Below are 55,889 nucleotides of genomic sequence, written 5' to 3'. Positions count from 1 at the left end.
GGGCGGTGTCGGCGGGGCGGGTGAAGCTCTCGGTCGGTTGCCGGTCGCTGTCCTGTGGTTCGTTCGGATGTCCCATGTCGGCGACGCTAATCGGCGCCGACACGTCGAGGCTGAAGAAGCTCTGAAGGTGGCACCCGGACTCCTCCGCGACCATATTCCCGATTCACGGAGGTTCCCCTGTCCGCGAACAGCGCTTTCTTTCGTTGACTTCAAGTTAACTTGATGTCTTACGCTCGAATCCATGAGCATGGAATCCGTCGCGTACAACTCGCTGTATCGCACGATGAGCCGGTCGGAGAAGAAGTCGCGACTGTCCCGTGCCGAGCGCCGCGAGACCATGCGTCGGATCGGACGTTTCGCCGCCCCGCATCGCATGCGGATCGCGATCTTCCTCGTCTTCAGCATCGTCACCGCGATCCTCACCGTCGCCACCCCGATCCTCGCCGGTCGGGTGGTCAACCAGATCACCGGGAACGGGGCGACCTCGACGATCGTCTGGCTCTCGGTGCTCATCGCGATCATCGCCCTCGTCGAGGCCGGCGTCGGACTGTTGGTGCGGTGGCTGTCGGCCACCATCGGCGAGGGGCTCATCCTCGATCTGCGGCGCAAGGTCTTCGACCACGTCCAGACCATGCCGATCGCGTTCTTCATGCGCACCCGCACCGGAGCGCTGGTCAGCCGGCTCAACAACGACGTGATCGGGGCGCAGCGCGCATTCAGCGACACCCTCTCGGGCGTGGTGTCGAACTTCGTGACCCTGATCCTGACCATGACGGTGATGCTGTTCATCTCGTGGCAGATCACCCTGCTGGCCCTGGTGCTGTTGCCGCTCTTCGTCATCCCGGCCCGCCGGATGGGCAACCGGATGGCGGCGCTGTCGCGGGAGGCCGCGGAGTACAACGCGCAGATGTCGACGCAGATGACCGAGCGGTTCTCCGCACCCGGCGCCACCCTGGTCAAGCTGTTCGGCCGACCCGACGAGGAGTCCCGCGAGTTCGCCGCGCGCGCAGCCAATGTGCGCAGCATCGGAGTGCGTCGCGCGGTTCTGCAGTCGGTCTTCGTCACCGCCCTGACGCTCGTCTCGGCACTCGCGCTGGCGCTGGTATACGGCCTCGGCGGCTACCTCGCCGTGCACGGCAACCTCAACGCCGGTGCCGTGGTGTCGCTGGCGCTGCTGCTGACCCGGATGTACGCGCCACTGACCGCGCTGGCCAACGCGCGGGTCGAGATCATGAGCGCCCTGGTCAGTTTCGAGCGGGTCTTCGAGGTCACCGACCTGGTGCCGCTGATCGCCGACAAGCCCGACGCCGGCGAGGTCCCGCCCGGGCCGGTCACGATGCGTTTCGACGGGGTGCGGTTCGCCTACCCGTCGGCGGACAAGGTGTCGTTGGCGTCGCTCGAGGAAGTCGCGCAGCTCGACAACCGCGGCGGCGTGGAGGTGATCCACGACGTGTCGTTCGAGGTCGCGGCCGGATCGATGGTCGCCCTCGTCGGCAGCTCCGGCGCGGGTAAGTCGACCATCGCCCAGCTCGCGACCCGCCTGTACGACGTGGACGAGGGGTCGGTGTCGGTCAACGGCGTGGACGTCCGCGATGTCACATCGGCCTCGCTGCACCGCAGCATCGGCCTGGTCACCCAGGACGGACACCTCTTCCACGAGACCGTGCGCTCGAACCTGTTGCTGGCCAACCCGTCGGCCACCGAGGACGACATCTGGGCGGCGTTGCGACGCGCCCGCCTCGAGGACCTGGTGATGTCGTTGCCCGACCGTCTCGACACCGTCGTCGGCGAGCGCGGCTACCGACTGTCCGGTGGCGAACGTCAGCGGCTGACCATCGCGCGGCTGCTGCTCGCCGCACCGTCGGTCGTCATCCTCGACGAGGCGACGGCCCACCTCGACTCCACCTCGGAGGCGGCGGTGCAGGAAGCCCTCGCCGAGGCGCTCCAGGGGCGGACGTCCATCGTCATCGCCCACCGACTGTCCACCGTCCGTGCGGCGCAGGAGATCCTGGTCATCGAGGACGGTCGCGTCGCCGAACGCGGTACCCACCTGACGCTGCTCGCGGCCGGTGGACGCTACTCCGAGCTCTACCGCACCCAGTTCGCCGACCAGCGCGAGGTGGTGGCCGACGCGCCGGTCACCGCCTGAGTTCACGCTCCGCTTCTGCGGTCACGCTCCACCTGCAAGCGGAGCGCGGCTGTGAAAGTGGAGCGCGAACGGTCAGGTCGGTGAGACGAGCAGCAATTCGACGTTGTGATCGACCGAGGTGCCGAGGCGTATCGGGTCGTATCCGGTGTCGTTGTAGGAGAACTCGCGGTACATCGACCCCAGTCCGGTGACCGAGTGATCGGAGTAGGCGACCTCGTAGGGGGCCGCCGATTCGATCAGCGTGCAGAACACCGAGAGCGTGCCGTCTTTGTTGTCGTTCACCTCGATCACCCGCGCGTTCTGCGGGAAGTCGATGTGTGACGCGGTGTTGATCTCCCAGAAGCTCTGCGCCGGGGTCGCCCCCTTGTGCGGGGTGATCTTGTTCTCGTGGGTGTGGCCGTTGACCCAGGCCACGACGTTGGGGAACCGGTGGAAGAAGTCGACCAGTTGCGGCCCGGTGTTGCGCCGCTCGAACGGGTGTTCCGGATCGGGGATCGGCAGCTCCATCGTGTCGCTGGTGTGATGACTGAACGCGACGAACAGCGTGTCGTCGGCCTCATGCGTGACGAGTTTGCCCGAGCGATCGTGGTACTTCCGCGACCCGGCGACGATCAGCTTCTCCATCCAGTCGAGCTGCACCTGCCCGATCGACCCGTCGGTGAAGCCCGCGTGGTTGGTGGTGTCCATCGAGATGCCGACGACGCCCGGTGCGATCTGGAACGAGTAGTACGTGATACCCGATTGCGGTGCGTGCGAGGCGAACCCGTGTCCGACGGGGCCCGGACCGGTGTAGCGCGGTCGGAAGTGCTCGGCCATGTACTGCCGCGGGGTGAACGGAGCGCGACGCGCGTCGGGGGTGATGCGACGGATCGGGCCGGTCTGCACCTGCTCCGCCAGCACCTTCGCCGCCGACGCCGGGGCCGTGTCGTACGCAGCCGCGACACGATCGATCGCGGCCTGGTTCTTCGGGATGTCGAGCTTGATGGAGCCGGTGTAGAGCGCGTCGATGAAACCGATCCCGCTGGGGATCACGCCCGAGACGCTGTCGTCGTGGTTGCCGAAGACACTGAACCACCGCGTGTCGAGTCCGGGGCTGGTGATCGGAGTGATGCTCGACGACAGCAGCCCGGGGATCTGCGGGAACCCCTTCTGCTTGTAGATGTCGTTGACCGACGACTCCGGCTGCCAGTAGAGCGTCGATCCCCAGACCTGCACGCCCTCATAGCGGTTCGGGTCGCCGGTGGACTGCGCCAACGTGCCTCCGCTGAACAGCGTGAGGAACCATTCGAGCTCGACGAACTCATGGTTGTCGGTGTTGTCGCCGGTGGACACGACGCAGTCGAACGCACGACCGTTGAACGGCGCCGACCCCAGGTCGTTGATCCGCTTGACCAGGTTGACCGTCGCGGCCGCGCCGAGCTTCTCGTGCGGTCGGAACGCCGACCCGTTCTGTGGGTGGATGAACTCGGCGCGCACCGGGCTCTCGGCATCGACGATGTGTACGTCGGTGGTCTGCACGATCGACGCCAGCCCGACGCGACGGTCGTCCCGACCCGCCTTGGGGGCCGCGAGCTCGGATCGCACGATGAGCGGCCAACCGGCGCCTGCGGTGAGGCGGCGGTACTGGCGGACACCGGTCGACGCGGGTGTGCCGACGACCTCCAACGTGGTCCCGGCGATCGACACCGCCCGTGACCCGACGGCGGGATCGGCGTACGCGAGGGGCGCGGCCTTCGAGGTGGCGGCTCCCACGGCGGCAGCGGCGCCGAGGGCACCTGCCCCCTTGAACAGGGTCCGACGGTCGAACTCGGTCATCTCGGATCTCCATCGCCGTGCAGACGGTCTCGCCTGCGTCACCGCACCTGACTGTGCGCTACGAATCTTGCCTCAGTACCGCGCCCTGGCCACACACATCGTCAACTATTCATCATCGGCAACGACCGATCAGGATGTCTTCGCGACCCGCAGACCGGCGATCAGGACGTCGACCATGCGCCGCGCGTCGTACCGCGGATCGCTGCCCGCACCGATGCACAGGTTGCCCACCGCCCGCATCAGTTCCAGTGGCCGCACGTCGGACCGGATCTCGCCTGCGCGCACGGCGGCGTCGAGGATCTGCGCGCACACCGGGACGAGGCTGTCGAGGAAGTAGACGTGCAGGGTGTCGAAGGTGGGGTCGGTGGACTGCAGCGCCTCGGCGAGCCCGTGCTTGGTGACCAGGAAGTTGACGAACAGGTCGATCCACGAGGCGAGCGCGACGTGCGGCGAGGTGCGCTCCGCCAGCAGGACCGGTCCGGCCTGCGCGCAGGCGTCGACCTGGTGTCGGTAGACGGCCACGATGAGATCGGCGCGCGTGGGGAAGTGACGGTAGATGGTGCCGACGCCCACCCCGGCCGCGGCGGCGATGTCGCGGACCGGCACCGCCACGCCTGCGGTGACGAAGGCCGCGGCGGCCGCGTCGAGGAGGGTCTCGGCGTTGCGCCGGGCGTCGGCCCGTTTACGTGCGGCCGGTGGCGGCGGATCGGCGGTGGTCATCGACCGACTCCTCTCACCCCTTGGCAAACGGAACCTGGTTCCGTATGTTGGTTAACGGAACATTGTTCCGCTTGACGTCAGGATGCCAGATCGCTGGCACCACATCCACTCGCACCACGAGAAGGACCCCACATGAAGTACCGCACTCTCGGCCGCACCGGCGTCCAGGTCAGCACCCTCGCGCTCGGCGCCATGAACTTCGGTGCCATCGGCCGCACCACCCAGGAGGACGCGACGGGCATCGTCGACGCCGCGATCGACGGCGGCATCAACCTCATCGACACCGCCGACATGTACAGCCAGGGCGAGTCCGAGGAGATGGTCGGCAAGGCCATCGCCGGCCGCCGTGACGACATCGTGCTGGCCACGAAGGTGTTCAACCCGATGGGCGACGAGCGCAACCACCAGGGCAGCTCGCGCCGCTGGATCGTCACCGAACTCGAGAACAGCCTGCGCCGACTCGACGTCGATCACGTCGATCTCTACCAGATCCACCGATGGGACCCGCGGACCAGCGACGAAGAGACCCTCTCCGCGCTGACCGACCTCCAACGCGCAGGCAAGATCCGCTACTTCGGCTCTTCGACCTACCCCGCCTACCGCATCGTGCAGGCGGAATGGGCCGCACGGGACAACCACCTGAGCCGGTTCGTCACCGAGCAGCCGCCGTACTCGATCCTGCAGCGCGGCATCGAATCACACGTGCTGCCCGTCACCGAGCAGTACGGCATGGGCGTACTGGCGTGGAGTCCGCTGGCCGGCGGGTTCCTCTCGGGCGCGATCCGAGCGGGCAAGGAGAGCACGACCAACCGCGCGAAGCTGATGCCACAGCGGTTCGGACCGGACGCACCGGCTGCGAAGGCCAAGATCGAGGCCGTCGAGAAGCTGGTCACCCTGGCCGACGAGTCCGGTCTGACCCTGATCCAGCTCGCACTCGGGTTCGTCACCGCCCATCCCGGCGTGACGAGCGCGATCATCGGACCCCGCACGCTCGAGCATCTGCACTCCCAGATCGCCGCCGGTGACACCGAGTTGTCGGCCGACATTCTCGACGCCATCGACGAGATCGTCGCCCCGGGAGTCGATCTCGCGCCCGAGGAGAAGTTCGACACGCCACCCGCCCTGCTCGACGCCTCGTTGCGACGGCGCTGAGTTCGTCGGGTCGGGCGTGAACGCGCGTCCACCGTTCAGACGCGCGTCGAGGTGGGCGCGCGTCTGAACGGGAGACGCGCGTTCACGGGGCTAGGTGGCGATGCGCGCCTGGGCCACGAGTTCGGCGGCCTTGGCCAACGTCAAGCCCTTGTCGGCACGGCGCAGCGTGCGTATCTGGGTGAGCTCGCCGTGGATCGGCTCGATAACCGCTCGCACCTCGTCGACGGTCCAGTCGCGCGGCTTGGGCGTCGGCTTGAGCCGAACCACGACGACACCCAGGTTGACGGCGATGACGATGACGCCGATGGCCAGCCACGCCCACCGCTTCTCGTCCCACCAGCCGACCATCAGATAACCGACGCAGCCGATCAGGATGATCGACCCGATCAGGGTCAGGATCTTCGAGAACGTGCGCATGCCCTGCTCCATGGGCGCCAGCTTAACGAATGCCGTTTTGTCCGATGCTCAGCGGAAGGCGTCGCGACCGGTCAGCGCCTTGCCGACGGTCAGCTGGTGCATCTCGCTGGTGCCCTCGTAGGTGAGCACCGACTCCAGGTTGTTGATGTGCCGGATCACCGGGTAGTCCAGCGTGATGCCGTTGGCACCGAGGATCGTCCGGCACTCCCGCGCGATCTGGATCGACTCGCGCACGTTGTTCAGCTTGCCCAGGCTGATCTGCTCGGGGCGCAGTGAGCCGGCGTCCTTGATCCGGCCCAGGTGCAGGGCCAACAGCTGCCCCTTACCCAGTTCGAGCGCCATGTCGGCGAGCTTGGCCTGGGTGAGCTGGTAGCCCGAGAGCGGCTTGTCGAACACCTCCCGCTCGGCGGCGTAGGCGATCGCGGTCTCCAGGCAGTCCCGCGCGGCGCCGAGTGAGCCGAACACGATGCCGAACCGGGCCTCGTTGAGGCAGCTCAGCGGGCCCTTGAGTCCCTGCACGCCGGGCAGCATCGCCGACTCGGGCAGCCGGACGTCCTCGAGGACGAGCTCGGAGGTGACCGACGCACGCAGCGACAACTTCCGCTTGATCTCCGGGGCACTGAAACCGGGGGTGTCGGTGGGGATGACGAAGCCACGGATGCCGCGAGCACCCTCGTCGAGGTCGGTGCGCGCCCAGACCACGGCGACGTCGGCGACCGATCCGTTGGTGATCCACATCTTCGACCCGTTGAGCACCCAGTCGTCGCCGTCGCGCTTGGCGCCGGTCCGCATCCCACCGGGGTTGGAACCGTAGTCGGCCTCGGTCAGCCCGAAGCAACCGATGGCCTCACCCGCCGCCATCTTCGGCAGCCACTCGTTCTTGTGGTCCTCGCTGCCGAAAGCGTGGATGGCGAACATCGCCAGCGATCCCTGCACGGAGACGAAGCTGCGCAGGCCGCTGTCGACGGCCTCGAGTTCCAGGCACGCCAGGCCATAGGTGGTGGCCGACGTTCCCGCGCACCCGTAGCCCTCCAGATGCATGCCGAACAGTCCGAGCGCACCGAGCTCGGGCGCCAGTTCGCGGACCGGGAAGTTCGCGTCCTCGAACCACTCGGAGACCTGCGGACGCAGGCGCTCGTCACCGAATTTGCGCACGGTGTCGCGGATCTCGCGTTCCTCGCCGTCGAGCAGACCGTCGAGAGCGAACAGTTCGGACACCGATTGGCTGGCCATGTGCGTGACTCCTTCACTCGTGCGACAGATGTGTCGCGCCGCGTTCCCCACACTATCCCCGGCGAGGGAGGAGGACGATGGAGACGGTGAACCGACAATCGAACCCCGGCGATCGCGAATCCAAGGCCTGTGAGGTGTGCGGACGGCCCTTCACCAACCGCAAACGCTGGAGCGGACGCGGCCAGTGGGACGAGGTCCGCTACTGCTCACAGAAGTGCCGCTCCGAGGCCCGTCGCATCCGACGAGCCTCCGAGCGCGGCTGACCTGTCTCAGCCGGTCTTCCCGTGCATCTCCTCGGCGTCGAGATCGGCATCCTTGGCCGCCTGCAGCGCCGACGTCACGAACTGACTGGCCAACGCGATCGCCTCGAGCGTCTCGGGATGCTTGCCCGAGATCGCGGGGAACGCGTGGATCTGCCAGGCGAAGCTGTGCGCGACCGCGGTGCCGCCGTGGGCGTCGATGGATTCGACCAGCTCGATGATGTCGGGCTCGAGCATCTCGTCCTGCGCGCTGGTGAACAGGGCGGGCGGAAAGATGTTCGCCGGCAGCTCGGCGATGCGACGGACGCCGTTCAACTCGATCGGCCCCTGGTCGAACAGCGGCGCGAGCTCGGCCATCTTCGACATCGGCAGGTAGGCGTCGCTCCGGCTGCTGCGATCCGGGTTGGCGGCGAGGTCGAGATCCAGCAGAGGCGAGAACCCGACGTAGGCCGTCGGCGGGGTCAGATCGTCGCGCAGCGCGTACTCGGTGATCTTGGCGGCGAGGAATCCGCCCGCCGAGTCGCCGGCGACCACGACGTGACGGTAGCCGCGCTCGAGGAGCAGCTCGCGGTAGGCGTAGTACGCGTCGTGGACCGACGTGCCCACACCCGCCTCGGGCAGCTGGCGGTAGGCCTGAGAGAACACCGGGAGACCGGTGCCGCGCGACATCCGCGCGGCCACGAGCCGGTGCGTCGCGAGGCCGCAGGTGATGAACGCACCACCGTGGAGATACAGGACGGCGGTGTCGCTGTCGCGACGACTCGGCCCCGCGGGGACAATGAGCTCCACCGGTCGACCCGCGAGCTCGATCTGCTCGAGGACGACCCCGCGCGGCTTGGGTCCACGGGACGCGGCACGGTCCACGAGGTACAGCAACTTCATCCCGGACGGGGACAGCGGCCAAACCTTGAGTATCGGCCTGATGAACAGTCGGGAACCGAACCACATCGGTCGCGATCCACGGCTCGGGCGGGTGTGCGTGATCACCGGCATCGAAAACCTCCTCCGGTGTGTCTGTCGACTCTGGATCGCCCGCCGGTTCTTGTCGGTGCGTGCCATGTCGGACGGCAGGTCCTGGCCGTGAAATGCGCCATTGGTTGATGGACCTACATCGAATGTAAACGAAACTTACTTCACAGTCTCACCCCCGATCCGGGTTTTGCTCCATCCGAAGCACGTCTCCGGTGGGCGACCTCACCACCTGTGCACCGTCGAGAGCTGCAACACTGACACCGTTCAAATGCGCCATGATCGCTTCTCGTCCGCCGTCGAACCGCGCGGAGAAAGGACATCGGTGACCACCCCGATTCCCCCGCAGTTCCTTCTGTCGTCGCAGGCAGGCGCGCCGCGAACGCTCATCGACATCCTCGCCGAGACCGCGCAGAGGTACCCGCAGGCACCGGCGATCGACGACGGTGACGTGGCGTTGAGTTACTCCGAGCTGTCCGAGGCGGTGCTCGAGGGCGGCCGGTGGCTGACCGGTCAGAAGATCGGGCGCGGCGACCGGGTCGGCATCCGGATGCCGTCGGGATCCCGCGAGCTCTATCTCGCGATCCTCTCGGTGCTCTGCGCGGGCGCGGCCTACGTCCCGGTTGATGTGGACGACCCCGACGAGCGCGCCGATCTGGTGTTCGGCGAGGCGCAGGTCGCCGCCGTCATCGACGCGACCGGACTGCACCGCACGCCGGCGGTCCGCGACCGCGACGTCACGGTCGACACCGAACAGACCCCCACCCCCGACGACGACGCGTGGATCATCTTCACCTCCGGGTCCACCGGCACGCCCAAGGGCGTGGCGGTCACCCATCGCAACGCCGCGGCGTTCGTCGACGCCGAGGCCGACCTGTTCCTGCTCGACGAGCCGATCGGCCCCGGCGACCGGGTGCTGGCCGGGTTGTCGGTCGCCTTCGACGCCTCGTGTGAGGAGATGTGGCTCGCCTGGCGCCACGGTGGCTGCCTGGTGCCGGCGCCGCGGGCACTCGTCCGCAGCGGGATGGACCTCGGTCCGTGGTTGGTCTCGCGTGACATCACCGTGGTCTCCACGGTCCCGACGCTCGCGTCGTTGTGGCCGGCCGAGGCGCTCGAGGCGGTGCGGCTGCTGATCTTCGGTGGCGAGGCCTGCCCACCCGAACTCGGTGAACGCCTCTCGGTGCCCGGCCGCGAGGTGTGGAACACCTACGGCCCGACCGAGGCCACCGTCGTCGCGTGCGCGGCGTTGCTGACCGGTGAGTCCCCGGTGCGCATCGGCCTGCCCCTCAAGGGGTGGGACCTGGCCGTCGTCGATCCCGCGGGCAACCCCGTCGCCGAGGGGGAGACCGGCGAGCTCGTGATCGGCGGCGTCGGACTGGCCCGCTACCTCGACCCGGCCAAGGACGCCGAGAAGTACTCCCCCATGCCGACTCTCGGCTGGGACCGCGCCTACCGCAGCGGAGACCTCGTCCGCCTCGACGCGGCGGGGCTCGTGTTCGCGGGCCGTGCCGACGACCAGGTCAAGGTCGGTGGCCGACGCATCGAACTCGGCGAGATCGACACCGCGCTGCAGAACCTTCCCCATGTGGGCGGGGCCGCGGCCGCGGTGCGCAAGACCGCGGCCGGCAACTCGGTGCTCGTCGGATACCTCGTTTCCACCGACCCCGCGTTCGACATCGCCGCCGCCCACGCCGCGCTCGTCGCGCAGCTTCCCGCCGCGCTCGTCCCGCGTCTCGCGCTCGTCGACGAGCTGCCGGCCAAGGTGTCGGGCAAGGTCGATCGCAACGCGCTGCCGTGGCCGCTCCCGGGTTCCGCAGGCGACGGCGAACCGAGCGACCTCGGGGCCACCGAGCAGTGGGTGGCCGACAAGTGGACCGCGGTGCTCGGGGTGACCATCGTCGACCCCGACGCCGACTTCTTCAGCGAGGGCGGCAGTTCGCTCGGCGCGGCACAGCTGGTGACCGGCCTGCGGGAGCGCTACCCCGAGGTGACCGTCGCCGATCTCTACGACCACCCCCGACTGGGGTCGTTGGCGCAGATGCTCGACGACCTCAACCCGGGCATCACCGCCGAACCCCGCGAGGTGGCCCCGACGCCGCGCGTCACGGGCCTGATCCAGGTGGCGTTGTCGGTGCCGCTGACGACTCTGACCGGACTGCAGTGGGCGACCTGGCTCGGGGTCGCCAACAACATCGCCGCCACGTTCTCCGACGCCCCGTGGCTCATCACGGTCAACTGGTGGATCCTGCTGGCAGCGTTCATCGTCTTCATCACCCCGCCCGGGCGCATGGTCATCGCGGCGGTGGGGTGTCGGACACTTCTCGGCGGCCTGACCCCGGGCAGCTACCCGCGCGGCGGCTCGGTGCACCTGCGGCTGTGGTTGGCCGAACGTCTGACCGAGGCCAGTGGCGCCGCCAACCTCGCGGGCGCGCCCTGGATGATCTACTTCGCGCGCTCCCTGGGCGCCGACATCGGCCACGGCGTCGACCTGCACACGTTGCCGCCGGTCACCGGGATGATCTCGCTGGGCGATCAGTGCTCGGTGGAACCCGAGGTGGACCTCGCCGGGTGGTGGATCGACGGCGACGTCGTCCACATCGGTGACATCGAGATCGCCGAGCGCGCCACCATCGGTGCCCGATCGACGCTGCTGCCCGGCGCCCGCGTCGGCCGTGACGCCGTCGTGGCCCCGGGTTCGGCGGTCATGGGACGGGTCAAGGCTCGCCAGCACTGGGCCGGCTCCCCGGCGGTCAAGACCGGGAAGGCGACCACCCCGTGGCCCGCCGAGCGGCCCCCGCGCCGCAGCCGGTGGGTACCGATCTACGGCATCACCTCCATCGCGCTCGCCGGGATCCCGCTGGTGTCGCTGGCCGCCGGACTGGCCGTGATCGGGTCGTGGGCCGCCGACGCCGACCGACTCCGATCGGTGGCCCTGCGCTCACTGGCCCTGCTGCCCGCCGCGACGGTGACCGCACTGCTCGTGTTCGCCGCCATCACCGCGATCGGCGTCCGACTGCTCTCGGTGGGGATGGTCCAGGGCTACCACCCGGTCCGATCCCGCGTGGGCTGGCAGATCTGGGCGACCGAGCGACTGATGGACTCCGCACGCACCTTCCTGTTCCCGCTCTACGCGAGCCTGCTGACCCCGGGGTGGTTCCGACTGCTCGGCGCCGACATCGGCAAGGGCACCGAGATCAGCACCGCGCTCGTGATCCCGAAGTTCACCTCCGTGGGTGACGGCGCGTTTCTCGCCGACGACACCATGGTCGGCTCCTACGAACTCGGCGGCGGCTGGATGCACATCGACGAGGCGAAGATCGGCAAGCGCGCGTTCCTCGGCAACTCGGGCATGACCGGTCCCGGCCGCAAGGTCCCGAAGAACAGCCTCGTCGCCGTCCTCTCGGCCACGCCGAGCAAGGCCAAGGCCGGCTCGAGCTGGCTGGGCAGTCCCCCGGTGCGTCTGCGACGTACCGCCGCCAACTCCGACACCAGCCGCACGTTCGACCCGCCGCGCAAGCTGAAGGTCGCGCGCGCGATCGTCGAGACGATGCGACTGATCCCGGTGATGATCACCTTCGGCCTGGGCCTGTTCGTGCTGATCGGGCTGCAGTACATCGCCTCGCGCTCCCAGTACTGGGTGGCGGCGTTGGTGAGCGGGCTGATCCTGCTGGTGGCGGGCGCCATCGCCTGCTGTGTGGCCGCGGCGGCGAAGTGGCTGGTCGTGGGCCGGATCGAGGTGGGCGAACACCCGCTGTGGAGTTCGTTCATCTGGCGCAACGAACTGTCGGATGCGTTCGTCGAGACCGTCGCCGCACCGTGGTTCGCCAACGCCGCGACCGGCACACCCATCCTGAACGTCTGGCTGCGGTTGCTCGGTGCGCGCATCGGCAAGGGCGTCTGGTGCGAGACCTACTGGCTCCCGGAAGCCGACCTCGTGACGCTGGGCGACGGCGCCACCGTGCAGCGCGGGTGCGTGGTGCAGACCCACCTGTTCCACGACCGGGTGATGGCCATGGACCGGGTCACCCTCGGCGTGGGCGCCACCCTCGGACCGCACTGCGTCGCGCTCCCGGCGGCCGGGCTCGGTGAGTCGGCGACCGTCGGGCCGGCGTCACTGGTCATGCGCGGCGACGTCGTCCCGGACCACACCCGGTGGCAGGGCAACCCGATCGCGCCCTGGACACGGACCGATGCGTGAGGTCAGACCTCGCGTCTGCTGCGCCGTCGGCCGGTGACGAAGCCGTCCACCCCGGTGCGTCCGGTGTCGGCCAGGCCCACGGCGACCAACGCCGCGATCAGTGCGAGCGGGAACTCGTAGCCCCCGTCGAAGTTCCAGAACCCCTTGTCGGCGTGGACGGTGACGATCGCACCGATCATGTCGATGATGAGCAGGATCGACACCAGCGGCGTCAGGATGCCCACGATCAGCAGGATGCCGCCGACGAACTCCACCCACGTGGCGTAGTGGGCACTGAACTCGGGGAACGGCACGTCCATGGCGCGAAAACCCGCCTCGGTCTTGTCGATACCGTTGGTGTGCAGCTTCTGCCATCCGTGCATGATGAAGATGAATCCGAGGATCACCCGCGCCACCAACGACGTGAAACTTCTCGATGTACCCATGAGGCGTCCTTCCCGACGACTGCGCCCGACATGTCCGGTCCGCTCGAACGCTACCGGCTGCGCCGCCGGGTCACACCGAACCCGGCCGATCCGCGGGCCCGCGGTGCGGCGGGTAACCTCGTACCACCACAACCGAACCGACGAGATGACGTGCGCGACTGGAGGATGGGTGCCGAGTAGTACTGGCAAGGGTGCACGTGACTCCGGCGGCGGGACGGGTCCTCTGCTCGGCGACCCCGACGACGGTCTCGATCCGTACCTCCCGAAGAACGGCAACCTCGGCTATCGCGTGAGCCGCTACGAGCTCGACCTCGAGTACAAGGTGGCCAGCAACCGACTGGCGGGTACGGCGACGATCACCGCCACCGCGATCAACACCCTGGGCCGGTTCAGTCTCGACCTGGCGACGTCGCTGTCGGTGTCGCGGGTGTCGGTCAACGGCAAGCGGGCCTCCCGCTACAGCCAGCGCACCAACAAGCTGTCGGTCACCCCGGCCGACTCGCTGCCGCCGGGCGGGGCGATGACCGTCGTGGTCAAGTACTCCGGCTCACCGAAGCCGATCCGCGGACCGTGGGGCGAGGTCGGATGGGAGGAGCTGACCGAGGGCGCCCTGTGCGCCAGCCAGCCCAACGGCGCCGCGTCGTGGTTCCCCTGCGACGATCACCCGAGTTCCAAGGCGAGCTATCGCATCGCGATCACCACCGAGTCGCCGTACCTCGCGGTGGCCAACGGGACGCTGCAGCGCAAGCGCACCAAGGCCGGCTCGACGACGTGGATCTACGAGCAGGTCGAGCCGATGGCCACCTATCTGGCGACGATCCAGATCGGTCCGTACGTGCAGACGACGCTCTCGACCCGGCCGGTGAAGATCAAAGCCGTTCTCCCCGAACGACTCAAGAACAACTTCGCGTCAGACTTCGCGCGCCAGAAGGACATGGTGTCGGCGTTCGGCGAGATGTTCGGCCCCTATCCGTTCCCGGAATACACCGTGGTCGTCACCGACGACAACCTCGAGATCCCCATCGAGGCGCAGGGGTTGTCGACGTTCGGGGCCAACCACTGCGACGGCACCGGACGCTCCGAGCGTCTCGTCGCCCACGAGTTGGCCCACCAGTGGTTCGGCAACTCGCTCACGCTGGCACGGTGGTCCGACATCTGGCTGCACGAAGGATTCGCCTGCTACAGCGAATGGTTGTGGTCGGAGCATTCCGGCGGACAGTCCGCGGACTCGTTGGCCCGGTACCACCACCGCCAGTTGTCCGGCGCGCGCCAGGATCTCGAGATCGGTGATCCGGGTCCGGACTCGATGTTCGACGACCGGGTCTACAAGCGCGGCGCGCTCACGCTGCACGCGCTCCGGGTCAGCGTCGGTGACGACGAGTTCTTCGACCTGCTGAAGGAGTGGACGCGCGAGTACCGCTACAGCTCGGTGTCGACCGACGACTTCACCGCACTCGCCGCGCGCCACAGCGAGGGATCGCTCAACCGCCTCTGGCAGCAGTGGCTCCACGAGAAGCCACTGCCACCCTTCCCCGAGGACGGCTGAGCGAGTCCTCTGGGCTCAGGCGCGCTCGTCGGGTACGACGTGCACGGCGGCCTCTTCGGCCGATGCCGCCGCCCCGTCGAATCCGACGTCCTCGGCCGTCTCCTGGCTCGACAGATGCGCGTCGACGCCCTCGTCGGGTGCGAGCAACCGACCGGACCGCTCGTCGCCGACCTCGTTGTCGTACTCGTCGATGTCGTCGGGGACACCGTCGGGATCGGGCGCGGGCGGGTCGTCGTGCAGGTTGATCTGCGCGGCCGGATCCGGCTCCTCCTCGGCGAGGTGTTCGTCGAGCGACTCGCCCTCGCGCTGGTCCTCGGCCGTCACGCCGTAACGCATTGCCTTGCTGGGCTTCTCCGGCGGGGAGTAGCCCTCGTCGAGGATGTCCTCGACCCCTCGATCGTCGAGCGTGTCCCCAGGCTGGAGCTGGTCGTCGGAGTCGAGGCTGTACTCGCCGTCCGAACCTTCGGGTGTGCTGTCGACGTCATCACTCATCTCTCCACCCTAACCATGCGCATCACGGGCGGTTGCCTGCGGCGGGGCCGGGGGCGATAGTCGACTCATGGCGACCTCATCGGCACTGCTCGACCTCATCACCGCACACGACCAGGGTGTCCTCGCGACGATCCGCCGCGACGGCCGCCCGCAGCTGTCGACGGTGAACTACGCGTACGACGAGGCGGCGAGACTGCTGCGGGTGTCGATCACCGACGGACGCGCCAAGACCGCCAACCTCCGGCGCGACCCTCGCGCGGCACTGCACGTCAGCAGTCCCGACGGGTGGTCGTACGCGGTCGCCGACGGGGCCGTCGAGCTCAGTGCCGTGGCGGCGGCACCCGACGACGACGCGGTCGCGGAGCTGATCGACCTCTACCGCGCCATCGGCGGCGAACACGACGACTGGGACGACTACCGTCGCGCGATGATCGCCGACCGTCGTCTGGTCCTGCGCCTGCACGTCGACCACCTCTACGGACAGGCCCGCTGACCCGTCGACTGGGCGGATGCGGACGCCGACTGGGCGGATGCGGACGCCGAGTGGGCGAATGCGGTCAGGCGTCGCGTGCGGCGAGGCCCCGCAGATAGCGGTCGACGTCGTCGAGGTGCGGCAGCAGACCGGTCGCAGCGGCCTGCTCCAGCGTCGGGGCAACGGTGTCCTTGTCCGACAACGACACCTCGAGCGGGCTCCCGTCGCGGCCGACGACAGGCCAGTCGATGCCGATGGCCGGGTCGAGCGGGTGGATGCCGTGTTCGCCGGCCGGGTTGTATCCGGTGGAGCAGAAGTACGCGACGGTGGAGTCGTCGGCCAGCGACAGGAACGCGTGACCGAGCCCCTCGGAGAGGTAGACCGCACGACGATCGACATCGTCGAGCACGACGCTGTCCCACTTCCCGAAGGTCGTTGACCCGACGCGGATGTCGACGACCACGTCGAGAACGGCGCCGCGCGAACAGGTCACGTATTTCGCCTGCCCCGGCGGGGTGTCGGCGAAGTGGACACCCCGCAGCACGCCGGCCGCCGACACCGAGATGTTGACCTGGGCGAGGGAGAACTCGTGTCCGACCAGATCACCGAGGACCGGAGCCTTGAACGCCTCGAGGAACACCCCGCGCGGATCGGGGCGCTGGACCGGCGTGAACTCCCACGCCCCGGCGATCGACAGCGGACGAACGCGCACGTCTACAGCCCCCGCTCGAGGATGTCGAGAAGGTAGCTGCCGTACCCGGACTTCATCAGTTTCTCCGCCCGCGCCCGTAATTCGTCGGCGCCGATGTAGCCGCGTCGCCAGGCGATCTCCTCCGGCACGGCGATCTTGAGGCCCTGGCGTTGTTCGACCGTTCGGACAAAATTCCCGGCGTCCTGCAGCGAGTCGAACGTGCCGGTGTCGAGCCACGCGGTTCCCCGCGGCAGCACGTGCACCTGCAGGCGCCCGGCGTCGAGATACGCACTGTTGATGTCGGTGATCTCGTACTCACCGCGTGCGCTCGGCGAGAGTCCGCGCGCGATCTCGACGACGTCGTTGTCGTAGAAGTACAACCCCGGCACCGCATAGTTCGACCGCGGGTTGTCCGGTTTCTCCTGCAGCGCAATGGCTTTGCCCGAGTCATCGAAGTCCACGACGCCGTATGCACTGGGGTCGGCCACCCAGTAGGCGAACACCGCTCCGCCGTCGACATCGGAGAAGCGCATCAGCTGGTTGCCCAGTCCCGGGCCGTAGAAGATGTTGTCGCCCAACACCAGTGCGGCCGATTCGTTCCCGATGTGGTCGGCGCCGAGCACGAAGGCCTGAGCGAGGCCGTCGGGGGACGGCTGCACCGCATAGGTGATCGAGATACCGAACTGCTCGCCGTTGCCCAACAGACGTGAAAACGCGTCGGCATCAGCGGGTGTGGTGATGACCAGGATGTCGGTGATGCCCGCGAGCATCAGCGTGGACAGCGGGTAGTAGATCATCGGCTTGTCGTAGACCGGGACCAGCTGCTTGCTCACCCCGAGGGTGATCGGGTGCAGACGCGACCCGGTGCCACCGGCCAGAATGATTCCCCGCATGGCGTCACACTATGCCCGGGTGGGATGACCGGCTCAACCCCGCGAGCTGCGGTCGCCGGCCGGTAGGCTCGCATCGGTCGCACCGACAACCGGAAGGATGTGCGATGCACGCACTGGTCACGGGGGGCGCCGGGTTCATCGGCGCCAACTTCGTCCTCCGCACGGTGGCGAACCGTCCCGATGTCGCCATCACCGTCCTGGACAAGCTCACCTACGCCGCCAACCCGTCGACGTTGGACTCGGTCGCCGACCGCATCGAGATCGTCGTGGGTGACATCGCCGACGCCGACCTCGTCGACCGCCTCGTCGCGCAGGCCGACATCGTCATCCACTTCGCCGCGGAATCGCACAACGACAACTCCCTGGCCGACCCGTCGGCGTTCGTCCAGACCAATCTGGTCGGGACCTACACCCTGCTCGAGGCGGTGCGGAGACACCGAACCCGCCTGCACCACATCAGCACCGACGAGGTGTACGGCGACCTCGCCCTCGACGACCCCAGCCGGTTCACCGAGACCACGCCCTACAACCCGTCGAGTCCCTACAGCTCCACCAAGGCGGGCAGCGATCTGCTCGTCCGAGCCTGGGTCCGGTCGTTCGGCATCCACGCCACCCTCTCCAACTGTTCCAACAACTACGGGCCGTATCAGCACGTCGAGAAGTTCATCCCGCGCCAGATCACCAACGTGCTCACCGGCGCCCGGCCGCGGCTCTACGGCACCGGGGCGAACGTCCGCGACTGGATCCACGTCGACGACCACAACGACGCCGTGTGGACCGTCATCGACGCCGGCGTCGTCGGCGAGACCTACCTGATCGGCGCCGACGGCGAGACCGACAACCGAACGGTCGTGGAGACCATCCTGGAGATACTCGGCGAGCCCACCGACGCATACGATCTCGTCACCGATCGGCCCGGACACGACATGCGCTACGCCATCGACTCCACCCGTCTGCGCACGGAGTTGGGGTGGTCGCCGCGGTACACCGATTTCCGCGCCGGACTCGAGGCGACCGTCGACTGGTACCGCGAGAACGAACAGTGGTGGCGTCCGGTCAAGGACGGTGTCGAACGCGGTTATGCGCGCACCGAGAAGGTTCTCGGCTAGACCGAACCGGAGGCCTTCGCGTCGGCCCCCAACATCCGCAGCACGACGTCGATCACGTCGGTCATCGGCGGGATCGCCTTCGAGTGGCCGAAGAGCTTGGGCTGCGCCGACCGCAGGAACGTCGCACTGACCATCAGGTAGGCCGCGGCGTCGGTGTCCACGTCGGCTGCGATCAGTCCCGCCTCACGGAGGGCGCCGAAGTACGCGCCCATGGCAGCGACACCACGATGTGGACCGAAATCGTTGGCGGCGACCACCGCACCCACCTCGTCGCGCAGACCGCCGTCGCCGTGCGCCGCGACCAGGACGTCGAGACCGTCGTCGAGGAACGTGTGCACCGCACCGACGTACTGCTCGAGTACCGCCCGGACGTCGGACAGCGTGCGGACCAGGGTCGGATCCATGTCGTTATTGAAGGCGAACAGCGGGCGCAACGCCTCGTGGAACACCGCGGTGAGCAGGGCCTGCCGGTCACCGAAATGGTAGAAGATCGACCCCTCGGAAACGTTTGCGCGAGAAGCGACCTCACGCGTGGTCAGCCGTGCGACACCCCGCTCGCGGAGCACCGCGAGAGCGGACGACAACAGCTCGTCGCGTCCGATCGCCGGGGGCCTTCCGCGTCGTGCCATGGAAGCCACACTACCCAAGAGATGTCAATTGTTGAGTGTTCACTCAGAATGTGCAACGATTTTCTGAGTCCGCACTCAACCTGGAGGCACCATGGCCCGCAAGTGGCTCACCCTGACCGCCGTTTGCACCGGCGTGTTCATGCTCCTGCTCGACGTGACGATCGTGAACGTCGCGCTTCCCGACATCCAGACCGACCTCGGATCCGATCTCTCCGACCTGCAGTGGGTGATCGACGCCTACGCGCTCGCACTGGCGGCGCTGCTTCTCACCTCGGGCACGATCGCCGACATCGTCGGCCGCAAGAAGGTCTTCGCGACCGGCATCGTGGTGTTCACGGTCGGGTCGCTGGCCTGCGGCCTGGCCCCCAACATCATGACGCTGGTCATCTCCCGCGTCGCCCAGGGCGTCGGCGGGGCCATCATGTTCGCGACGTCGCTGGCGTTGCTCGCACAGGCCTTCGCCCCCCGCGAGCGAGGTGTCGCGTTCGGCGTCTTCGGTGCCGTCACCGGCGTCTCGGTCGCGGTCGGACCGGTCCTCGGTGGCATCCTGACCAGCGGGCTGTCGTGGCACTGGATCTTTTTCGTCAACATCCCGGTCGGCATCTTCGCGCTGGTGATGACCGTCATCGGCGTCGACGAATCGAAAGCCCCCGGAGCGCACCGCATCGACTGGCTCGGCTGCGTCACGTTCAGCGCGGCACTCGCGTTCCTGGTCTTCGGCCTCATCCGCAGCCACGCCGACGGCTGGGGTTCGCTCGAGGTGGCCGGCTCGCTCATCGCCGCCGCCGTGCTGCTGACCGCGTTCGTCGTGGTCGAGAGAATGTCCGACCAGCCGATGGTCGACGGGTCACTGTTCCGCGTGCCCACCTTCACCGGCGGACTCATCGCCGCCTGGGCCATCTCGGCATCGATGTTCTCGCTGCTGACCTACATCGTCATCTACCTGCAGAACACGATGGGCTACTCCGCGCTGCAGGCCGGTCTGTACTTCCTGCCGTTCTCCGGACTCGTCTTCGTCGCCGCGGCGGTGGCCGGGCGCCTGTCCGACAAGATCCCCGCCCGCTGGCTGATCACACCGGGATTCGTCCTCGTCGGCGCCGGTCTGCTGCTGATGCGCGGCACCGACCCGACCGGCGGCTGGACGCAGTTCATCCCGGGATTCATCGTCGCCGGCATCGGGACCGGCCTGATCAACGTCCCGCTGGCATCCACCGCGGTGGGCGTCGTCGAGCAGTCCCGCGCGGGTATGGCCTCGGGCATGAACTCGACGTTCCGTCAGATCGGCATCGCCACCGGTGTTGCGCTTCTGGGCAGCCTGCTGTCATCGCGGTTGAGCAACAACATCTCCGACTCGCTGGCCGGCACCCCCATCGCCGACAAGGGGCGCGAGATCGGTGACGCCGTCGCCAACGGTGGTGCTGCTCAGGTCATCTCGTCGGTACCGGCCCAGCTACGCGAGATGGTCACCGCGAGTGCGGGTCGGGGGTACGCCGACGCCCTCGACCTCATCCTGCTGATCGCGGCGTGTATCGCGGCGGTCGCCGCGATCTCGACCGCGTTCCTGATCCGGTCGAAGGACTTTCACGCCAACCGCGTCGAGGCCGAGCAGAAGGCGGACGAGGACCTGACCACCGCCGATTCGTGACCGGCGCGGGCTAAACCGCGATCGGTTGCGGCTCGGTCCGGGGCGCCTCGACGACCTCGTCGAACCCGGGGCGTGCGGTACCGACGAACGACCGCACCCAGGCGACGACCGCCTTGGCCCGATTACCCACGCCCGCCAGGTAGTAGAGGTGCACACCGAGCCAGGCGACGAAGGCGATCAGACCGCGGAAGGTCACGCGCTCGGTCAGCTTCGCGACCGCCCGACCCCGGCTGATGATCGACATCGACCCCTTGTCGAGATAGTGGAAGACGCTGCCCGGGGCCCGCTTCCGGGTGATGATGTCGACCGCGTGCCTACCCTGCTGCATGGCGACCGGGCTCTGTCCCGGGTAACCGTGCAGCGACGTCATGTCGCCGATCGCGTAGATGTTGGCGACACCGCCGACGGTCAGATCGTCATTGACCAGCAGGCGCCCGGCGCGGTCGGTGTCGCAACCGGTCGCGTCGGCCAGCACGCCGGCGAAGTCGCTCGCCGCGACCCCGGCCGACCACACGACGGTGTCGGTGGCGATCTTGCGGGTGGCCGCACCGTCGTTGACGTTCACGGTGACGACCCCGTCGGCGATGTCGGTGACCATCGACCCGGTGAGTACCTCGACACCCGCCTTCTCCAACGCACCTCTCGAGTACTCGCTCAAGCCCCCACCGAAGGCGGGCAGCACCTCGCCGAGCCCCTCGACCAGCGTGATCGCGACCTCGCGACGCTCGTGTCGGCGGGCCAGTTCCGCGATCTGACCGGCCACCTCGACCCCGGTGGCGCCGGCACCGACCACGACGAACGTGGTCGCCGCGGCGTCGTCGGCCGGCGCGTCGAAGCACGCGCGGAGATGCGCCCGGAGTCGGGTCGCGTCGTCGATGGTCTTGAGGGCGAAGGTGCGATCGGCGTACTCGTCGCGGCCGAAATAGCTCTGGGCGGCGCCGGTCGCGGCGATCAGCGAGCCGTAGTGGACCCGATGGTCCTGACCGCCGGCCCGGTAGGTGAGCACCGCGGGCATCGCATCGACTGCGGTCACGACACCCTCGACCACCTCGACGTCGCGATTCCGACGCAGCAGGGTGTCGGTGCGGGGCGCGATGTCGTCGCGGGCCAGGACGCCGGTGGCCACCTGGTAGAGCAGCGGCTGGAACAGGTGTTCCGGAGTGCTCGAGATCAGCAGGGCGGTCTTGCCCCGGCCGCGCAGGCGGCGGGCGGCGGCCATCCCGCCGAATCCCGATCCGACGATCACCACGTCGTAGTAGGTCGCGTCATCTGTGCGCATGTCGTTCTCCTCTCGCTACTCATGAACAACACCCATGGTCCCGGTTTGTGCTCCCGCCGTCACGCGCGTTTTTCAGATGCAATTGATCTGGATCGCTCATGAGTGAGGCGATATGATCCGATGACCTGCGAGAGGGGCGACATGGAACTGCGACAGCTCACCTACTTCGTGGCGGTGTGCGACGAACTGAGTTTCAGCCGCGCCGCCGAGCGCACCTTCATCTCGCAGTCCGCGATCAGCCATCAGGTGGCCCGCCTCGAACGCGACCTCGGTGCGACCCTGCTCGAGCGCTCCACCCGCACGGTGACCATCACCGAGGCCGGCGAACGTCTGCTGCCCGTCGCCCGTCAGATGATCGACCTGGAGAAGCACGCGTACGCGGCGGTCCGCGATCCCGGGTCCCGGGTGCGGCTGGCGGCGAACATGTCGTTCGCCCGGCGATCGCTGTCGGCCATCGCCGACGTCCGCGAACGACATCCTCACGTCGAGATCGAGTTCGTCATCAAGAACTTCCAGCAGCGGGTGGACGCCGTCGTGTCCGGCGACGTCGACATCGCACTGATCCGCGGCACGGTCAGCGATCCCCGGTTGCGGGTCGAGCAACTGTGGGTCGAGGAGCTCGTGGTGGCCGTCTCGGAGAAACACCCGCTGGCCGGGGCGGCGGAGGTCGACCTGCGCGAGCTCGTGTCCCACCCGCTCATCCTCCCGCCGCAAAAGCAACAAGTGTTGCTGCACAGCGTGATCCGGCGGGCCTTCGCCGACATCGGTGCGGTGCCGCGCTACGGGTTGCCGATCGCCGCCGACCACACCGCGGCACTCGAACTGATCAACCACCCGGAGACCTGGACGGTCCTCTACGACGACCAACCCGGACCCGCGATCGCGCTGTTGCGGGAGAAGAACGGGCGTCTGCGGGTGCCGGTGAGTGCCGTCGTCCGGACCCACGCCCTGCAGGAATCCGGCGCCGGGGAGCGCGCGGCGATCATCGGGGATCTGATGGCGAGACTGGGCGCGGGAACCGGGGTCGCGCCGTGATGGAGTGGCCGCGGTACATCCCCACCCTCACCGACGGGGTGATCACGCTGCGCGCCCTGGAGCCGTCCGATGTCGACGATGTCCTCGAGACCGCCTCCGACCCGGCGTCGGAGGCCTTCACCACCGTCCCGAGTCCGTACACCCGCCAGGACGCGGTGGAGTTCGTCGAGACGAACGCGGCCAAGGTCTGGCCTGGTTTCGAGGTCGCGATCGCCGACGTGGACGACCGCCTCGTGGGCACCTGTGGTCTGCGCATCCGTGACGAGGACAGCGGCGTGACCGAGATCGGCTACATGGTGGCCCCGAGGGCTCGCGGCCAGGGGATCGCGACGCGCGCGACCCGACTGCTCGTCGAGTACTCATGGACGATCGGGGCCGCCCGGGTCGCGCTCGATGCGTTCGCCACCAACACCGCATCGCGGACGGTGGCGCTACGGTGCGGGTTCGTCGAGGAGGGGACGCTGCGGTCGGCGCACCTCGGCAACGGCGGGATCCGGCACGACGTCGTGGTGCACGGACTGCTCCCCACCGACCCCCGCCAGTTGGGCACGTAACCACCGCAGTTGGGCACGTAACCGCGTCAGTTGGGCAGCACCGGGGGCGGCAGTCGGTAGGTCGGCGGCGTCACCGACATCCCGATCGGGTTGCGCACCGTCGGGGTCGGTGTCCCGGGGATCCGCGCCGCGGGATCGATGCCGAGCCGTCGCGCGAGGTCGAAGGCCTCGGCGACGTCGTTGATCGGACCGGCGGGAACGCCTGCGGCGGTGAGGACCTCGAACCAGTGGTCGGCGCCGTGCGGGCGCAGGGCAGCAGCGATGTCGGCGACAAGAGCGTCCCTGTTTTTGATGCGTGCGGTGTTGGTCGTGAATCGCTCGTCGGTCGCGAGTTCGGGGGTCCCGATCGCCTCGGCCATGCGGGTGAACAGCTTGTCGTTGCCCACGGCCACCGCGAGCGGACGGTCCGCGGTCGAGAAAACCTGGTAGGGAACGACACTGGGATGGCGGTTGCCCATCGCCGCGGGCACGACGTCGGCGGCGAGGTAGCCCGCGGTCTGGTTGACCATCGACGACAGGGCGACCGAGAGCAGATCGAGATCGACCCGCTGACCGACGCCGGTGCGATCCCGATGTCGGAGAGCGGCGAGAATGCCTGCGACCGCGTGGACACCGGTCAGCACGTCGATCACCGCGACCCCGACCTTCGACGGCGCATCCTCGGGGCCGGTGACGCTCATCAGGCCGCTCATGGCCTGGATGAGCAGGTCGTATCCCGGCATGGACGCGCCGCCGTCCCGACCGAATCCCGTTATCGCACAGTAGATGAGCTCGGGCTGGTCCGCGGCGAGGGTGTCGTACCCGAGGCCGAGGCGTTCCATCGTCCCGGCGCGGAAGTTCTCGATGACCACGTCGGACCGCTCGACCAACGCCCGCGCCGCACGCCGTCCGTCGTCGGTCTGCAGGTCGACGGCCAGCGACGTCTTGTTGCGGTTCACCGAGGTGAAGTAGGTGGCCATGGGCTCGACGCTGTCGGGGGCGTACTTCTCGTACGGCGGTCCCCACGATCGGGTGTCGTCTCCGAGACCCGGACGTTCGACCTTGACCACCTCGGCACCGAGGTCGGCCATCAGCATCGTCGCGTACGGGCCGGCGAGGACCCGACTGAAGTCGGCGACGACGATGCCGTCGAGCGCGCCGGTCATGGGGCTCCGTTCAAGTGGGGGTTCGGACCCGTCCAACGTAACCACCGACACCGCGCGTGAGCCACGCCACAGTCCCGATCGCTTGCCTGGTTAACAGTTGTAGTTTCACAATGGTCCGGTGGAAACCGAGACCTACAGCGCGCGGCGCAAATGGATCATCCTGTGCACCTGCTGCCTGAGCCTGCTGATCGTGTCGATGGACGCGACCATCGTCAACGTCGCGCTGCCCGCCATCCGCCGGGATCTCGACGCCTCGGTGTCCGGGCTGCAGTGGGTCATCGACATCTACACGTTGGTCCTGGCCAGCCTGCTACTCCTCTCGGGCGCGATGGCCGATCGCCTCGGCCGCCGGCGCATCTTCCAGATCGGGCTGGTCGTGTTCGCGCTGGGGTCACTGCTCTGCAGCCTGTCGACCAGCGTCGAGATGCTCATCGCGGCACGGTTCGTGCAGGCCATCGGCGGTTCGATGCTCAACCCGGTCGCGATGTCGATCATCACCCAGGTGTTCACCGGTCGCGCTGAGCGTGCTCGCGCGATCGGCGTCTGGGGTGCCGTCGTCGGCATCTCGATGGCGCTGGGCCCGATGGTCGGCGGCGTCCTCATCGACCTGCTGGACTGGAAAGCCGTCTTCTGGATCAACCTGCCCATCTGCGCAGCGGCGATCATCCTCGCCGCGATCTTCGTCCCGGAGTCGAAGTCGGCCACCGTCCGCAAACTCGATCCGCTCGGCCAGGGACTCGGCATCCTGTTCATGGCGTCCCTCATCTCCGGACTGATCGAGGGACCGAACCTCGGGTGGGGCGACCCGCGCACCCTCGGCATCTTCGCGCTCGCCCTCATCGGCCTGGTGGGGTTCATCCGCCACGAGGGACGGCACGCCTCTCCCTTCATCGACCTGCGGTTCTTCCGGAGCGTGCCGTTCGCGACGGCGACCGTCATCGGGATCGTCGCGTTCTCGGCTTACGGCGGATTCCTGTTCCTGATGTCGAACTACCTGCAGAACGTCCGCGGCTACTCGGCCGTCCACACCGGTCTGATCTACCTCCCCATCGCCATCGGCACGCTCATCTTCTCCCCCATCTCCGGCCGTCTGGTCGGGCGCTACGGGACGCGACCGTCGCTGATCGCCTCAGGGCTGCTGCTCGCCGTCGCGTCGGTCCTGCTCACGACGTTCACCCCGACCACCCCGGTCTGGCTGCTGATCATCACCTTCGGGCTCTTCGGCGTCGGATTCGGTCTGGTCAACGCCCCCATCACCACGTCGGCGGTCAGCGGCATGCCGCGCGACCGCGCCGGCGCGGCATCGGCCGTCGCATCCACCAGCCGCCAACTCGGCGTGAGCCTGGGTGTCGCGATCAGCGGATCCATCGCCGGAGCCGCGGTCACCGCATCCGACGGCGCCTTCACCGACGCCGTCCAACCGCTGTGGTGGATCACGACGGGACTCGCACTGTCGATCACCGCTCTCGGCATCATCAGCACCACCGCGTGGGCCAAGAGCACCGTCGAGAAGACGGCGTTCCTGTTCGTCTCGCCGAGTGAGCCGAAGGCACCGGCGCATGTCTGAGGATCCAGGCGGCACGCCGGGACACGATGCCGCGCGCGCCTGGCAGCTGATGGCGCACTTCGTGATCGACCACCGCGGTCCATGGCGCAAGGCGATGATGGCGCGAACCGGATTGCCGTTCAATCACTTCCGGCTATTGCGCCGCATCGGCTCCGGGGCGGTCACCATCGGGGATCTGGCGGCCGCGGCGACCATCGACGCGCCCGCGGCCACCGTCGGCGTCAACGAGTTGGAGAAGCGCGGTCTCGCCGAGCGAACCGTCGACCCGACCAATCGTCGCCGCAAGTTGGTGTCACTGACCGACACCGGCCGCGCAGTTCTCGCCGATGCGATGACCACCGACGATCCGGCGCCCTCGGCGTTCGACGCCCTCGACGACGCCGAGATCGCCGAACTCGTCCGGCTGATCTCGAAGCTGGACGCCACCGCCCACGGCTGACCTCAGCCCGGCGCGCCCGAATCCTGTGCGGCGAGCACGCGATTGGCCTCCCGCACCGCTGCGGCGTTGGACTTGCCCTGACGCGAGCCCGCCAGCTTCGCGGCGATGTGGTCACGCACCGTGATCGGTTCGTATGCCATCCCGTCGGCGGAATCGAGGTGATCGGGCAGGGTGGCGATGACCGCCTCGGGATTGCCGTCGTGGAAGAACGCCGCCGAACGACGTCGCCGGATGGTCCCGTCCACGATCGGCGGCTTGACCCGGTGCAACGTCGACATCCATCGGTCGTTGGTCAGACGCGCGGTGAGGTCACCGAGGTTCACCAACAGCGCGCCGTCGACCGGGGAGACGTCGTGCCATCGCCGGTCCGACCCCAGAACCTGCAGGCCCGCGACCTGATCGGCCCACAGCACCGTCACGATGCCGAAGTCGGTGTGCTCACCCATCCCGGTCAGTTCCCCGTCCAGGGTGACGGTGCCCTCGGGCAGTGCGTAGTTGTTCATCCGCAGCACGTCGATGGAGTGATCGGTGACGGCGGTGAAGAAGTCCTCCGCCACCCCGAGCGCCGCGGCGAAGATCGTGGTGAGCGTGCGCGCGACCCGAGCGGCCGCGTCGAAATAGGTTTGCACGCCCTCGGCGAACCCCTCGACGTCCGGCCAGACGTTGATCCCGTAGTCGTCCTCGGAGAGTTCGAGGTCGGTGAACGACCGACCCTCGACACCGACGTTGAACGCCTCGAAGAAGTCGTTCATGCGGGTCGCGGCCTCCACCCCGAGACTGAGGCTGAGCGATTCGCTCTTCGGCGGGCTGTAGCCGCGGTTGGCGCCGGTGACCCGATAGGTCTTGCGCACCTCGAGCGGTTGGGCGAAGAACGCGTCCATCGCCCGGGCCAGGCCGTCGACGACATCGTCGTCGATGCCGTGTCCGCGGATCTGCATGAAGCCGACGGTCCGGCATGCGTCGTCGACCGCGGTCACCACATCGGCGATCTCGACTGCGGAGCCACCGCGCACCACCGGCCCGATGTCGATCACCGGAACATGAAAACTGGTCATGGTCATCCCTGATGCCCTGCGCCCTCGCGGGTTGCCGACGCCGCTGCCATTGTCGGACGGCAACCGTCCGCGCGCACCCCGACGCGTCAGATGTCAGTCGGCCACAGTTGCCGCGTCAACCATCTTCGACGGTAGGCGCCTATCAGCAACCGACGCCGAGCGGGACATCTCGACCATGTGGGCGTGCATCTCCAGATATGCGCTGCCGATGCGATCGACGTCGCGGGGACTCAACACGTCGAAGACGTTCGACCGCACTGCCGCGACGTGGCCGGGGCTGGCGGCGGCGAGCTTCGCCGCACCTGCATCGGTGAGTTCGGCCAGCGCTCCGCGGCGGTCGTCGGGACAGGGCACACGGCGCACCCATCCTGCCTCGACCAGCCGGTTGATCGCCCTGGTCACGCCACTCTTCGTCGCGGTCACCGCATCGGCCAGCGGACGCATCCGCATCTGACGATCCGGCGCCTCGGACAACTGCACCAGCAGTTCGTAGTCGGTCAGCGAGATGTCGGCGTCGCGGACCAGTTGGTGGTCGAGACGTTGCAGCAGCAGGCGCGTGGCGTTGAGATAGGCGCGCCACGTGCGCTGCTCGTCCGCGGTGAGCCACTGAACCTGTTCCATGCTGTCGATGATAGAGGAAATGGTTGACAACGCAACGACATCAGCTAGGGTCGTCAGTAGTTGATCGCGCAACGACATGTGCGCGCACACCACGACGAAGGGTTGCACCATGACGAAGCTCGCCATCCTCTACTACTCGGCCACCGGACACGGCACGGCCATGGCCGACCGGCTCAAGACCGCCGCCGAGGCCGCAGGCGCCGAGGTCCGCGTCCGCCACATCGCCGAGACCACCGACCCGTCGGTCTTCGCCGAGAACCCGGCCTGGAAGTCCAACTACGAGGCCACCAAGGATCTGCCCGCCGCCACCGGCGACGACATCGTGTGGGCCGACGGCGTGATCCTCGGGTCGCCGACCCGCTTCGGCAACACCGCCGCGCCGTTCCAGGCGTTCATCGACACCCTCGGCGGACTCTGGGCCCAGGGCAAGCTGGCCGACAAGGCCTACGCCGGGTTCACCTCGAGCCAGACCGCGCACGGCGGCCAGGAGGCGACCCTGCTGGCGCTCTACACCTCGGTCATGCACTGGGGTGGCGTCGTGGTCGCCCCCGGCTACACCGACGGCATCAAGTTCGCCGACGGCAACCCCTACGGCGTCGGACACGTGACCGGCGCGAACAACACCGACGAGCTGAGCAGCGCCACCCTCGATGCGCTCGATCACCTCGCGACCCGCGTCGTCACCGTCGCCGGCAAGCTGGCCTGACCGGCCTCCCGTAGTACCCACCGCACTCGAGTCAGGTTCACCATGAGCACAGCGATCGCACCCGAGCTCGACGTCCGGCGTTCCGATGATCGGGACAAGACCCGCATCGGGTGGCTGGACTCGAAGCACTCGTTCTCGTTCGGGGGCAACTACGATCCCACGAACACCCATCACGGGGTGCTCATGGTGAACAATGACGACATCGTCACGCCCGGAATGGGTTTCGACACCCATCCGCATCGCGACATGGAGATCATCACCTGGGTGCTGCAGGGCGCGCTGGTGCATCAGGACTCGATGGGCCACTCCGGCATCATCTACCCGGGTCTGGCCCAGCGGATGAGCGCGGGCACGGGGATCCTGCACTCGGAGAAGAACGACTCGTGGCGTCTCGGCCCCGCCGACGGCGGTGACGGCACGAAGCACGACAACCCGGTGCACTTCGTGCAGATGTGGGTCGTCCCGGACGAGGCGGGGATCACCCCCGGCTACGAGCAACTCGAGATCGACCACGAGTTGCTCGCCGGTGGACTCGTCCCCGTCGCGTCGGGGATGCCCGGGCACGCAGAGCATTCCGCCATCCGCATCAAGAACAAGTACGCGGCGATGCACGTCGCCCGCATGCAGCCCGGCCAGGCACCCGTCACGCTGCCCGACGCACCGTTCCTGCATGTGTTCGTCGCTCACGGTGAGGCGTCACTCGAGGGCGTCGGTGTCCTGCACGAGGGCGACGCCGTCCGCGTGCGCGGTGGCGGCGGTCAGACGATGTCGACCACGGCAGGCGCCGAGGTAATCGTGTGGGAGATGCACGCGACGATCGCCGCCTGAGCCGCGGGTCTACAGCGGCAGCGCGGTCAGTTTCGGACCGTCGGCGCCGCCGGCCCGACGGAACGTCTCCACCCCGAACGCCATGGTGAGTATGTCGGTGGGCATCTGCAGGAACGGCCCGAAGTCGCCGATCTGGGACGCGTGGGCGACCATCGCCGCCCGCTTGGTCTCGATCAGGTCGCCGACGTCGACCATGACGGAGATCTCCGACTCGGGGACTCCGAACGTCTCGATGTCGAGGCCGGAGTCCTCGCTGGCCCACTGCGGGTTGGCGGTGATCAGGGTCCGCATGAGGTCGCGGTTGGCGACGCTCTCGAAAACGTGTGCCGTACCGGCGATCTCGGTCGCACGCAGCCCCACGTGATGGACCTTGATGTGATCGGGGTGTCCGTAGCCCCCGTTGCTGTCGTAGATGGTGACGACGTCGGCGTGCTCCTCGATCAGGATGTCGGCAAGTCGCTGCGCGGCGTCCTCCACCGGCACGTTGGTGAAAGCGTCAGGCTTGTCGTTGTCCGGGGTTCCCGCCATCCCGGAGTCGGGGTAGTCGAGCATCACCAGTCGGTGTACGCCGAGGATCTCCGCCGAGTTCGACAGCTCCATCCGGCGACGTGACAGCAGCGACTCCCCCTCGGCGAGCAGATCGTCCGGGAACTCGCCGACCGCGCCGTCGGTGGCGGTCACCAACACCACGCGATGACCGGCGTCCGCGGCCCGGCGCATCGTGCCGCCGGTGCTGAACACCTCGTCGTCGGGATGGGCGTGAAAACACACGAGAACACTCACTGATTGCCTGCCGCTCGAAGTCCGGGCCCCGTCGGGCGAGATCTGAAGTCTAATGCCGCCACGACGTCAGACGCCCGCCGCGGTGACCTCGGCGCGGGCCGCCGCGGTCGCGCGGCAGTGCAGCACGAACACCACCACCCCACCCAGCGCCGAGATGACGGCCGTGACGACGGCCGCGACGTTCCAGCCGGAGACCAGATCCTCCGCCGCGCTCCCCGGGCCGGGTCGGGCCGCGATCACGGCGACGATGGTGACCCCGACGGCCGAGCCGAGGTACCGCGCGGTGTTGTTCGCGCCGCTGCCCATGCCGCCGCGTCCGGCGGGCACACTGGCCACGGCCTCGCGGCCGAGGTTCGCGTTGACCAGGCCTGTCGCGATGCCGGCGAACAGGAGACCGGGCAGGAAGCGGACCCATCCGGAGGTCTCGTCGATCCCGGTCAGGGCCGCGAGCCCGGCGGCGACTCCGATGAGGCCGACGGCGAGTTGAACACGACCGGAGACGCTCGCCGGGATCCGACGCGCGAGCAGTGCGGTGACGACCGACGTCCCCGACCACGCGAACAGCAGCAGCGCCGAGCCGATGGCGGAGATCCCCAGCGCGGCACCCAGGAACCCCGCCATGTACGACATCAGCGCGATCGCGCCGGCACCGATCGCGACCGCGGCCAGGGTGGCCGCACCGAATGCGGGCGAGCGCAACAGCGACAGATCGAGCATCGATGTCGCACTGCGGTGCTCGATGACCACGAAGGCCACGAGCAGCACTGCCGACGCCACGAACAGCCCGATGACCACCGGCTGCGTCCACCCCTGCCTGCCCTCGACCAGACCGGCGAGCAGCGTTGCGATGCCTCCGGCGAACAGCAGCGCCCCGGGGAGGTCGAGGCCGCGCGGATGCTCGGTGCGCGACTCCGGCACGAGTCGTTCGGCGGCGACGGCCAGCAGGATCGACGCCCCCGCGAGCGCCCAGTACGCGTCGTGCCAGCTGTCGGCCTTCTCGAGCAACGCCGACAGCAGCGGGCCGATCGCGATACCCGCACCGACGCTGGCCCCCCAGACGCCACTGGCCGCGGCTCGCTGCGGACCCGGCGGGAACGTGTGGGCGATGATCCCGAGGCTCGACGCGATGACCGCGGCGCCGCCCACGCCCACCAGCACGCGGGTGAGGACAAACACGAGAACGTCCGGGACCAGCACGCCGACAACCGATCCCGCGGCGATCACCAGCAGACCGATGGACAGTGTGCGACGGCGACCGAAGTCGTCGGAGATCGTGCCCGCCGACAACAGAGCCGCGGCGAGACCGATGCTCATCGAGCTGAGGATCCAGGTGCGGCCGGAGACGTCCGCGTCGAGAGCGGTCGCGGTGACGTTCAGGGTCGACAGCGGTGCGGTGAACGCGACGAGTACGAGCAGGGTGCCCAGCGCCGACACGGTCAGCGTCGCGCGCGCGGACTCGACGGGTACGGCGTCGGTGTGCGTCGTCACGACTGTGCCCCGATCGCGAACAGGACCTTGCCGGTGCGGTCGCGGCGTGCGGCGTGCGCCAGGGCCGTGTCGAACTCGGTGAGCGCGTAGGTCGCGTCGATCGTCGCGTGCAGTGTCCCGTCGGCAACCAATGCGGCCAGCTCGCGGTAGTGCTGCGCCACCGTCTCCGGCGGCAACGAGTCCTGCCAGTGTTTGAGCCAGAACCCGCGGACGACGAGGCCGCGGAAGATCAGATCGGGAATGTCGATACTGACGGGCTGACCGCCGCGCGAGGTGTAGCTGATGATGGTGCCACCCACCGACATCCGCGACGCGAGGGCGGTCGTCGTGGGGCCGCCCACCCCGTCGATGAGCAGATCGATGGTGTCGCGGCCGAGGGCCTGCTTCACCTCTGCCGCGATGTCGGGCCCGTCGACGAGCACGACGTCGGCGCCGGAATCACGCAGTGACGCCGCTGATTCCGGGCGGCGCACGATGTCGACGAGGCGGAACCCGGCGCGCCGCGCCAGCGCACGGACGTAGCCGGCGGTGGCCGAACTCGCCCCGGTCTGCGCCACCCAGGCACCGGGGGTCAGATCGGTGAACCCGTGCAGCATGCCCCACGCGGTCATCGGGTTGATACCCAGCATGGCCAGCTGCGCCGGGTCGCCGTCGACCGCGATGGCGGTGGTCGCGTCGATCACCGTCTGTTCGCGCCACGTGGTGTCGGTCAGCGTGGGCAGGACGAGGACCTGCTCGCCGATCCGTCCGGCGTCCACTCCGGCGCCGACCGCCACGATGCGCCCCACTCCCTCCGCGCCGAGGATCGTCGGGAGACTCGGGCGATAGCCGTAGTGTCCGGCGATGAGCAGCAGGTCCGACGGGTTGATCGGCGCGACGTCCACGGCCACCGCCACCTGTCCGTCACCCGGTTCGGTGGCGGGGACGTCGATGAGCTCGATGTTCGCCGACGTGGCGGCACCGTAGGTGGTCAGTTGCAACGCTTTCATGGCGCGGCTCCTCGTCGCGAGCAAGCGCGATGACGACCGTCATCGCTGTGGTCACGCTAGCAGACGATGACGACTGTCATAATTCGTGGCTAGACTTCGGACATGTCCACCACCGACACCCCCGAACCACCCCGCGCGCGCATGGTCCGCAGCGCCGCGCGGATGATCCGCGAACGCGGGGTCACCGGGGTCGGCCTGCGGCAGATCGCCGCCGACGCCGACGGTCCGCGCGGGTCACTGCAGCGGTACTTCCCGGGCGGCAAGACGCAGGTGTTGCTCGAGGCGATCGACCTCGCGGTGGACGACTTCGCGACCGGCACCCGTTTCGCGTCCGCCGAGGCGCAGACCCTGCCCGACGCCGTCCGGATGATCGTCTCGTCGTGGCGAGAGGTGTTGGTCGACAGCAACTTCACCGTCGGCTGCCCGATCGCGTCGTTCGTGGTGGACGTGTCCGCGGTCGACCCGCTGCGCGAGCGGGCCGATGAGCGGTTCACGAACTGGCGCAAGGCGATCGCGGCGATCTACCGACGGTTCGGTTACGACCGCGCGGCCGCGTGGGACGAGGCGGTCCTGGTCATCTCGGCTCTGGAGGGGGCGGCGCTGGTCGCCCGCGCCGCGCGCGACATCGAGGCGATCGATGTGGTCGAGAAACTCCTCGTCGATCGCTTGACCTCAAGCGCTTGAGGTCTGCTGTCATGGGGACATGACAATCTTGACCATCGGTGATGTGTCGCGGCAGAGCGGGCTCAGCGAGCCGACCCTGCGGTACTACGAGGAGGTCGGGCTCATCGGCCCGATCGCACGCGATGTCGGCAGCGGACACCGTCGCTACGACGAGCACGACCTCGACGACGCCCAGATCCTCGCGTGTCTGCGGGGCATGGGCGTCGGTATCGAGGACATGCGCACCTACCAGGCGAACCGCGCGTTGGGTCATGCTGCCGCCGGCGAGCAGCGCGATCTGCTCCTGCGGCACGCGACCCGCGTCGAGCAGGAGATCGAGACGCTTCGGGTCCACCTCGACTATCTGCAGTTCAAGGCCGCGCTGTGGGACGCGCGCGACCGCGGGGACTCCGCCGACGAAGCCGAGGCCGCCCTACGCGTCACCGCGATCGTCCCGAAGCTGCAGGAGGTGATCCGATGAGCACGGTCCTGGTGACCGGGGCCTCGGGATACCTGGGCACCCGACTGATCGCCGACCTCCTCCGCTCCGGCGTGCAGGTGCGCGGGACCCTGCGCTCACGTGCCGCCGGCGCCGACGTGCGTGCGGCCGTGCGTCGAGGCGGGGCCGACGATGCGGGGCTCGAACTCGTCGTCGCGAGCCTCACGCACGACGACGGTTGGGCAGCGGCCGCCGACGGTGTCGACGGCGTCTATCACGTTGCCTCGCCGATGATCCAGACGTCCGACGTCGACGAGGCCGTCGTCCCCGCACGGGACGGCACCGTGCGAGTACTGCGCGCAGCGCGCGATGCCGCGGTGCCCCGCGTGGTGCTGACGTCGTCGTTCGCGGCGGTCGGTTACTCCCCCAAGCCGGTCCGCGACTACGACGAATCCGATTGGACCGACCCCACGACACCCGGACTCCCGGCCTACCCGTTGTCGAAGGCGGTGGCCGAACGCGCGGCCTGGGAGTTCATCGAGACCGAGGGCGCCGGAACCGAACTCGTGGTGATCAACCCGACGTGGATCGCAGGTCCCACGCTGACCACGGCGGCGCGATCGTCGCTGCAGCTGTTCGTCGCGATGCTCGACGGCACGATGCCGTCCGTCCCGAAGCAGTTGTTCGGCATCGCCGATGTGCGCGATGTGTCCGAGCTCCACATCGCCGCGATGTCGACACCCGAGGCGGCGGGACGGCGCTACCTCGCACTCGCCGATGGACCGACCCAGAGCTTCCTGGGTGTCGCCGGCGTTCTGCGTGACCGACTGGGCGCGCTCGGCGCGCGGGTCCCGACCGAGGAGATGCCGGGCGACGATCCCACGCCGTTGGTCATCCACAACGACAGAGCCAAGCGCGAACTCGGGTTCCGACCGCGGACGGCGGAGACGACCATCGTGGAGACGGCCGAGAGTCTGCGCGACCTCGGGATGGTGTCGTAGCCGGACTGACGGCGACCGCGAGTCGTCAGTTCGAGACGGGATCGAGGGTGATGCTCACCGACATGCGGCCCTTGGGGTCGTGCACGGTCACGGCGTGGCCGGGGCGTGCGACACCGGCGATCTCGACCGTCACCCGGCCCCCGTCGCCGTCGAAGTTGCGCCACCAGTTCTTCTTGTCCGGCATCATCACCGCCACGGCGAGCGAGTCCCCGTCGCGCTTGTAGGAGACCGGCAGGCTGAACGTCTTGCCGGACTTGCGGCCGGTGTAGGTGATCAGCGCCGTCGACTTGCCCAGCACCTTCTCGAGCACCGGCGCCTTCATCAGCGTCACGAAGAACTTGTTCCACACCGCTGCGGATTTCTGGAAGGTGTTCATGAGCCGTGCCTCCGGTTCGTGTTCCGTTCGGGCATTGCTGGGGCCGCCTGCGAGGGTAGAGCGCGCGACACTGCCACCACAAGAGAGCAGAGGGGCTGTTCACCACTTCGACGTGCGATCAGCCGGACTCACGCACCACGAGCTCCGGGGGCAGGAGTTCGGACTCCGGCGCCCCACCGCCGATCACGTCGATGAGCAGCTCGACACCGCGCCGCCCCATCTCATGCATCGGTGACCGGACCGTCGTGAGCGGGATGGTGATCTCCGCTGCCAAGGGGGTGTCGTTGTACCCGATGAGCGCGACATCCTCCGGAACCCGCAGACCACGATCACGCAGGACACCCAGCGCGCCGATGGCTGCGAAGTCGTTCGTCGCGAAGATGGCGTCCACGAACGGCTCTCGGTCCAGGAGCTGCTCTGCACCCAACCGGCCACCGGCGGCGTCGAACGGCCCTTGCACGATGCGATGCGCGGGCACGTGCAGTCCGGCGTCCTCGAAGGCGTCCACCGCACCGCGGGTGCGCTCCACTCCGGTCGACGCGAACGGTAGTCCCGCCAAGACACCGAGTCGGGAGCGACCGCAGGCCACGAGATGCTGTCCGACGAGCCGTCCACCCGCGAGGTCGTCACAGGTCGCGGACACGTGCTCGCCTGCCCGTCGGGAGACCAGCACCAGCGGAACACCTCTTGCGGCAACCGAATCGAGGAACATCCCGTCGAGGTGGGCATCGCCGAAGATCATTCCCTCGACGCGACGCTCCAACATCATCTCGGTACGCGCCGCCTGATTGGCGGGATCGTCGAGGGAGTTGGTGACGAACGTCGACAGTCCGTGTTCGATCGCGGCTTCCTCGATACCTTCGTACACCGTGGCGAGGACGAAGTCCTGCAGTCGTGGGACGAGCACCCCGACCAGCCCGGAGCGCGCTGTGCGGAGACTCGCGGCGTGCGGATTGCGTCGATAACCACGGTCGCGAGCAACCTCGCGGATGCGGGTGACGGTGTCGCGGCCCGCCCAGCGGAGTGCGTCGTCATCGTTGGTCGTCAGCACACGGGACACGGTGGACACCCCCACACCGACCTCGGCGGCGATCATCCGCAGGGTCACCGGCGCCGCCGGACGATCGACCATGTCGGTCCTCCTCGTCCGGTGCTGCGCTGCCGTTGCAAAGCAAGCCTATCGACACGTAACACGACGCCACGCCGCTGACCCGCAAAGTTTACACAATCGATTGGCCCAAACGATTGCCACAAACGTTTGTGTGGTGTTCACTCAGTTGTGTCGGACACCACACGGATGGCCGATTCGCCGAGCCCGACGCACGTCAGACCGTCAGCAGAAACGGAAATCCCGATGCCGAACGTAGTAGTCCTCGCCACCGGAGGGACCATCGCTTCTCGCCGTGGTCCCGGTGGTGCGGTCGTCGCCACCGATGACCCGTCCGCGCTGATCCGCGACGTTCGTCCGGACGTGTCCGTCGAGGCGCACGAGGTCGTGCGCACCGGGTCATACCGACTGGACTTCGCAGACTTCCGGGCCATCGCGGACGCGGCCCACAAGCACCTTGCACGCCCCGATGTCGACGGCATCGTGATCACGCACGGAACCGACACGCTCGAGGAAACGGCCGTGTTGCTCGATCTGATCCACAGCGATGCACGACCGGTTGTGCTCACCGGCGCGCAGCGGGCCGCCGACGTCCCCGACACCGACGGGCCCCGAAACCTTTCCGATGCCATCGCCGTCGCCGCAAACCCGTCGGCAGCTCATCACGGAGTCCTCATCGCGTTCGCGGGCACGGTGCTGGCGGCGCGGGGAACCCGCAAGTCGCACACCACGGCGTCAGCCGGATTCACCAATCCCGCAGGCACCGTGGGAACGGTCATCGACGGCCACGTCGACATCCACGCCACGACCATCCGCCCGAAGGCCCTGGAGCCGGTCACCGAGGACTTCGACACCACCCGCGTCGACATCGTCTCGGTCTACCCCGGCGGCGACGACGTCCTACTGCGCGCGGCAGTCCGGGCCGGGGCCCGCGGCGTCATCGTGGTGGGCACCGGCATCGGCAACGCTCCGCGCGGCATCGCCGAGGCCATCAGAGAACTCTCCGACGACGGAGTCGTTGTCGGGTTGGCCACCAGGGTTGCCGCGGGACCCGTGCAGGCGGTCTACGGCGACGGTGGCGGCACCGACCTGGTGGCGGCGGGCGCGGTTCCGTTGCAACTGCCGCCATCGCAATCCCGGATGCTTCTCGCACTCCTGTTGTCGGCGGGTCACTCGCCCCACGACGTCCGCGAACTCCTGATCCATCACACCTGAGCACACGCTCTACATCTGCAGTACCGGAAGGACTCTCATCATGGCAAAAGAAATCTTCGTGGCGTTCGGCATCGACGTCGACGCCGTCGGCGGGTGGCTCGGATCCTACGGCGGTGAGGATTCCCCGGGTGACATCTCGCGCGGGATCTTTGCAGGCGAGGTGGGGGTGCCGCGCATCAACTCGATGCTCGAGCGCTACGACCTCCCGTCGACCTGGTTCTGGCCGGGTCACTCGGTCGAGACATTTCCCGAGCAGTTCCAACAGATCGTCGCCGCGGGACACGAGATCGGTGTCCACGGGTACAGCCACGAGAACCCGATCGCGATGAGCCGTCAGCAGGAGTCCGACATCCTCGACCACTGCATCGACCTCATCACCCGCGAATCCGGTTCCCGGCCAACCGGATACGTCGCGCCGTGGTGGGAGTTCAGCAAGGTCACCAACGAACTTCTCATCGAGCGCGGCATCAAGTACGACCACTCGCTGATGCACCGGGACTTCGAACCGTATTACGTCCGCGTAGGTGACCAGTGGACGCCGATCGACTATCAGCAGCCCGCCGCGACCTGGATGAAGCCGCTCGTCCGGGGCCAGGAGACCGACCTGATCGAGATCCCGGCCAGCTGGTACCTCGACGACCTGCCTCCGATGATGTTCATCAAAGGCAGCCCGAACAGCCACGGCTTCGTCAACCCGCGACACATCGAGGAGATGTGGCGCGACCAGTTCGACTGGGTCTACCGCGAGAGCGACTACGCCGTGTTCACCTTCACCATCCACCCCGACGTCTCCGGGCGTCCCCAGGTGCTGCTGATGCTCGAGCGGTTGATCGAGCACATCAACTCCCATGAGGGGGTGACCTGGACGACCTTCGACGCCATCGCGACCGATTTCGCCCAGCGGCGCCCCCGGACCACCTGACACGCCCCACCGCCGACCCTCACACCGGGTCGGGGCACCGATGCGACCCGAGGCCCCGACCCGATCCTCCGCTCACCCCACACCTGTCACGGCATCGAGTCACGGAAGGACTCCATTATGACCGCACAACCCATCGACACCCCGCCGCTCCGGCGGGTGTCCGTCCGCGAGACCCGACGGGCAACCGGCATCGCGTTCTTCGCGTGGACGATCGCCGTCTACGACTTCATCCTGTTCGGCACACTGCTGCCCCGCATCCAGGAGTCCTTCGGCTGGAGTACGAGCCACGCGTTGCTGGTGTCGACCCTGGTCAGCGTCGGGACGGCATTCGTCGTGCTGGCCGTCGGCCCGATCGTCGACCGATTGGGACGGCGCAAGGGGATGATCATCTCCGTCGGTGGCACGGCCGCGTCGTCGGCGGCGACCGCCGCGACCATCGGGGCCGGATCACTGATCGGCGTGCGGTCGATCAGCGGCCTCGGGTTGGCAGAACAGTCGGTCAACGCCACCTACCTCAACGAGCTCTACGAGGTCACCGAGGACGAGAAGATCCGCCGCAACAAGGGCTTCGTCTACTCGATGGTGCAGACCGGCTGGCCGATCGGCGCCCTCCTCGCGGCCGGCTTCGTCGGTGTCGTGACAGCGATCTTCGGTGCCGACGCTTGGCGTCTGGCGTTCCTCCTCGCCACCGTGCCCGCCATCATCGTCGCGCTGCTCTGCCGAAAGCTGCGGGAGAGCCCACAGTTCGAGCTCCAGCAGAAGCTGCGGTCGATGCGCAAGAACGGTGAGACGGTCCGCGCAGGCGAACTGGCCGCCTCGCACGGCGCCAGTGAGAACACCTCGGCGCCGTTCAAGCGGATCTTCCAGGGCCCGCACCTGCGCAACACCGTCGTGCTGTCGGTCGCATGGCTGTTCAACTGGTTCGCGATCCAGACGTTCTCCGTCCTGGGGACCACCGTGCTCGAGGAGGGCAAAGGTATCGACGCCTCCAGCACCTTGCTTCTCGTCGTCGTGTCCAACCTCGTTGCCGCATTGGGATACCTGGCCCACGGATGGGCCGGCGACCGCTTCGGTCGACGCAACACGATCGTCGTGGGGTGGCTGCTGTCGGGCGTGTTCTTCGCAGCGATGCTCCTCGGCCCCAGTGGCGAGGTCTACGTGGTGTTGACCTACATGATGGGTCTGTTCTTCCTCCTCGGTCCGTATGCCGCGATCCTGTTCTTCCAGGCCGAGTGCTTCAGCACCGACTGCCGCGCCACCGGCAGCTCGTTCATCGGCGCCATGAGCCAGCCGGGCGCGATCATCGGCGGCTTCATCCTCACCGGACTCACCGCGGCGTCGGTGTCGTACTCCGCTGCGGCCCTGTGGGTCGGCGCGTTCGGCGCCGTGGTGTCGGCCATCGTGGTCCTGTTCGCCAAGCGGATCGCGTCCGTCGACGACGACGTCGAGGTCGACACCCTGAGTCCGACCGGGGTCACCGCATGAGCGAGCGCGTCGCCGTCATCACAGGTGCGGCATCGGGCATCGGTGCGGCCACCGCCGTCCAGCTCGCACGCGGTGGTCACCGGGTCGCGATCGGAACGTACTCGGGCGACCCGCATGATCCGCACGACACCCTCGCCGCGGTGGAAGCCGCCGGCGGCGAGGGAGCGGTGATCGAGGTCGACGTCCGCAGCACGGAGTCGGTGAACGCGTTCGTCGCCGAGGCGGTGGACCTCTGGGGACGAGTCGACTGTGCCGTGGCCAACGCCGGGATACTGCGCGCGGCGTCGTTTCCGTCGATGACCGACGACCAATGGGACGACGTCCTGCAGGTCGACCTCCATGGCGTGATGCGCACGGCCAGAGCGGCCGCACCTCATCTCCGCGACGGGGGGTCGGTCATCGCGATCTCCTCGATCGCCGGCGGTGTCTACGGGTGGGCCGAGCACTCCCACTACGCGACGGCCAAAGCCGGTGTCATCGGCCTGGTGCGGAGCCTCGCTGTGGAACTCGGCCCGCAAGGGGTGCGCGCGAACGCCATCATCCCCGGGCTGATCGAGACGCCCCAGTCGCTCGACCCGGTCAACTCACTCGGTCCCGACGGGCTCGACGCAGCCGGCGGGTACATCCCGGCCGGCCGCGTCGGCCGCCCGGACGAGATCGCCGCCGTTGCCGAGTTCCTCGCCGGGCCGGGGGCGTCGTACATCAACGGACAGGCGATCGTGGTCGACGGCGCGCTCACCGTCGCCATGCGGGACTGAAGGAGCATCATGGCAATCCCCAGAACCGACCTGCTCGCCGGTCGAACGGCTCTGATCACCGGCGCCGCGAGCGGAATAGGACGGGCTGTGGCCCAGCACTTCCTCGCCGCCGGTGCGCAGGTCACCCTCGCCGACCGCGACGGTTCGGTCCGCGACGTGGCCGACGAACTCGGCGCCGCCGGCGGATTGATGGTCGACGCGACCGATGAGGACAGGGTCGGCGCAACCGTCGTCGAGGCGGAGCAGATCCTGGGTCGGATCGACGTACTGGTGACCTCGCATGGGATCCTCACGCAATCGCCGATGCAGGACATGCCGCTGCGCCAATGGGACGAGACGATCGCGGTCGACCTGACCAGCGTCTTCCTTCTTGCGCGGGCTGTGCTGCCCGGGATGCTCGCCAGGTCCGACGGTCGCATCATCAACGTTGCTTCCCAGCTGGGTATCAAGGGTGGCGCGTCGTTGGCGCACTACGCGGCAGCGAAGGCCGGGGTGATCGCGATGACGAAGTCCCTCGCGCTCGAGGTGTCGGCCCGCGGTGTCCTCGTGAACGCCATCGCGCCGGGGCCCATCGAGACACCGATGGTCGACGGGATCGACGAGGACTGGAAGCGGGCCAAGCGGGCGGAGCTGCCACTGGGCCGCTTCGGTACGGCCGATGAGGTGGCACCGACCGCGGTGCTGTTGGCGTCGAACCCGGGCGGAAACCTGTTCGTGGGCCAGGTGCTGGGACCCAACTCGGGCGACGTGATGCCCTGATGTGCGGCGGATGCGGTGCGGCACCGCACGATCCGGTCGGCGGGCTCGTCTCGGGTCCGCTGCGGCGGTCGGCGATTGCCCGCGCCGCATCCGCCGTCACGCCGACGCTGGTGGTGAAACCGGTGACGGGCGGATGGACGGTGAGCACACGCACCGGACGGAGCAGCGTGTGTCGCACCCTGGGCCAACTGGTCGATGCGATGCTGCCCACCGACGCCCATCGTCGTGCCGAACTCACGCGCGCGCTGCTCGACGTAGCCGAGAACGCGGTCATCGATTCCGGGAATCACATCGTCTGAGATGTTCCGGGCATTGCTGGAGCCGCCTGCGAGAATCGAACTCGCGACCTTTTCATTACGAGTGAAGCGCTCTACCGACTGAGCTAAGGCGGCGTGCCGCCCGAAGGCAGCGTCAGCCAGTCTATCGACCGGGCCGGTCCCGCCACAAACCGCCGTCCCGGCGCCCGGAAATGTGCGGTTCCGGCGACCGCGACCTGGGCTTTCGGTCACCGGAACCACACATTTCCGGACGTGCGGGGGTCAGTGGCGCAGGGCGGTGGACACCTTGGCGACCATGGCGTCGACCGCGAAACGGGGTTTGACGTTGAAGTCGAGCACCTCGCGGCACTCCAGGACCGCCTCGACGCACTGCAGCAGTTCCTCGGGCCGTGCGTAGCCGGCCATCTTCACCGTCTGATCGGCCATGTCAGGGTGCATCGAGGCCACCGGGGAGGCGTACGACGCGACCAGCGCGTCCCGGAACAACGCCGCCAGATCGACCAGGGCGCGGTCGAGGACGTCGCGCTTGAGCCGGGTCGTTCGCGACTTCTGTTGCTGTTCGAGGGCTTTGAGCACCCCGGCCGAACCACGCATCGCACCGCCCGAGCCCTTGCCGGTACCGCCGGCTCCGAGCGCGGTGCGCATCTCCTCGGTCTCGGCCTCGTCGAGCGGCGTGGCGATCGCCTTGGCGACCGTCTCGGCCGACCGGACGAGGTCCTCGGCGGAGGCGTACGCGGTGGTCTCCCGGGTGGCCGCGCGGGCCAGCCCGAGCGCGCGCGTGCGTTGGTCGCGCGCGTCGGCGTCGGTGGCCAGCCGCCGGGCTCGTCCGACGTGTCCGCCGCACACCGACGCCGCCCAGCGGGCCATCTCCGCCTCGATCCCGTCCGCGATCAACACCTCGGCGATCGAGGCCACCGACGGCATCGTCAGCGGCACATGCCGGCATCGCGACTTCAACGTCACCGAGATGTCCTCGGGATCGATGGACGGCGCGCACAGCAGGATCACCGTCCGCGGTGGGGGCTCCTCCACGACCTTGAGCAGCGCGTTGGCTGCCCCCTCGCTGAGTCGGTCGGCGTCCTCGATGACCACGATCTGCCACCGACCGGTGCTGGGGCGGCGAGACGCGATCTGCACCGTGTCGCGGATGAGCTTCACGCCGATGCTCAGCCCCTCGGGCACGATGCGGCGCACATCGCCGTGCGTACCCGCCATCACCGTCGTGCAGGCGTGACAGTGACCGCATCCGACCTCACCCGGTGTCTCGCACTGCAGCGCCGCGGCAAAGCACTGCGCGGCCACCGAGCGTCCGCTGCCGGGTGGCCCGGTGAAAAGCCATGCGTGCGTCATCGAATTGCGGGGGGCGATCACGTCGTCGTCGCCGAGCAGCGACATCGCGCCGGTGGCGGCCTCGTGCAGGCGCGTCGCAGCGGCGGTCGCCGAGCGCGCGGCACCGACGAGCTCGTCCACCACCGCCTGCTGACCGACCAGCCGATCGAATACCGACGTCACGATGAGAAGGGTAGCCGGGCGGCCAGACAGCCGAAGACCATCAGACCGGGAACAGCATGTGACGACGGCAAAGGGACCGCTACCGTATGAGCGTGGTCCAGCGGCAGACGAGATACCAGCGGGTGATGCACCTGTTGCGATGGCTCGCGCACACGCCATGGCCCATCCTCGCCCTGGACCTGCTCCGGGCGAACGTCATCGGCGCACTGTTCACCTTCGCGTTCCTGCGCTTCGGGATGCCATACGAGTACACGGTCAAGCTCGACGAGATCAGCACGGCCAATCAGGCCGTGTTCATCGCCTACCTGGGTCTCGCCATGGTCGTCGGCGCCTTCATCAGCATCTGGCTCACGTTGCCCGTCCTCATCTGGCACCGACGACGCAGCCGCCTCGACAACGAGCTGGCCCGCAACCGCGCGCTGAGGCTGCCCGTCCTGCTGACCGGGGTCAACCTCGTCCTCTGGGCCGTGGGTGGAGTGGTGTTCGCCCTGCTCAACCTGTCTGCGTCGGGGACGACGGCCCTGATCGTCTACGTCGCCTCGGTCATCGGCGGCTTCGTCTCGTGCGCGCTCGGCTACATGCAGTCCGAGAAGGTGCTGCGTCCGATCACGGTGTCGGCGATGGCCAACGACCCGACCACCGCGGTCGCCCCCAGCGTGACCATGCGGATCACCCTGTTCTGGTGCATCAGCGTGGTGGTGCCGCTGATCGCGATGGTGGCGCTGGTCCTCGGCCAGCAGAACGGCATCGTCAACACCGACGCCGAGGGCCTGCAGCGACCCCTGCTGTGGCTGGCCGTGGCGGCCCTTGCGTTCGGACTCATCGGTCTGGTGCGTCTCGTGAGCGCCATCGCCGACCCCATCACCCAGTTGCGCCGCGCCCAGCACCAGGTCCGCAACGGCAACTACAACACCTCGGTCCGTATCTACGACGGCAGCGACCTCGGCCTGCTGCAGGCCGGGTTCAACGAGATGGTCGGCGACCTGCGCGAACGTGAACAGCTCCGCAACCTGTTCGGCCGCTACGTCGGCGAGGACGTCGCCCGCCGCGCCATCGAGACCGGCACCGAGCTCGGCGGCGAGGAGCGCTACGTCGGCGTGCTCTTCGTCGACATCGTCGGGTCGACGCGGCTGGCCGTGAACCGACCCCCACGCGAGGTCGTCGACCTGCTCAACGAGTTCTTCCGGGTCGTCGTCGAGATCGTCGGGCGCCATGGCGGTTTCGTCAACAAGTTCCAGGGTGACGCCGCCCTGGCCATCTTCGGCGCACCGCTCGACCTCGACGACTTCGCCGGGCACACCCTCGCCGCGGCCCGTGAGATGCGGATCGAGCTCGACGCCGCTCTCGGTGAGACCGACGTCGGAATCGGCGTGTCGGCGGGCAAGGCCATCGCCGGACACATCGGAACCCAGCAGCGCCTGGAGTACACGGTGATCGGCGACCCGGTCAACGAGGCCGCGCGCCTGACCGAGATGGCCAAGGACGAACCCACCCGCGTTCTCGGATCCGCCCGCGCGGTCTACCTCGCCTCCGACGAGGAGGCCGAGTGCTGGGACATCGGTGAGGGCGTCGAACTGCGCGGCCGCGGCATCGAGACCCGGCTGGCCCGACCGAAGTTCGCGTTGGTCGTCGACGAGGACGCCATCGAACCCGATCCGGCCGACGGTGTCCCGAAGGGCCCGGTCGGTGCGTCGCACACCGGCGCCGGGGACGACGCGGACGCCGATGACGACGACGAGGAGCGCTCGGCGGTCTAGCCGCCGACCCCGCGCTACTCGGTCGTCTTCTTGGCCGGGGCCTTCTTCGCCGCGGTCTTCTTCGCCGTCGTCTTCTTGGCCGGGGCCTTCGTGGCGACGGCCTTCTTCGCGGTCGTCTTCTTCGCCGCGGTCTTCTTGGCGGGCGACTTCTTGGCCGGGGCCTTCTTCGCCTTCTTCTTCACCGGGCCGCGTGCACGGCGATCGGCGAGCAGTTCCATGGCCCGCTCGTCGGTGATCGAGGCGACATCGTCGTCCTTGCGCAGGCTGGCGTTCGTCTCGCCGTCGGTCACGTACGGGCCGAAGCGACCGTCCTTGATGACCATCGGCTGCTCGCTGACCGAGTCCTTGCCCAGCTCCCGCAGCGGCGGTGCCGCGGCCGCGCGACCACGACGCTTGGGCTCGGAGTAGATCTTGAGCGCCTCCTCGAGCGTGATGCCGAAGATCTGATCCTCGGCGCTCAGCGACCGGGAATCGGTGCCCTTCTTCAGATACGGGCCGTAGCGACCGTTCTGCGCGGTGATCTCCTCGCCGCTCTCCGGGTCGGCGCCGACGACGCGCGGCAGCGACAGCAACATCAGCGCGTCCTCGAGCGTGATCGAGCTGATCTCCATCGACTTGAACAGCGACCCGGTGCGCGGCTTGGGGCCGGCCTTCTTCGCAGCGACCTTCTTCGTCGCCTTCTTGGCGGCGGTCTTGGTGGTGGCACCGGCCTTGGTGGCCACCGCGGTCCCACCGGTGCCCGACGACGCGGCTGCCCCATCACCGTCGAGAGGTGTCGGACCGGGTGGAACCGTCAGTGCCGGTACCGATCCCCCGCCCTCGCCGTCGGAGTCGCCCGTGGGCTCGTCGTCTTCTGGATCCGGGAGGATCTCGGTGACGTAGGGGCCGAAGCGGCCCTCCTTCGCCACGATCTCGTGCCCGGAGACCGGGTCCACACCGAGGGTGCGGCCCTCCTGCGGTGTGGCGAACAGGTGCTCGGCGACCTCGAGGGTGAGCTCGTCCGGTGTCATGTCGTCGGGCAGGTTCGCGCGCTGCGACTCCGGCTCGGCATCGGGTGCGGCGACGTTGCGCTCGAGGTACGGGCCGAACCGGCCGACACGCACGTAGACCGGACGGCCCTGCGCGTCGTCGAACAGCTTGATCGAATTGACCGACCGGGCGTCGATCTCCTCGAGGTTCACTCCGACGAGCTTCTTGAGCCCGCCGTGCGCGGCGATGTCGTTGCCCTGAGGACCGGTGTCATCGCCGTCGGGGAGCGGGGTGGCACCGTCGGCGCCGTCGCCGAAGTAGAAGCGCGACAGCCAGTGGGTCCGGTTCTCCTGACCCGAGGCGATCTGGTCGAGATCGTCCTCCAGCGATGCCGTGAAGTCGTAGTCGACGAGGCTGCCGAAGTAGGCCTCGAGCAGGCCGACCACGGCGAACGCGACCCACGAGGGGACCAGCGCGCTGCCCTTCTTGTGGACGTAACCGCGGTCCTGGATGGTGCCGATGATCGACGCGTACGTCGACGGACGCCCGATCCCCAACTCCTCCAGGATCTTCACCAGCGAGGCCTCGGTGAAGCGAGCGGGCGGGTTGGTGGTGTGACCGGCCGCGTCGAGATCGGCGGCGGTCAGACGCTGACCCTCCACCAGGGTGGGCAGCCGGACCTCGTCGTTGTCGGCCTGACCACCGGCCTGCTCGTCGACGGTCTCGACGTAGGCCGACAGGAAGCCGGGGAACGTGATGGTGCGACCCGAGGCGGCGAACGTGCACACCTCACCGGTGCGCGCAGCGCCCGAGATCCGCAGGCTCATCGTGGTGCCGCGGGCGTCGGCCATCTGCGAGGCGACGGTGCGCTGCCAGATCAGCTCGTAGAGACGGAACTCGTCGGACTGCAGCGCGGACGCGACCTGACCGGGGGTGCGGAAGCTCTCGCCGGCCGGGCGGATGGCCTCGTGGGCCTCCTGCGCGTTCTTGACCTTGCGGGTGTACTGCCGCGGTGTCGGGTGCACGAAGTCGGCGCCGTAGAGGTCACGGGCCTGGTTGCGGGCCGCGGTGATGGCCGACTCCGACAGCGTCGTGGAGTCGGTACGCATGTAGGTGATGTAGCCGTTCTCGTACAGCCGCTGCGCGATGCGCATCGTCCGGTCCGAGGTGAAGCGCAGCTTGCGGCCGGCCTCCTGCTGCAGCGTCGACGTCATGAACGGCGCGTAGGGCCGACGGGTGTACGGCTTCTCCTCGACCGACGCGACGGTGAGGTCCGCGCCCCGCAGGCCGGTGGCCAGAGCCGTGGCCCTGGCCTCGTCGAGCACGACGATGCCGTCGGACTTCTTCATCGAGCCGGTGGCGTCGAAGTCGCGGCCCGAGGCGACCCGGTCGGAGTCGACGTTGACGAGCTTGGCCTTGAAGCGGCGCGGGGTGACGTCCTCGCCGGCGTCGAGGGTGGCCTCGATGTCCCAGTAGGACGCGGACACGAACGCCATGCGCTCGCGTTCGCGCTCGACGATGATGCGGGTGGCCACCGACTGCACGCGGCCCGCCGACAACTTCGGCATGACCTTCTTCCACAGGACCGGCGAGACCTCGTAGCCGTACAGGCGGTCGAGGATGCGGCGGGTCTCCTGGGCGTCGACCAGGTCGACGTCGAGATCGCGGGGGCTGGCGGCGGCGGCCTGGATGGCCGACTGGGTGATCTCGTGGAACACCATGCGCTTGACGGGCACGGTCGGACGCAACGTCTCGAGGAGATGCCACGCGATGGCCTCACCCTCGCGGTCACCGTCCGTCGCGAGGTAGAGCTCGTCGACGCCCTTGAGCAGCGACTTGAGCTCGGTGACGGTGGACTTCTTGTCCGGGGAGACGACGTAGAGGGGTTCGAAGTTCTCGTCGACGTTGACGCCGAGTCGGGCCCAGGCCTGTCCCTTGTACTTGGCGGGGACATCGGCAGCGCCGCGCGGGAGGTCACGGATGTGGCCGCGCGAGGACTCCACGACATAGTTCGACCCCAGATAACCGGCGATCTTGCGAGCCTTGGTCGGTGACTCGACGATCACCAGCCGGCGCACGTTCTCGCCCGATGTGGGGGACGCAGTGTCGCTATCAGCCACTGTCTGTGCCTGCACCTTTCCTCGGCCCCATATATAAGGCCTCTGTGTCGACCGTAGCTGCTGCCACGTTCGCAGTACTCCGGCCTGTTCTACCCCATATAACAGCCTCTTGGCATAACGCTGCGTGACCGACGGGCCTCGGCGACCGCGCGGCGCGGGATCCGAGGCCTCCGCGACGCCAGGTGAAACCGCAGCTCAGGGGGACGATCGGGCTAGTCGGGCACGGACTGCATCACAGTGTCGGCCAGAGTGCGACCGCATCGAGGTCGTCGGGCGGTGCGCCGATGTTCTCGACCAACCGCGACATCCGCCGTCGCCCCGCGATCCGAAGCGCGGGGTTGCTGCCGCGGGTGCCCACCAGGGTGGGGGCGATGCCCGCACGCATGAGCGCGGTGGCCAGCGGCGAGTGGGTTTCGGGAGCGTGGGGGTCGAGGCCGAGGAGGTAGCGGTCCTCGTCCGGCCGGCCGGCCGCGATCGTCCACAGGCGCATCGCACGGTTCGACGGGACCCAGTCGGCGGGCATGGTCTTGATCGCGCCTTTGAGCCAGGTCCGGTTCAGGGTGTCGAGGAGCTTGGAGGTCTCGGTACGCGCCATCGCCGATCCCTCATCCGACGTCGCGAGGTGGGCGCGGACGCCGCACCGATCGATCTCCCGGACGAGTGCTTCGGCACGCCACTGGGCATCGACGACGATGGAGACGCGGCTACCCGCAGGCGAGATCATCGACTGTCCATGGGCCGCAAAGAGTCCCGACAGATCCTCGAGTGAGGGCTCGTCGGTCTCCGCGGAGAAAAAGGACAATTGGCCCACGGTGGCAGCTTACTCCGGGCACAGACAGCGCCCCCGGCTATCCGCTGCTGCGGGGCCGGGGGCGCTGTTGTACGAACGTGTGGAAGAGCAGATCAGACGGCGCGGACGCCGGTGGCCTGCGGGCCCTTCGTGCCCTGTCCCACCTCGAACTCCACCCGCTGGTTCTCTTCCAGAGTGCGGAAACCGGATCCCTGGATCTCGGAGTAGTGGACAAACACGTCGTCCGGTCCATCATCGGGCGCGATGAAGCCGAAGCCCTTTTCCGCGTTGAACCACTTCACAGTTCCCTGTGCCATCAGCTTGAATCCTTTACATACTCACCGGAAACGACACGGTGTGTCACCGCGCCGGGCCCGTTCCGACCGCCATACCGACTGGCGACGTTTGCGGACCAGCCGCGCACTAACCTTCAGTACCACGCTCGCAACACGGTTTCGGAGGGACAATCGACGAACGAGAACTCCCCGAAAGCTGCGACCAACGACAGTCAATCATGTTCGCGATCCTTCCGATAGTCGAGAAGTCAAACTGAACAAAACACCCGTCAGATTTCAACGAACCGACACGAAGCGGTAACAGATTCACCAGATCAAGGACCGACGATGATGCCCGAACAGTCCTACGGCGAGCAGCTGTTGGCGCGCTCGCTCGCAGGTGTCGAGCCGTCGTTGTCACCTGTCACATATCGGACCGTGATCGATTCTCAGACAGCACAGTTCGGCGAATGGCCGGACTGGGCACCGCCCGGTGTCGTCGACGCCTTCGGCGAGGCCGGGGTGCGCCGGCCGTGGACCCATCAGGTCGCCGCGGCGCAGGAGGCGCACGCCGGTCGACACGTCGTCCTCGCGACCGGCACGGCGTCGGGCAAGTCCCTCGCCTACCAGTTGCCGATCCTCAGCGAGCTCACCGCCGACAACCACGCAACCGCGCTGTACCTCTCTCCCACAAAAGCATTGGGCGCAGATCAGATCCGGTCGTTGGTGTCGCTGCTCGCCGGTCGGCGCGAGTTCTCCCACATCGCGCCCTGCGCATACGACGGCGACACCGAGCCGGAGGTCCGCCAGTGGGCGCGCGAACACTCGCGGTGGATCTTCACCAACCCCGACATGCTGCACCTCGGCATCCTCAGTTCACCGGCCCGCTGGCGGCACTTCTTCCGCCACCTGCGTTACCTCGTCATCGACGAATGCCACCACTACCGCGGTGTTTTCGGCTCACACACCGCACTGGTGGTCCAGCGGGCGCTGCGCGTGGCCCGGGCCGGCGGGGCCGACCCGACCGTCATCGCCGCCAGCGCCACCGCCGGCGAACCCGGCCTGGCGCTCGAGCGTCTCATCGGTCGGCCGTGCACCGCCATCACCGCCGACGGATCCCCGCACGGTGAGCGCACCGTCGCCCTGTGGGAGCCGGGTTTCACGCCCGGTGTCACCGGCGAGCAGGGAGCGCCGGTGCGTCGCGCCGCGGGCACCGAGGCCGCGCGCATCATGGCCGACCTCGTCATCGAGGGCGCACGGACGCTGTGTTTCGTGCGCAGCCGGGTCGGCGCCGAGGTCGCCGCCCGCTCGACCCGACAGATCCTGGCCGCGGTGGACCCCGAGCTCGTCGACCGGGTCGCCGCCTATCGCGCCGGATACCTCGCCGACGACCGGCGGAAGCTCGAGGCGGCCCTGTCCGATGGCGAGTTGCTCGGCGTGGCGACGACCAACGCCCTCGAGCTGGGTGTCGACATCGCCGGGCTCGACGCGGTCATCGTCGCCGGGTACCCGGGCACCGTCGCCTCGTTCTGGCAGCAGGCGGGCCGGGCCGGACGACGCGGCGCGGGGTCTCTGGTGGTGATGATCGCGCGCGACGACCCCCTCGACACCTATCTGGTGCACCATCCCGAGGCGCTGTTGTCGCGGCCGGTCGAGGTCAGCGTCACCGACCCCACGAACCCGTACGTCCTCGGACCGCACCTGCTCTGCGCGGCGGCCGAGTTGCCGCTGACCGAGGCCGACGTCGAGGCCTTCGACGCCCAGGCGCTCGTCGACGACCTGACCACCCAGGGACTGCTGCGTCGCCGGCTCGCCGGCTGGTACGTCGCCGCCGGCCTGGACCCGCACGGCGACATCGACATCCGCGGCGGCATCGGCGGCCAGGTGATGATCGTCGACGCGACCACCTCACAGCTTCTCGGCACCGTCGACACCGGGCGGGCCATGTCGACGGTGCACGCGGGCGCAGTCCACCTGCACCAGGGGCGCTCGTACGTCGTCGACGAACTGGACCTCGACAACGGACTGGCCCTGACACATCCGGAGGATCCCGACTGGACGACGTCGGCGCGGCAGTCGACCGCGATGGACATCACCGCGACCACCGACGAACGGCGCCACGGCGCACTGACGGTCGCGCTGGTCGATGTGGACGTCACCCACCAGGTCGTCGGATACCTGCGGACGCTGCTGTCCGGGGAGGTCCTCGATGTGGTCGAGTTGGACATGCCCGCACAGACATTGAGCACGCGGTCGGTGATGTACACCATCACCCCGGAAGCGCTCGAGGCCGTCGGGGTGTCGGTGAGCCGGTTCCCCGGAGCGCTGCACGCGGCCGAACACGCGGCCATCGGCCTGTTGCCGCTGATCGCGACGTGCGACCGGTGGGACATCGGCGGCCTGTCGACCAACCTGCATCCCGACACCGGACTCCCGACGGTGTTCGTCTATGACGGCTACCCCGGCGGCGCAGGCTTCGCCGCCCGCGGGTTCGCCGCCTTCGAGACGTGGATCCGTGCGACCCGCGACGCGGTCACCGAATGCCGATGCGAGACCGGCTGCCCATCGTGTGTGCAATCGCCCAAGTGCGGCAACGGAAACGAGCCGTTGGACAAGCCCGGTGCGATCGCCGTGCTCGACCTCGTCCTGCGCGAGCTCGGCTGAAGCCGAGAGTTCATCGAATCGTCTCCTCAGCGCCTTGTGCCGTACACTGAGGCCTACACGCATTGGCTGAAACCCCGGGTTCTGCGTCACCTGGGAAGGATCGCCATCACATCGTCACCGCCGTCTCGCGAGCTCTATCTCGTCCCACCGAATTCGCCGGTCGCACAGCGTAAGCGCGACACCGGACATCCCATGACACCGCGCCTGCGGGACCGCACCGACATCGTCGAGTTCCACGGTCGCCACGCGCTGCGCAACACCACCACCACACCACGCCAGGCCATGGTCGCCGACCTGCTGTTCGTCCGGGACGCGCTCGACACCGCCGGCATCGGCTACCTGCTGGTCCGCGGAAACGATCTGCGGCCCGTTCTCGCCGTCGACTGGCACCTGCGTACCGAACTGCGGGCTGCGCTCGTCTCCGCGTGTGAACGGGAACCGTTCTACGTCAAGGCGATGGACATCAAGAAGAACCGCCCGACCCTGGTCGCCGACGGCAAACTCTCCGAGGACGATGACGCGCGGGTGCTGCGGCTCTACCGTCCACGCTACGAACCCGCCAGCGGACTGCACTTCGGCGCATCGACCGCGGTGCAGATCGAACTGTGGTCGATGTCGGAGGAGGTGATGGTGCTGCCGGTCGAGAACTCGTTGACCCGCAACACCATCCGCGCCGACGAGGTGGTGCGCGGCACCGTCGAGCGGTTCGGTGTGACCTGGCCGACGATCGAGAACATGTTCGACGACCACGCCTCCGACATCTCTTTCGACATCGACATCGTCTTCTCCTGGGTCGACGGCTCGTCGGCGGAGTTCCAGGCCCAGCGGGCCAAGCGCATGAAGAACTACGTGGTCGGATCCGGCGACGACTCGGCCGCACGGTTTCGCCAGATCGACGAACTCAAGTACGCGTTGCGTTCGGTGCACATGTACGCACCGTGGATCCGTCGCATCTTCGTCGCGACCGACTCCCCCCGCCCGGCGTGGCTGGCCGACGACCCCCGGGTCACGTTCGTCCCCAGCGAGGAGTTCTTCGCAGACACCTCGGTGCTGCCCACCCACAACTCGCAGGCCGTCGAGTCGCAACTGCACCGGATCCCGGGCCTCTCCGAGCACTTCCTGTACTCCAACGACGACATGTTCTTCGCCCGACCGGTACAGCCGGACATGTTCTTCTCCCCGGGCGGGGTCAGCATGTTCATCGAGGGTCCCGTCCGCATCGGGCTCGGCGTGAACGACAACGAACGCAGCGGGTTCGAGAACGCCGCACGGGTCAACCGACGAGTTCTCAAGCAACGCTTCGGATCGGTGACGACCCGACACCTCGAGCACGTCGCGACGCCTCTGCGCAAGAGCGTGATGTCGGAGATGGAGGTCGAGTTCGGGGAGGAGTTCACCGCCACCGCCGCCAGCGCGTTCCGCGCCAGCGAGAACATCTCGGTCACCAACTCGCTGTACCACTACTACGCCCTGCGCACGGGGCAGGCCGTGGTCCAGCGCGGTGCCAAGGTCCGCTACATCGACACCACGTCGACCGCAGGACTGCGATCGATGGACAAGTTGCTGCCCAAGCGGGCCGTGGACTTCTTCTGCCTCAACGACGGCAGCTTCCCCGAGGTCGACCTCGAGGTCCGTACCGATCGGGTCACACGGTTCCTCGACCGGTACTTCCCGATCGCCGCGGAGTGGGAGACACCGGCTGCGGTGTCCCCGACGACGCGCTAGGTCGAACGGCTCCCGGCCCGCGAGCTGTCGCGGATCGTGACGCCGTGCGCGTCGAGCCGACGCGCGGCCTCGTCGGCGTCGACACCCTCGCCCACGGTCGGGTGACCGCGCATGGGGACCACCGAGCAGACCACTGTCTCGTCGTAGACATAGACGAGGTTGTGCGCCTGCGCCCCGTCACGTCCCCGGACGGCGCCGGCAGACACCGCGAGGTCCTGGGTGTAGCTGGTCGCGGAGACCACCGACACGGGGATGCCTGCGAACGTGGCCGTCGTCGAGTAGTGCAGGTGACCCGAGAGGATCTGCCGGATGTCGCTGCCGCGCACCACGTCCGCGAGCTTGTGCTGATCGACGAGCTCGACCAACGTCGACAGGTCCAGCACCGCAGGGATCGGCGGGTGGTGCATCACCAGGATGCTGCCGTACTCCGCCGGGGTCGCGAGGACGTCGGCCAGCCACGCCAGCTGCGCGTCGGTCACCTCACCGTGGTGGTAGCCGGGGACGGTGGTGTCGAGACTGATGATCCGCAGTCCGTCGATGTCGTGCAGTTCGTCGACCGGCGCGCTCGACGGCGCTTCGTCGAGCAGGTGCGCCCGGAACTGCGCCCGGTCGTCGTGGTTGCCCATGGACCAGATGACCATCGCGCCCAGTTCGGCGGCCAGCGGCTCGACCAGCGCCCGCAGGTTGTCGTACGCCGACGCCTCGCCCCGGTCGGTGAGGTCGCCGCTGAACACCAGTGCGTCCGGCCGAACCTTCGACGCCTGCACGTCGGCGAGGATCTCGCGCAATCGCTGTCCGCTGTCGACGTCGCCGTAGAGGATGCCCTCGGCCACGAGGTGGGTGTCGCTGAGGTGGAGGATGCAGAAATCGGGCCGCGCGTACTCGGCCAGTCGGGCCTTCATCTGCTCTCGCTTCCGCCGACCGCTCGTGGGGCCGTTGCGTCGGGCGTGTGCGAAACCCGGGGCCGGGCGTCCGTCGTGTTCACCCTAGACAACATCGACGGTGCCGCCGTTCGGCGCGGTGCCGGGCGGTGACGCCCGGCCCGGGGTCTCACTCGGCGGGACCGGCGCGCGCCACGGCACGTGCGGTGCGGACGCCGAACGGCCCGAGGTCGACATCCGTGGTCGCCACGATGACGACGTCCTCGCCGTCGGTACGGCATCGGGCGATCGTGACCGGGGACGTGGCGGCAAGCGTTCGTGCGGCGCCGCAGGGATCGTCGAGCGCCAGCATCGCCCGTTGAGCAGCGGCGAGTGCGGCGAGGTCGGCCACGGACTGGGCCCGGTGGCGGGCCACGACCGCCGACCCGACGAACACGACCGCGACCACCAGGCTGACGAGCCCGACGATCACCCACGCACCGAACACGGTCGCCACACCTCGATCGTCGGACATCACCCGTCGGCATCGCCGGGCCGGCGTTCTCGCGAACGTCACGGGTCGGCCGGCGCCATCGGCTCCAGGGCCGCCACGGCGGTCGCGCCGAGGTCGACGCCCGGGAGGAGCGCGAGTTCTGCGCGCACGGTCACGACCACGCGATCGGCATCGGACCTGATGCTGATGTCGGCGCCGCCCGGGGCGACCGAACGGCCCACCGTCATCGCGCGCACCGAATCACCCTGCGCGGCCACGCGCGCTGTCTCCCGTGCGGCGTCGACGCAGCGGACATGCGCACTGACGCCCAGTACCGCGCCGATCCCCAGGACCAGGACAGAGACGATCGCCGCGATGGCAAAGGCCGCCTCGACCGACACCATGCCGCTCTCGTC

Annotated in this window: 52 protein-coding genes and 1 tRNA gene; 26 read left to right on the top strand and 27 right to left on the bottom strand. The window is 68.3% G+C overall.

Annotated features, from left to right (window positions below):
* Window positions 1-241 precede the first annotated feature (241 nt).
* Window positions 242-2,149, top strand: coding sequence for an ABC transporter ATP-binding protein (locus tag JHC79_RS07415; RefSeq protein WP_296389514.1), 1,908 nt, complete (start codon window positions 242-244; stop codon window positions 2,147-2,149).
* Window positions 2,150-2,221: 72 nt separating this feature from the next.
* Here JHC79_RS07415 and JHC79_RS07410 read toward each other — a convergent pair whose 3' ends face one another.
* Complete coding sequence (locus JHC79_RS07410) at window positions 2,222-3,964, bottom strand: TIGR03767 family metallophosphoesterase (protein ID WP_296389513.1); 1,743 nt, start codon at window positions 3,962-3,964, stop codon at window positions 2,222-2,224.
* A gap of 129 nt (window positions 3,965-4,093) precedes the next feature.
* Window positions 4,094-4,684, bottom strand: coding sequence for a TetR/AcrR family transcriptional regulator (locus tag JHC79_RS07405; RefSeq protein ID WP_296389512.1), 591 nt, complete (start codon window positions 4,682-4,684; stop codon window positions 4,094-4,096).
* Window positions 4,685-4,816: 132 nt separating this feature from the next.
* On the opposite strand from JHC79_RS07405, the gene JHC79_RS07400 reads away from it, so the two are divergent.
* A complete protein-coding gene (locus JHC79_RS07400) occupies window positions 4,817-5,836 on the top strand; it encodes an aldo/keto reductase (protein ID WP_296389511.1) in 1,020 nt (339 codons plus the stop codon).
* Window positions 5,837-5,926: 90 nt separating this feature from the next.
* Here JHC79_RS07400 and JHC79_RS07395 read toward each other — a convergent pair whose 3' ends face one another.
* The gene (locus JHC79_RS07395; RefSeq protein WP_296389510.1) at window positions 5,927-6,265 is read right to left on the bottom strand and encodes a hypothetical protein; all 339 of its coding nucleotides are present in this window, start codon (window positions 6,263-6,265) and stop codon (window positions 5,927-5,929) included.
* Window positions 6,266-6,301: 36 nt separating this feature from the next.
* Complete coding sequence (locus JHC79_RS07390) at window positions 6,302-7,486, bottom strand: acyl-CoA dehydrogenase family protein (protein WP_296389509.1); 1,185 nt, start codon at window positions 7,484-7,486, stop codon at window positions 6,302-6,304.
* An 86-nt stretch (window positions 7,487-7,572) separates the two neighbouring features.
* Between JHC79_RS07390 and JHC79_RS07385 the strand changes: the two genes are divergently transcribed.
* Complete coding sequence (locus tag JHC79_RS07385; protein WP_296389508.1) at window positions 7,573-7,749, top strand: DUF2256 domain-containing protein; 177 nt, start codon at window positions 7,573-7,575, stop codon at window positions 7,747-7,749.
* A 6-nt stretch (window positions 7,750-7,755) separates the two neighbouring features.
* On the opposite strand, the gene JHC79_RS07380 is transcribed toward JHC79_RS07385, so the two are convergent.
* The gene (locus JHC79_RS07380; RefSeq protein WP_296389507.1) at window positions 7,756-8,739 is read right to left on the bottom strand and encodes an alpha/beta hydrolase; all 984 of its coding nucleotides are present in this window, start codon (window positions 8,737-8,739) and stop codon (window positions 7,756-7,758) included.
* A 247-nt stretch (window positions 8,740-8,986) separates the two neighbouring features.
* Here JHC79_RS07380 and JHC79_RS07375 point away from each other — a divergent pair, with 247 nt between their 5' ends.
* On the top strand, window positions 8,987-12,913 hold the full coding sequence (locus JHC79_RS07375; protein WP_296389506.1) for a Pls/PosA family non-ribosomal peptide synthetase: 3,927 nt from the start codon (window positions 8,987-8,989) through the stop codon (window positions 12,911-12,913).
* Window positions 12,914-12,915: 2 nt separating this feature from the next.
* On the opposite strand, the gene JHC79_RS07370 is transcribed toward JHC79_RS07375, so the two are convergent.
* The gene (locus JHC79_RS07370) at window positions 12,916-13,338 is read right to left on the bottom strand and encodes a DoxX family protein (RefSeq protein WP_296389505.1); all 423 of its coding nucleotides are present in this window, start codon (window positions 13,336-13,338) and stop codon (window positions 12,916-12,918) included.
* Between the two features lie 169 nt (window positions 13,339-13,507).
* Between JHC79_RS07370 and JHC79_RS07365 the strand changes: the two genes are divergently transcribed.
* Window positions 13,508-14,884, top strand: a complete 1,377-nt coding sequence (locus tag JHC79_RS07365; protein ID WP_296389504.1) for a M1 family metallopeptidase — start codon at window positions 13,508-13,510, stop codon at window positions 14,882-14,884.
* A gap of 15 nt (window positions 14,885-14,899) precedes the next feature.
* On the opposite strand, the gene JHC79_RS07360 is transcribed toward JHC79_RS07365, so the two are convergent.
* Window positions 14,900-15,376 (bottom strand): DUF5709 domain-containing protein, encoded by a 477-nt coding sequence (locus JHC79_RS07360; protein ID WP_296389503.1) that lies wholly within the window; start codon window positions 15,374-15,376, stop codon window positions 14,900-14,902.
* A gap of 67 nt (window positions 15,377-15,443) precedes the next feature.
* Between JHC79_RS07360 and JHC79_RS07355 the strand changes: the two genes are divergently transcribed.
* Window positions 15,444-15,869, top strand: coding sequence for a PPOX class F420-dependent oxidoreductase (locus JHC79_RS07355; RefSeq protein WP_296389502.1), 426 nt, complete (start codon window positions 15,444-15,446; stop codon window positions 15,867-15,869).
* Between the two features lie 64 nt (window positions 15,870-15,933).
* Here JHC79_RS07355 and rfbC read toward each other — a convergent pair whose 3' ends face one another.
* Together rfbC and rfbA are read right to left on the bottom strand one after the other, a co-directional pair.
* A complete protein-coding gene (rfbC, locus tag JHC79_RS07350; RefSeq protein ID WP_296389501.1) occupies window positions 15,934-16,560 on the bottom strand; it encodes a dTDP-4-dehydrorhamnose 3,5-epimerase in 627 nt (208 codons plus the stop codon).
* A gap of 2 nt (window positions 16,561-16,562) precedes the next feature.
* Window positions 16,563-17,432, bottom strand: coding sequence for a glucose-1-phosphate thymidylyltransferase RfbA (gene rfbA, locus JHC79_RS07345; RefSeq protein ID WP_296389500.1), 870 nt, complete (start codon window positions 17,430-17,432; stop codon window positions 16,563-16,565).
* Between the two features lie 104 nt (window positions 17,433-17,536).
* On the opposite strand from rfbA, the gene rfbB reads away from it, so the two are divergent.
* Window positions 17,537-18,541: a dTDP-glucose 4,6-dehydratase gene (gene rfbB, locus JHC79_RS07340; protein WP_296389499.1), complete on the top strand. Its 1,005-nt coding sequence runs from the start codon at window positions 17,537-17,539 to the stop codon at window positions 18,539-18,541.
* On the opposite strand, the gene JHC79_RS07335 is transcribed toward rfbB, so the two are convergent.
* Window positions 18,538-19,170: a TetR/AcrR family transcriptional regulator gene (locus JHC79_RS07335; protein WP_296389498.1), complete on the bottom strand. Its 633-nt coding sequence runs from the start codon at window positions 19,168-19,170 to the stop codon at window positions 18,538-18,540. The two genes, rfbB and JHC79_RS07335, sit on opposite strands and share 4 nt — an antisense overlap.
* Before the next feature lie 91 nt (window positions 19,171-19,261).
* On the opposite strand from JHC79_RS07335, the gene JHC79_RS07330 reads away from it, so the two are divergent.
* Window positions 19,262-20,815 carry an MFS transporter gene (locus JHC79_RS07330; RefSeq protein ID WP_296389497.1) on the top strand — a complete coding sequence of 518 codons (1,554 nt, stop codon included), beginning with the start codon at window positions 19,262-19,264 and terminating at the stop codon, window positions 20,813-20,815.
* A gap of 10 nt (window positions 20,816-20,825) precedes the next feature.
* On the opposite strand, the gene JHC79_RS07325 is transcribed toward JHC79_RS07330, so the two are convergent.
* Window positions 20,826-22,094 (bottom strand): NAD(P)/FAD-dependent oxidoreductase, encoded by a 1,269-nt coding sequence (locus JHC79_RS07325; protein ID WP_296389496.1) that lies wholly within the window; start codon window positions 22,092-22,094, stop codon window positions 20,826-20,828.
* Between the two features lie 120 nt (window positions 22,095-22,214).
* On the opposite strand from JHC79_RS07325, the gene JHC79_RS07320 reads away from it, so the two are divergent.
* Window positions 22,215-23,129 carry a LysR family transcriptional regulator gene (locus tag JHC79_RS07320; RefSeq protein ID WP_296389495.1) on the top strand — a complete coding sequence of 305 codons (915 nt, stop codon included), beginning with the start codon at window positions 22,215-22,217 and terminating at the stop codon, window positions 23,127-23,129.
* A complete protein-coding gene (locus tag JHC79_RS07315) occupies window positions 23,129-23,683 on the top strand; it encodes a GNAT family N-acetyltransferase (RefSeq protein ID WP_296389494.1) in 555 nt (184 codons plus the stop codon). Before JHC79_RS07320 ends, JHC79_RS07315 begins: the two co-directional genes overlap by 1 nt.
* A gap of 26 nt (window positions 23,684-23,709) precedes the next feature.
* On the opposite strand, the gene JHC79_RS07310 is transcribed toward JHC79_RS07315, so the two are convergent.
* Window positions 23,710-24,828: a CoA transferase gene (locus tag JHC79_RS07310; RefSeq protein ID WP_296389493.1), complete on the bottom strand. Its 1,119-nt coding sequence runs from the start codon at window positions 24,826-24,828 to the stop codon at window positions 23,710-23,712.
* Between the two features lie 118 nt (window positions 24,829-24,946).
* Between JHC79_RS07310 and JHC79_RS07305 the strand changes: the two genes are divergently transcribed.
* A complete protein-coding gene (locus tag JHC79_RS07305) occupies window positions 24,947-26,395 on the top strand; it encodes an MFS transporter (protein WP_296389492.1) in 1,449 nt (482 codons plus the stop codon).
* Complete coding sequence (locus JHC79_RS07300; protein WP_296389491.1) at window positions 26,388-26,834, top strand: MarR family winged helix-turn-helix transcriptional regulator; 447 nt, start codon at window positions 26,388-26,390, stop codon at window positions 26,832-26,834. Before JHC79_RS07305 ends, JHC79_RS07300 begins: the two co-directional genes overlap by 8 nt.
* Before the next feature lie 2 nt (window positions 26,835-26,836).
* Here the strand turns inward: JHC79_RS07300 and JHC79_RS07295 are convergent, their stop codons facing one another.
* Complete coding sequence (locus tag JHC79_RS07295) at window positions 26,837-27,889, bottom strand: 2-oxoglutarate and iron-dependent oxygenase domain-containing protein (protein ID WP_296389490.1); 1,053 nt, start codon at window positions 27,887-27,889, stop codon at window positions 26,837-26,839.
* A gap of 93 nt (window positions 27,890-27,982) precedes the next feature.
* Entirely contained in the window at window positions 27,983-28,510 is a 528-nt protein-coding gene (locus JHC79_RS07290; RefSeq protein ID WP_296389489.1) for a MarR family transcriptional regulator, read from the bottom strand.
* A 109-nt stretch (window positions 28,511-28,619) separates the two neighbouring features.
* Here JHC79_RS07290 and JHC79_RS07285 point away from each other — a divergent pair, with 109 nt between their 5' ends.
* On the top strand, window positions 28,620-29,216 hold the full coding sequence (locus JHC79_RS07285; protein WP_296389488.1) for an NAD(P)H-dependent oxidoreductase: 597 nt from the start codon (window positions 28,620-28,622) through the stop codon (window positions 29,214-29,216).
* 42 nt (window positions 29,217-29,258) lie between these two features.
* The gene (locus JHC79_RS07280) at window positions 29,259-30,044 is read left to right on the top strand and encodes a pirin family protein (protein WP_296389487.1); all 786 of its coding nucleotides are present in this window, start codon (window positions 29,259-29,261) and stop codon (window positions 30,042-30,044) included.
* A gap of 9 nt (window positions 30,045-30,053) precedes the next feature.
* On the opposite strand, the gene JHC79_RS07275 is transcribed toward JHC79_RS07280, so the two are convergent.
* The 3 genes from JHC79_RS07275 to JHC79_RS07265 all read right to left on the bottom strand — a co-directional run bounded on the left by JHC79_RS07275 (window position 30,054) and on the right by JHC79_RS07265 (window position 33,304).
* Entirely contained in the window at window positions 30,054-30,827 is a 774-nt protein-coding gene (locus JHC79_RS07275) for a PIG-L family deacetylase (protein ID WP_296389486.1), read from the bottom strand.
* 66 nt (window positions 30,828-30,893) lie between these two features.
* Complete coding sequence (locus JHC79_RS07270; RefSeq protein ID WP_296389485.1) at window positions 30,894-32,315, bottom strand: MFS transporter; 1,422 nt, start codon at window positions 32,313-32,315, stop codon at window positions 30,894-30,896.
* Window positions 32,312-33,304: a zinc-dependent alcohol dehydrogenase family protein gene (locus JHC79_RS07265; protein WP_296389484.1), complete on the bottom strand. Its 993-nt coding sequence runs from the start codon at window positions 33,302-33,304 to the stop codon at window positions 32,312-32,314. The genes JHC79_RS07270 and JHC79_RS07265 overlap by 4 nt, the downstream gene beginning before the upstream one ends.
* A gap of 102 nt (window positions 33,305-33,406) precedes the next feature.
* On the opposite strand from JHC79_RS07265, the gene JHC79_RS07260 reads away from it, so the two are divergent.
* Genes JHC79_RS07260 through JHC79_RS07250 form a run of 3 tightly spaced genes read left to right on the top strand, consistent with a single transcriptional unit; the run spans window position 33,407 to window position 35,407 of the window.
* Window positions 33,407-33,988: a TetR/AcrR family transcriptional regulator gene (locus JHC79_RS07260; RefSeq protein ID WP_296389483.1), complete on the top strand. Its 582-nt coding sequence runs from the start codon at window positions 33,407-33,409 to the stop codon at window positions 33,986-33,988.
* 19 nt (window positions 33,989-34,007) lie between these two features.
* On the top strand, window positions 34,008-34,448 hold the full coding sequence (locus JHC79_RS07255; RefSeq protein ID WP_296389482.1) for a MerR family transcriptional regulator: 441 nt from the start codon (window positions 34,008-34,010) through the stop codon (window positions 34,446-34,448).
* On the top strand, window positions 34,445-35,407 hold the full coding sequence (locus JHC79_RS07250; protein ID WP_296389481.1) for an NAD-dependent epimerase/dehydratase family protein: 963 nt from the start codon (window positions 34,445-34,447) through the stop codon (window positions 35,405-35,407). Before JHC79_RS07255 ends, JHC79_RS07250 begins: the two co-directional genes overlap by 4 nt.
* 25 nt (window positions 35,408-35,432) lie before the next feature.
* On the opposite strand, the gene JHC79_RS07245 is transcribed toward JHC79_RS07250, so the two are convergent.
* Window positions 35,433-35,783 carry a nitroreductase/quinone reductase family protein gene (locus JHC79_RS07245; protein ID WP_296389480.1) on the bottom strand — a complete coding sequence of 117 codons (351 nt, stop codon included), beginning with the start codon at window positions 35,781-35,783 and terminating at the stop codon, window positions 35,433-35,435.
* Window positions 35,784-35,901: 118 nt separating this feature from the next.
* Complete coding sequence (locus JHC79_RS07240) at window positions 35,902-36,915, bottom strand: substrate-binding domain-containing protein (protein WP_296389479.1); 1,014 nt, start codon at window positions 36,913-36,915, stop codon at window positions 35,902-35,904.
* Between the two features lie 222 nt (window positions 36,916-37,137).
* Between JHC79_RS07240 and JHC79_RS07235 the strand changes: the two genes are divergently transcribed.
* The 6 genes from JHC79_RS07235 (at window position 37,138) to JHC79_RS07210 (ending at window position 42,329) form a co-directional block, all read left to right on the top strand.
* Window positions 37,138-38,106 (top strand): asparaginase, encoded by a 969-nt coding sequence (locus JHC79_RS07235; RefSeq protein ID WP_296389478.1) that lies wholly within the window; start codon window positions 37,138-37,140, stop codon window positions 38,104-38,106.
* A 40-nt stretch (window positions 38,107-38,146) separates the two neighbouring features.
* Window positions 38,147-39,028 carry a polysaccharide deacetylase gene (locus JHC79_RS07230; protein ID WP_296389477.1) on the top strand — a complete coding sequence of 294 codons (882 nt, stop codon included), beginning with the start codon at window positions 38,147-38,149 and terminating at the stop codon, window positions 39,026-39,028.
* A 117-nt stretch (window positions 39,029-39,145) separates the two neighbouring features.
* The gene (locus tag JHC79_RS07225; RefSeq protein ID WP_296389476.1) at window positions 39,146-40,513 is read left to right on the top strand and encodes an MFS transporter; all 1,368 of its coding nucleotides are present in this window, start codon (window positions 39,146-39,148) and stop codon (window positions 40,511-40,513) included.
* Window positions 40,510-41,271 (top strand): SDR family oxidoreductase, encoded by a 762-nt coding sequence (locus JHC79_RS07220; RefSeq protein ID WP_296389475.1) that lies wholly within the window; start codon window positions 40,510-40,512, stop codon window positions 41,269-41,271. Before JHC79_RS07225 ends, JHC79_RS07220 begins: the two co-directional genes overlap by 4 nt.
* Before the next feature lie 9 nt (window positions 41,272-41,280).
* Window positions 41,281-42,030 (top strand): SDR family NAD(P)-dependent oxidoreductase, encoded by a 750-nt coding sequence (locus JHC79_RS07215; protein WP_296389474.1) that lies wholly within the window; start codon window positions 41,281-41,283, stop codon window positions 42,028-42,030.
* Between the two features lie 140 nt (window positions 42,031-42,170).
* Window positions 42,171-42,329, top strand: coding sequence for a hypothetical protein (locus tag JHC79_RS07210; protein WP_296389473.1), 159 nt, complete (start codon window positions 42,171-42,173; stop codon window positions 42,327-42,329).
* Between the two features lie 17 nt (window positions 42,330-42,346).
* Here JHC79_RS07210 and JHC79_RS07205 read toward each other — a convergent pair.
* Both JHC79_RS07205 and JHC79_RS07200 read right to left on the bottom strand, forming a co-directional pair.
* Window positions 42,347-42,422 (bottom strand) — tRNA-Thr (locus tag JHC79_RS07205).
* 147 nt (window positions 42,423-42,569) lie between these two features.
* A complete protein-coding gene (locus JHC79_RS07200; protein WP_296389472.1) occupies window positions 42,570-43,820 on the bottom strand; it encodes a DNA polymerase III subunit delta' in 1,251 nt (416 codons plus the stop codon).
* A gap of 86 nt (window positions 43,821-43,906) precedes the next feature.
* Between JHC79_RS07200 and JHC79_RS07195 the strand changes: the two genes are divergently transcribed.
* Window positions 43,907-45,577 (top strand): adenylate/guanylate cyclase domain-containing protein, encoded by a 1,671-nt coding sequence (locus JHC79_RS07195; protein ID WP_296389471.1) that lies wholly within the window; start codon window positions 43,907-43,909, stop codon window positions 45,575-45,577.
* A gap of 14 nt (window positions 45,578-45,591) precedes the next feature.
* Here JHC79_RS07195 and topA read toward each other — a convergent pair whose 3' ends face one another.
* The 3 genes from topA to JHC79_RS07180 form a co-directional block, all read right to left on the bottom strand.
* Window positions 45,592-48,666 (bottom strand): type I DNA topoisomerase, encoded by a 3,075-nt coding sequence (gene topA / locus JHC79_RS07190; RefSeq protein ID WP_296389470.1) that lies wholly within the window; start codon window positions 48,664-48,666, stop codon window positions 45,592-45,594.
* A 232-nt stretch (window positions 48,667-48,898) separates the two neighbouring features.
* Complete coding sequence (locus JHC79_RS07185) at window positions 48,899-49,477, bottom strand: hypothetical protein (RefSeq protein WP_296389469.1); 579 nt, start codon at window positions 49,475-49,477, stop codon at window positions 48,899-48,901.
* 92 nt (window positions 49,478-49,569) lie between these two features.
* Entirely contained in the window at window positions 49,570-49,773 is a 204-nt protein-coding gene (locus tag JHC79_RS07180) for a cold-shock protein (protein ID WP_045821523.1), read from the bottom strand.
* Between the two features lie 309 nt (window positions 49,774-50,082).
* Here JHC79_RS07180 and JHC79_RS07175 point away from each other — a divergent pair, with 309 nt between their 5' ends.
* Entirely contained in the window at window positions 50,083-52,395 is a 2,313-nt protein-coding gene (locus tag JHC79_RS07175; protein WP_296389515.1) for a DEAD/DEAH box helicase, read from the top strand.
* A gap of 192 nt (window positions 52,396-52,587) precedes the next feature.
* Complete coding sequence (locus JHC79_RS07170) at window positions 52,588-54,120, top strand: stealth family protein (RefSeq protein ID WP_296389468.1); 1,533 nt, start codon at window positions 52,588-52,590, stop codon at window positions 54,118-54,120.
* On the opposite strand, the gene JHC79_RS07165 is transcribed toward JHC79_RS07170, so the two are convergent.
* From JHC79_RS07165 to JHC79_RS07155, 3 genes are all read right to left on the bottom strand, one after another.
* Window positions 54,117-55,022, bottom strand: coding sequence for a phosphodiesterase (locus JHC79_RS07165; protein WP_296389467.1), 906 nt, complete (start codon window positions 55,020-55,022; stop codon window positions 54,117-54,119). The genes JHC79_RS07170 and JHC79_RS07165 overlap by 4 nt on opposite strands.
* A gap of 148 nt (window positions 55,023-55,170) precedes the next feature.
* Entirely contained in the window at window positions 55,171-55,497 is a 327-nt protein-coding gene (locus JHC79_RS07160) for an Rv3654c family TadE-like protein (protein WP_366782419.1), read from the bottom strand.
* 56 nt (window positions 55,498-55,553) lie between these two features.
* The coding region (locus tag JHC79_RS07155) for a TadE family type IV pilus minor pilin (protein ID WP_296389465.1) at window positions 55,554-55,889 on the bottom strand (336 nt) is incomplete at its 5' end.

Source organism: Williamsia sp. (genome assembly GCF_016462415.1).
Taxonomy (GTDB): domain Bacteria; phylum Actinomycetota; class Actinomycetes; order Mycobacteriales; family Mycobacteriaceae; genus Williamsia_A.
The sequence above is the reverse complement of the archived record's forward strand: the minus strand, read 5'-3'. Positions and strand labels throughout refer to the sequence as shown.

What these genes read in the sequence shown, in the direction of transcription:
- JHC79_RS07415 (WP_296389514.1), top strand. Translation starts at nt 242, where the DNA reads ATGAGCATGGAATCCGTCGCGTACAACTCGCTGTATCGCACGATGAGC.
- JHC79_RS07410 (WP_296389513.1), bottom strand. Translation starts at nt 3,964, where the DNA reads ATGACCGAGTTCGACCGTCGGACCCTGTTCAAGGGGGCAGGTGCCCTC.
- JHC79_RS07405 (WP_296389512.1), bottom strand. Translation starts at nt 4,684, where the DNA reads ATGACCACCGCCGATCCGCCGCCACCGGCCGCACGTAAACGGGCCGAC.
- JHC79_RS07400 (WP_296389511.1), top strand. Translation starts at nt 4,817, where the DNA reads ATGAAGTACCGCACTCTCGGCCGCACCGGCGTCCAGGTCAGCACCCTC.
- JHC79_RS07395 (WP_296389510.1), bottom strand. Translation starts at nt 6,265, where the DNA reads ATGGAGCAGGGCATGCGCACGTTCTCGAAGATCCTGACCCTGATCGGG.
- JHC79_RS07390 (WP_296389509.1), bottom strand. Translation starts at nt 7,486, where the DNA reads ATGGCCAGCCAATCGGTGTCCGAACTGTTCGCTCTCGACGGTCTGCTC.
- JHC79_RS07380 (WP_296389507.1), bottom strand. Translation starts at nt 8,739, where the DNA reads ATGCCGGTGATCACGCACACCCGCCCGAGCCGTGGATCGCGACCGATG.
- JHC79_RS07375 (WP_296389506.1), top strand. Translation starts at nt 8,987, where the DNA reads ATGCGCCATGATCGCTTCTCGTCCGCCGTCGAACCGCGCGGAGAAAGG.
- JHC79_RS07370 (WP_296389505.1), bottom strand. Translation starts at nt 13,338, where the DNA reads ATGGGTACATCGAGAAGTTTCACGTCGTTGGTGGCGCGGGTGATCCTC.
- JHC79_RS07360 (WP_296389503.1), bottom strand. Translation starts at nt 15,376, where the DNA reads ATGAGTGATGACGTCGACAGCACACCCGAAGGTTCGGACGGCGAGTAC.
- JHC79_RS07355 (WP_296389502.1), top strand. Translation starts at nt 15,444, where the DNA reads ATGGCGACCTCATCGGCACTGCTCGACCTCATCACCGCACACGACCAG.
- rfbA (WP_296389500.1), bottom strand. Translation starts at nt 17,432, where the DNA reads ATGCGGGGAATCATTCTGGCCGGTGGCACCGGGTCGCGTCTGCACCCG.
- rfbB (WP_296389499.1), top strand. Translation starts at nt 17,537, where the DNA reads ATGCACGCACTGGTCACGGGGGGCGCCGGGTTCATCGGCGCCAACTTC.
- JHC79_RS07335 (WP_296389498.1), bottom strand. Translation starts at nt 19,170, where the DNA reads ATGGCACGACGCGGAAGGCCCCCGGCGATCGGACGCGACGAGCTGTTG.
- JHC79_RS07330 (WP_296389497.1), top strand. Translation starts at nt 19,262, where the DNA reads ATGGCCCGCAAGTGGCTCACCCTGACCGCCGTTTGCACCGGCGTGTTC.
- JHC79_RS07325 (WP_296389496.1), bottom strand. Translation starts at nt 22,094, where the DNA reads ATGCGCACAGATGACGCGACCTACTACGACGTGGTGATCGTCGGATCG.
- JHC79_RS07320 (WP_296389495.1), top strand. Translation starts at nt 22,215, where the DNA reads ATGACCTGCGAGAGGGGCGACATGGAACTGCGACAGCTCACCTACTTC.
- JHC79_RS07315 (WP_296389494.1), top strand. Translation starts at nt 23,129, where the DNA reads ATGGAGTGGCCGCGGTACATCCCCACCCTCACCGACGGGGTGATCACG.
- JHC79_RS07310 (WP_296389493.1), bottom strand. Translation starts at nt 24,828, where the DNA reads ATGACCGGCGCGCTCGACGGCATCGTCGTCGCCGACTTCAGTCGGGTC.
- JHC79_RS07300 (WP_296389491.1), top strand. Translation starts at nt 26,388, where the DNA reads ATGTCTGAGGATCCAGGCGGCACGCCGGGACACGATGCCGCGCGCGCC.
- JHC79_RS07295 (WP_296389490.1), bottom strand. Translation starts at nt 27,889, where the DNA reads ATGACCAGTTTTCATGTTCCGGTGATCGACATCGGGCCGGTGGTGCGC.
- JHC79_RS07290 (WP_296389489.1), bottom strand. Translation starts at nt 28,510, where the DNA reads ATGGAACAGGTTCAGTGGCTCACCGCGGACGAGCAGCGCACGTGGCGC.
- JHC79_RS07285 (WP_296389488.1), top strand. Translation starts at nt 28,620, where the DNA reads ATGACGAAGCTCGCCATCCTCTACTACTCGGCCACCGGACACGGCACG.
- JHC79_RS07280 (WP_296389487.1), top strand. Translation starts at nt 29,259, where the DNA reads ATGAGCACAGCGATCGCACCCGAGCTCGACGTCCGGCGTTCCGATGAT.
- JHC79_RS07265 (WP_296389484.1), bottom strand. Translation starts at nt 33,304, where the DNA reads ATGAAAGCGTTGCAACTGACCACCTACGGTGCCGCCACGTCGGCGAAC.
- JHC79_RS07260 (WP_296389483.1), top strand. Translation starts at nt 33,407, where the DNA reads ATGTCCACCACCGACACCCCCGAACCACCCCGCGCGCGCATGGTCCGC.
- JHC79_RS07255 (WP_296389482.1), top strand. Translation starts at nt 34,008, where the DNA reads ATGACAATCTTGACCATCGGTGATGTGTCGCGGCAGAGCGGGCTCAGC.
- JHC79_RS07250 (WP_296389481.1), top strand. Translation starts at nt 34,445, where the DNA reads ATGAGCACGGTCCTGGTGACCGGGGCCTCGGGATACCTGGGCACCCGA.
- JHC79_RS07245 (WP_296389480.1), bottom strand. Translation starts at nt 35,783, where the DNA reads ATGAACACCTTCCAGAAATCCGCAGCGGTGTGGAACAAGTTCTTCGTG.
- JHC79_RS07240 (WP_296389479.1), bottom strand. Translation starts at nt 36,915, where the DNA reads ATGGTCGATCGTCCGGCGGCGCCGGTGACCCTGCGGATGATCGCCGCC.
- JHC79_RS07235 (WP_296389478.1), top strand. Translation starts at nt 37,138, where the DNA reads ATGCCGAACGTAGTAGTCCTCGCCACCGGAGGGACCATCGCTTCTCGC.
- JHC79_RS07230 (WP_296389477.1), top strand. Translation starts at nt 38,147, where the DNA reads ATGGCAAAAGAAATCTTCGTGGCGTTCGGCATCGACGTCGACGCCGTC.
- JHC79_RS07225 (WP_296389476.1), top strand. Translation starts at nt 39,146, where the DNA reads ATGACCGCACAACCCATCGACACCCCGCCGCTCCGGCGGGTGTCCGTC.
- JHC79_RS07220 (WP_296389475.1), top strand. Translation starts at nt 40,510, where the DNA reads ATGAGCGAGCGCGTCGCCGTCATCACAGGTGCGGCATCGGGCATCGGT.
- JHC79_RS07215 (WP_296389474.1), top strand. Translation starts at nt 41,281, where the DNA reads ATGGCAATCCCCAGAACCGACCTGCTCGCCGGTCGAACGGCTCTGATC.
- JHC79_RS07195 (WP_296389471.1), top strand. Translation starts at nt 43,907, where the DNA reads ATGAGCGTGGTCCAGCGGCAGACGAGATACCAGCGGGTGATGCACCTG.
- JHC79_RS07180 (WP_045821523.1), bottom strand. Translation starts at nt 49,773, where the DNA reads ATGGCACAGGGAACTGTGAAGTGGTTCAACGCGGAAAAGGGCTTCGGC.
- JHC79_RS07175 (WP_296389515.1), top strand. Translation starts at nt 50,083, where the DNA reads ATGCCCGAACAGTCCTACGGCGAGCAGCTGTTGGCGCGCTCGCTCGCA.
- JHC79_RS07170 (WP_296389468.1), top strand. Translation starts at nt 52,588, where the DNA reads ATGACACCGCGCCTGCGGGACCGCACCGACATCGTCGAGTTCCACGGT.
- JHC79_RS07165 (WP_296389467.1), bottom strand. Translation starts at nt 55,022, where the DNA reads ATGAAGGCCCGACTGGCCGAGTACGCGCGGCCCGATTTCTGCATCCTC.